The 57,671-nt window shown below is 27.9% G+C and carries 47 protein-coding genes, 7 tRNA genes, 1 rRNA gene, 1 pseudogene and 1 other annotated feature (1 of these 57 running past the window's edge); of the genes and pseudogenes, 44 read left to right on the forward strand and 12 right to left on the reverse strand.

The features are described from left to right. From rrf to addA, 20 genes and pseudogenes are all read left to right on the forward strand, one after another. Nucleotides 1-75, forward strand: a 5S ribosomal RNA gene (gene rrf / locus LPC13_RS17250); the annotation flags it as partial. Between the two features lie 5 nt (nucleotides 76-80). Then, nucleotides 81-157, forward strand: a tRNA-Ile gene (locus tag LPC13_RS05795). A 5-nt stretch (nucleotides 158-162) separates the two neighbouring features. After that, nucleotides 163-238 (forward strand) — tRNA-Ala (locus LPC13_RS05800). A 173-nt stretch (nucleotides 239-411) separates the two neighbouring features. After that, a complete protein-coding gene (locus tag LPC13_RS05805) occupies nucleotides 412-912 on the forward strand; it encodes an HD domain-containing protein (protein ID WP_040418583.1) in 501 nt (166 codons plus the stop codon). A 16-nt stretch (nucleotides 913-928) separates the two neighbouring features. Beyond that, the gene (locus LPC13_RS05810; protein WP_005210590.1) at nucleotides 929-1,438 is read left to right on the forward strand and encodes a transcription repressor NadR; all 510 of its coding nucleotides are present in this window, start codon (nucleotides 929-931) and stop codon (nucleotides 1,436-1,438) included. 17 nt (nucleotides 1,439-1,455) lie between these two features. Next, nucleotides 1,456-2,868, forward strand: a complete 1,413-nt coding sequence (locus LPC13_RS05815; protein ID WP_195245176.1) for an NAD(P)/FAD-dependent oxidoreductase — start codon at nucleotides 1,456-1,458, stop codon at nucleotides 2,866-2,868. Between the two features lie 14 nt (nucleotides 2,869-2,882). After that, nucleotides 2,883-3,122 (forward strand): annotated as a pseudogene (locus LPC13_RS05820) (DUF1667 domain-containing protein); the annotation flags it as partial. Nucleotides 3,123-3,203: 81 nt separating this feature from the next. Continuing rightward, nucleotides 3,204-3,410, forward strand: a binding site (T-box leader). Nucleotides 3,411-3,477: 67 nt separating this feature from the next. Then, nucleotides 3,478-4,755 (forward strand): serine--tRNA ligase, encoded by a 1,278-nt coding sequence (gene serS / locus LPC13_RS05825; protein ID WP_005210597.1) that lies wholly within the window; start codon nucleotides 3,478-3,480, stop codon nucleotides 4,753-4,755. Between the two features lie 332 nt (nucleotides 4,756-5,087). After that, nucleotides 5,088-5,939 carry a Rossmann-like and DUF2520 domain-containing protein gene (locus tag LPC13_RS05830; RefSeq protein ID WP_005210599.1) on the forward strand — a complete coding sequence of 284 codons (852 nt, stop codon included), beginning with the start codon at nucleotides 5,088-5,090 and terminating at the stop codon, nucleotides 5,937-5,939. A gap of 2 nt (nucleotides 5,940-5,941) precedes the next feature. Next, nucleotides 5,942-6,769, forward strand: coding sequence for a 3-methyl-2-oxobutanoate hydroxymethyltransferase (gene panB / locus LPC13_RS05835; RefSeq protein ID WP_005210600.1), 828 nt, complete (start codon nucleotides 5,942-5,944; stop codon nucleotides 6,767-6,769). A gap of 11 nt (nucleotides 6,770-6,780) precedes the next feature. Then, complete coding sequence (gene panC / locus LPC13_RS05840) at nucleotides 6,781-7,626, forward strand: pantoate--beta-alanine ligase (RefSeq protein WP_234088686.1); 846 nt, start codon at nucleotides 6,781-6,783, stop codon at nucleotides 7,624-7,626. 18 nt (nucleotides 7,627-7,644) lie between these two features. Next, the gene (gene panD, locus LPC13_RS05845; RefSeq protein WP_005210607.1) at nucleotides 7,645-8,034 is read left to right on the forward strand and encodes an aspartate 1-decarboxylase; all 390 of its coding nucleotides are present in this window, start codon (nucleotides 7,645-7,647) and stop codon (nucleotides 8,032-8,034) included. Between the two features lie 221 nt (nucleotides 8,035-8,255). Further along, nucleotides 8,256-8,346, forward strand: a tRNA-Ser gene (locus tag LPC13_RS05850). A 100-nt stretch (nucleotides 8,347-8,446) separates the two neighbouring features. Next, entirely contained in the window at nucleotides 8,447-9,004 is a 558-nt protein-coding gene (locus LPC13_RS05855; RefSeq protein ID WP_005214703.1) for a beta-class carbonic anhydrase, read from the forward strand. Between the two features lie 79 nt (nucleotides 9,005-9,083). Next, nucleotides 9,084-9,174, forward strand: a tRNA-Ser gene (locus LPC13_RS05860). 7 nt (nucleotides 9,175-9,181) lie between these two features. Next, nucleotides 9,182-9,274 (forward strand) — tRNA-Ser (locus tag LPC13_RS05865). Nucleotides 9,275-9,424: 150 nt separating this feature from the next. Further along, complete coding sequence (locus tag LPC13_RS05870; protein WP_040418914.1) at nucleotides 9,425-10,366, forward strand: ROK family protein; 942 nt, start codon at nucleotides 9,425-9,427, stop codon at nucleotides 10,364-10,366. A 203-nt stretch (nucleotides 10,367-10,569) separates the two neighbouring features. Next, nucleotides 10,570-11,088, forward strand: coding sequence for a GNAT family N-acetyltransferase (locus LPC13_RS05875; protein WP_005211877.1), 519 nt, complete (start codon nucleotides 10,570-10,572; stop codon nucleotides 11,086-11,088). A 10-nt stretch (nucleotides 11,089-11,098) separates the two neighbouring features. Beyond that, the gene (gene addB, locus LPC13_RS05880) at nucleotides 11,099-14,545 is read left to right on the forward strand and encodes a helicase-exonuclease AddAB subunit AddB (protein ID WP_234088687.1); all 3,447 of its coding nucleotides are present in this window, start codon (nucleotides 11,099-11,101) and stop codon (nucleotides 14,543-14,545) included. A gap of 1 nt (nucleotide 14,546) precedes the next feature. Further along, on the forward strand, nucleotides 14,547-18,299 hold the full coding sequence (gene addA / locus LPC13_RS05885) for a helicase-exonuclease AddAB subunit AddA (RefSeq protein WP_234088688.1): 3,753 nt from the start codon (nucleotides 14,547-14,549) through the stop codon (nucleotides 18,297-18,299). Nucleotides 18,300-18,385: 86 nt separating this feature from the next. On the opposite strand, the gene LPC13_RS05890 is transcribed toward addA, so the two are convergent. Continuing rightward, the gene (locus LPC13_RS05890; protein WP_195245183.1) at nucleotides 18,386-19,723 is read right to left on the reverse strand and encodes a CCA tRNA nucleotidyltransferase; all 1,338 of its coding nucleotides are present in this window, start codon (nucleotides 19,721-19,723) and stop codon (nucleotides 18,386-18,388) included. A gap of 109 nt (nucleotides 19,724-19,832) precedes the next feature. Continuing rightward, nucleotides 19,833-21,038, reverse strand: coding sequence for a L,D-transpeptidase (locus LPC13_RS05895; protein ID WP_051040663.1), 1,206 nt, complete (start codon nucleotides 21,036-21,038; stop codon nucleotides 19,833-19,835). A gap of 194 nt (nucleotides 21,039-21,232) precedes the next feature. On the opposite strand from LPC13_RS05895, the gene LPC13_RS05900 reads away from it, so the two are divergent. The 3 genes from LPC13_RS05900 to LPC13_RS05910 all read left to right on the forward strand — a co-directional run bounded on the left by LPC13_RS05900 (nucleotide 21,233) and on the right by LPC13_RS05910 (nucleotide 23,391). Continuing rightward, on the forward strand, nucleotides 21,233-22,003 hold the full coding sequence (locus LPC13_RS05900) for a DUF1189 family protein (protein WP_040418911.1): 771 nt from the start codon (nucleotides 21,233-21,235) through the stop codon (nucleotides 22,001-22,003). Between the two features lie 56 nt (nucleotides 22,004-22,059). Next, a tRNA-Arg gene (locus LPC13_RS05905) sits at nucleotides 22,060-22,134 on the forward strand. Nucleotides 22,135-22,254: 120 nt separating this feature from the next. After that, the gene (locus LPC13_RS05910) at nucleotides 22,255-23,391 is read left to right on the forward strand and encodes a Card1-like endonuclease domain-containing protein (RefSeq protein ID WP_005211869.1); all 1,137 of its coding nucleotides are present in this window, start codon (nucleotides 22,255-22,257) and stop codon (nucleotides 23,389-23,391) included. 85 nt (nucleotides 23,392-23,476) lie between these two features. On the opposite strand, the gene LPC13_RS05915 is transcribed toward LPC13_RS05910, so the two are convergent. The 4 genes from LPC13_RS05915 to trhA form a co-directional block, all read right to left on the reverse strand. Beyond that, nucleotides 23,477-24,373 (reverse strand): phosphatidylserine decarboxylase, encoded by an 897-nt coding sequence (locus tag LPC13_RS05915; protein WP_234088689.1) that lies wholly within the window; start codon nucleotides 24,371-24,373, stop codon nucleotides 23,477-23,479. 196 nt (nucleotides 24,374-24,569) lie between these two features. Beyond that, a complete protein-coding gene (locus LPC13_RS05920) occupies nucleotides 24,570-26,159 on the reverse strand; it encodes an ABC-F family ATP-binding cassette domain-containing protein (RefSeq protein ID WP_234088690.1) in 1,590 nt (529 codons plus the stop codon). A gap of 202 nt (nucleotides 26,160-26,361) precedes the next feature. Then, nucleotides 26,362-26,559 carry a DUF4351 domain-containing protein gene (locus LPC13_RS05925; RefSeq protein WP_005211860.1) on the reverse strand — a complete coding sequence of 66 codons (198 nt, stop codon included), beginning with the start codon at nucleotides 26,557-26,559 and terminating at the stop codon, nucleotides 26,362-26,364. Nucleotides 26,560-26,589: 30 nt separating this feature from the next. After that, the gene (gene trhA, locus LPC13_RS05930; protein ID WP_005211859.1) at nucleotides 26,590-27,237 is read right to left on the reverse strand and encodes a PAQR family membrane homeostasis protein TrhA; all 648 of its coding nucleotides are present in this window, start codon (nucleotides 27,235-27,237) and stop codon (nucleotides 26,590-26,592) included. Nucleotides 27,238-27,453: 216 nt separating this feature from the next. Between trhA and LPC13_RS05935 the strand changes: the two genes are divergently transcribed. The 5 genes from LPC13_RS05935 to LPC13_RS05955 all read left to right on the forward strand — a co-directional run bounded on the left by LPC13_RS05935 (nucleotide 27,454) and on the right by LPC13_RS05955 (nucleotide 32,566). Next, complete coding sequence (locus LPC13_RS05935) at nucleotides 27,454-28,032, forward strand: DUF1836 domain-containing protein (protein ID WP_195245188.1); 579 nt, start codon at nucleotides 27,454-27,456, stop codon at nucleotides 28,030-28,032. 2 nt (nucleotides 28,033-28,034) lie between these two features. Next, nucleotides 28,035-29,726, forward strand: coding sequence for an ABC-ATPase domain-containing protein (locus LPC13_RS05940; protein WP_234088691.1), 1,692 nt, complete (start codon nucleotides 28,035-28,037; stop codon nucleotides 29,724-29,726). A gap of 82 nt (nucleotides 29,727-29,808) precedes the next feature. Further along, nucleotides 29,809-29,883, forward strand: a tRNA-Glu gene (locus LPC13_RS05945). Between the two features lie 212 nt (nucleotides 29,884-30,095). Beyond that, nucleotides 30,096-30,386, forward strand: coding sequence for a helix-turn-helix domain-containing protein (locus LPC13_RS05950; RefSeq protein ID WP_051040662.1), 291 nt, complete (start codon nucleotides 30,096-30,098; stop codon nucleotides 30,384-30,386). A gap of 26 nt (nucleotides 30,387-30,412) precedes the next feature. Then, nucleotides 30,413-32,566 carry a YhgE/Pip domain-containing protein gene (locus LPC13_RS05955; protein WP_234088692.1) on the forward strand — a complete coding sequence of 718 codons (2,154 nt, stop codon included), beginning with the start codon at nucleotides 30,413-30,415 and terminating at the stop codon, nucleotides 32,564-32,566. 93 nt (nucleotides 32,567-32,659) lie between these two features. Here LPC13_RS05955 and LPC13_RS05960 read toward each other — a convergent pair whose 3' ends face one another. Next, nucleotides 32,660-34,036: a YjiH family protein gene (locus LPC13_RS05960; RefSeq protein WP_005211837.1), complete on the reverse strand. Its 1,377-nt coding sequence runs from the start codon at nucleotides 34,034-34,036 to the stop codon at nucleotides 32,660-32,662. A 290-nt stretch (nucleotides 34,037-34,326) separates the two neighbouring features. Between LPC13_RS05960 and proB the strand changes: the two genes are divergently transcribed. The 4 genes from proB to LPC13_RS05980 all read left to right on the forward strand — a co-directional run bounded on the left by proB (nucleotide 34,327) and on the right by LPC13_RS05980 (nucleotide 37,910). Then, complete coding sequence (gene proB / locus LPC13_RS05965) at nucleotides 34,327-35,133, forward strand: glutamate 5-kinase (RefSeq protein ID WP_195245191.1); 807 nt, start codon at nucleotides 34,327-34,329, stop codon at nucleotides 35,131-35,133. A gap of 21 nt (nucleotides 35,134-35,154) precedes the next feature. Continuing rightward, nucleotides 35,155-36,399, forward strand: coding sequence for a glutamate-5-semialdehyde dehydrogenase (locus LPC13_RS05970; protein WP_234088693.1), 1,245 nt, complete (start codon nucleotides 35,155-35,157; stop codon nucleotides 36,397-36,399). Nucleotides 36,400-36,802: 403 nt separating this feature from the next. Then, on the forward strand, nucleotides 36,803-37,249 hold the full coding sequence (locus tag LPC13_RS05975) for a GNAT family N-acetyltransferase (RefSeq protein WP_005209646.1): 447 nt from the start codon (nucleotides 36,803-36,805) through the stop codon (nucleotides 37,247-37,249). A gap of 70 nt (nucleotides 37,250-37,319) precedes the next feature. Further along, nucleotides 37,320-37,910, forward strand: a complete 591-nt coding sequence (locus LPC13_RS05980; RefSeq protein WP_005209649.1) for a SanA/YdcF family protein — start codon at nucleotides 37,320-37,322, stop codon at nucleotides 37,908-37,910. A gap of 87 nt (nucleotides 37,911-37,997) precedes the next feature. On the opposite strand, the gene LPC13_RS05985 is transcribed toward LPC13_RS05980, so the two are convergent. Next, nucleotides 37,998-38,264: a hypothetical protein gene (locus tag LPC13_RS05985; protein ID WP_195245193.1), complete on the reverse strand. Its 267-nt coding sequence runs from the start codon at nucleotides 38,262-38,264 to the stop codon at nucleotides 37,998-38,000. 76 nt (nucleotides 38,265-38,340) lie between these two features. Then, on the reverse strand, nucleotides 38,341-38,742 hold the full coding sequence (locus LPC13_RS05990) for a hypothetical protein (RefSeq protein WP_005209652.1): 402 nt from the start codon (nucleotides 38,740-38,742) through the stop codon (nucleotides 38,341-38,343). A 336-nt stretch (nucleotides 38,743-39,078) separates the two neighbouring features. Between LPC13_RS05990 and LPC13_RS05995 the strand changes: the two genes are divergently transcribed. Together LPC13_RS05995 and LPC13_RS06000 are read left to right on the forward strand one after the other, a co-directional pair. After that, complete coding sequence (locus LPC13_RS05995) at nucleotides 39,079-39,864, forward strand: SDR family NAD(P)-dependent oxidoreductase (RefSeq protein ID WP_005209654.1); 786 nt, start codon at nucleotides 39,079-39,081, stop codon at nucleotides 39,862-39,864. An 11-nt stretch (nucleotides 39,865-39,875) separates the two neighbouring features. Beyond that, the gene (locus LPC13_RS06000; protein ID WP_234088694.1) at nucleotides 39,876-40,703 is read left to right on the forward strand and encodes an HAD family hydrolase; all 828 of its coding nucleotides are present in this window, start codon (nucleotides 39,876-39,878) and stop codon (nucleotides 40,701-40,703) included. Between the two features lie 110 nt (nucleotides 40,704-40,813). Here the strand turns inward: LPC13_RS06000 and LPC13_RS06005 are convergent, their stop codons facing one another. Then, nucleotides 40,814-42,004 carry an ABC transporter permease gene (locus LPC13_RS06005; RefSeq protein ID WP_005209658.1) on the reverse strand — a complete coding sequence of 397 codons (1,191 nt, stop codon included), beginning with the start codon at nucleotides 42,002-42,004 and terminating at the stop codon, nucleotides 40,814-40,816. Beyond that, nucleotides 41,991-42,722, reverse strand: coding sequence for an ABC transporter ATP-binding protein (locus LPC13_RS06010; RefSeq protein ID WP_005209659.1), 732 nt, complete (start codon nucleotides 42,720-42,722; stop codon nucleotides 41,991-41,993). Before LPC13_RS06010 ends, LPC13_RS06005 begins: the two co-directional genes overlap by 14 nt. Nucleotides 42,723-43,414: 692 nt before the next feature. Between LPC13_RS06010 and LPC13_RS06015 the strand changes: the two genes are divergently transcribed. From LPC13_RS06015 to LPC13_RS06060, 10 genes are all read left to right on the forward strand, one after another. Further along, entirely contained in the window at nucleotides 43,415-44,464 is a 1,050-nt protein-coding gene (locus LPC13_RS06015) for a carbamoyl phosphate synthase small subunit (RefSeq protein ID WP_005209660.1), read from the forward strand. 13 nt (nucleotides 44,465-44,477) lie between these two features. Next, nucleotides 44,478-47,684, forward strand: a complete 3,207-nt coding sequence (gene carB, locus LPC13_RS06020) for a carbamoyl-phosphate synthase large subunit (RefSeq protein ID WP_005209661.1) — start codon at nucleotides 44,478-44,480, stop codon at nucleotides 47,682-47,684. Between the two features lie 222 nt (nucleotides 47,685-47,906). Next, nucleotides 47,907-48,209 (forward strand): hypothetical protein, encoded by a 303-nt coding sequence (locus tag LPC13_RS06025; RefSeq protein WP_195245199.1) that lies wholly within the window; start codon nucleotides 47,907-47,909, stop codon nucleotides 48,207-48,209. Between the two features lie 210 nt (nucleotides 48,210-48,419). Then, nucleotides 48,420-49,190: a glutamate racemase gene (gene murI, locus LPC13_RS06030; RefSeq protein ID WP_005209664.1), complete on the forward strand. Its 771-nt coding sequence runs from the start codon at nucleotides 48,420-48,422 to the stop codon at nucleotides 49,188-49,190. 152 nt (nucleotides 49,191-49,342) lie between these two features. Beyond that, complete coding sequence (locus tag LPC13_RS06035) at nucleotides 49,343-49,612, forward strand: STAS-like domain-containing protein (RefSeq protein WP_195245201.1); 270 nt, start codon at nucleotides 49,343-49,345, stop codon at nucleotides 49,610-49,612. A 152-nt stretch (nucleotides 49,613-49,764) separates the two neighbouring features. After that, the gene (locus tag LPC13_RS06040; RefSeq protein ID WP_005209672.1) at nucleotides 49,765-50,289 is read left to right on the forward strand and encodes a peptidylprolyl isomerase; all 525 of its coding nucleotides are present in this window, start codon (nucleotides 49,765-49,767) and stop codon (nucleotides 50,287-50,289) included. Nucleotides 50,290-50,541: 252 nt separating this feature from the next. Next, nucleotides 50,542-50,904 carry a DUF3783 domain-containing protein gene (locus tag LPC13_RS06045; protein ID WP_040418334.1) on the forward strand — a complete coding sequence of 121 codons (363 nt, stop codon included), beginning with the start codon at nucleotides 50,542-50,544 and terminating at the stop codon, nucleotides 50,902-50,904. Between the two features lie 4 nt (nucleotides 50,905-50,908). Then, a complete protein-coding gene (locus tag LPC13_RS06050) occupies nucleotides 50,909-51,583 on the forward strand; it encodes a helix-turn-helix domain-containing protein (RefSeq protein WP_005209675.1) in 675 nt (224 codons plus the stop codon). Between the two features lie 254 nt (nucleotides 51,584-51,837). Beyond that, nucleotides 51,838-55,398, forward strand: coding sequence for a S8 family serine peptidase (locus LPC13_RS06055; protein ID WP_234088696.1), 3,561 nt, complete (start codon nucleotides 51,838-51,840; stop codon nucleotides 55,396-55,398). A gap of 63 nt (nucleotides 55,399-55,461) precedes the next feature. Then, the gene (locus LPC13_RS06060) at nucleotides 55,462-56,799 is read left to right on the forward strand and encodes a peptidoglycan-binding domain-containing protein (protein ID WP_005209680.1); all 1,338 of its coding nucleotides are present in this window, start codon (nucleotides 55,462-55,464) and stop codon (nucleotides 56,797-56,799) included. A 75-nt stretch (nucleotides 56,800-56,874) separates the two neighbouring features. On the opposite strand, the gene LPC13_RS06065 is transcribed toward LPC13_RS06060, so the two are convergent. Next, on the reverse strand, nucleotides 56,875-57,671 hold the 3' portion of the coding sequence (locus LPC13_RS06065; protein ID WP_005209682.1) for a YkvI family membrane protein. Its footprint extends 262 nt past the window's final position; the window shows 797 of its 1,059 coding nt (coding positions 263-1,059); the start codon falls outside the window, past its right edge — the gene reads right to left on this strand; its stop codon occupies nucleotides 56,875-56,877.

The following is a 57,671-nucleotide window of genomic DNA, read 5'->3' on the forward strand; positions in this document are numbered from 1 at the left end:
AACAGGAAAGTTAAGCTCTACAGCGTCAATGGTACTGCATGGGTGACCGTGTGGGAGAGTAGAACGTTGCCAGGTAATAAGGATCTTTAGCTCAGTTGGTTAGAGCAACCGGCTCATAACCGGTCGGCCCGGGGTTCGAGTCCCTGAAGGTCCACCATTTTTGGGGGTATAGCTCAGTTGGGAGAGCACTTGCCTTGCACGCAAGGGGTCAAGGGTTCGAATCCCTTTACCTCCACCAAAAGCTACGATATAAATCGTAGCTTTTTTTGTTATATAAAACTTTAAATTTGTTGAAAATATACAGTAAATGTAGATAAATAGAAATGTATTTATATTTTAAAATGATATAAAATAGTGGTATTATTAATATGAATGCCTATTACAAAATATGTTAAAGATAAGGTGGTAATAATGTCAGTTTATAGAGTAAAACAATTTATATGGGCAGCAAAGTCACTATTACAGGATGTAGATACTACATATGTAAATAAATTTTTAAATAGCGATGAAAAAAAATTATTTAATAAATTAAAGAAGCCAGATAAACATCATTGCATAAGAGTTTGTAAAGATGCTATAGATATATCTAAAGAAAAGAATATGAATGTAAATAGAGTAGCTAAAGCAGCTCTTCTTCATGATATAGGCAAAAGTGAGTATAGTCTTAATTTATTTGAGAAATCAGCTGTTGTTATTCTTAATAAATTGACTAAAGGTAAGCTTAAAAAATATGACAGTTTTAAAGTTGTAGATGCATATTATAATCACGCTGAAAAAGGTGCAAACATATTAAAAAAATTAAATGTGTATGATAAGGAGTTTTTAGATACTATTAGATATCATCACAATAATAAAATCACTAATGAAAGTAAATTGCTACAAGTTATTAGAGAATGTGATAATAAGAATTAAGTAAATGGGGTGAAGTATGAAAGCTGATGAAAGAAGAAATAGTATTGTTGAATTGTTACATGGAGAAAAAGGTGCAATTAAAGGAACTATACTAGCAGAAAAATTTAATGTTACTAGACAAATAATTGTTAAAGATATTGCTATTTTAAGAGCTAAAGGAAATAATATTATAGCAACACCAGATGGCTATATGATAAATGAGGAAAAGGAAAATAGAATAAAATCAATAATAGCAGTAAATCATAGTGATAATGAAATGATAGATGAGCTTGAAATTGTAGTTAAATATGGTGGAATAATAGAAGATGTTATAGTTGAACATCCAATTTATGGAGAAATAAGAGGCACGATTATGATAAAAAACCTAAATGATTTAAATAAATTTAAGAGTGCACTTAATGAGGCAAAAGCAAAACCTTTATCAATATTAACTGATGGAGTACATCTTCACACTATTTCAGCTGATTCTTTAGAAAATATGGATTTGATAAAACAAGAATTAAAAGAAAAAGGTTTCATTTTATAAAATAGGGGTATTAAATTATGGATTATGATGTTTTAGTTTTAGGTGGCGGTATAATAGGTTGTGCTGTAGCTTATGAGTTATCTAAATATAATTTAAATATAGCTGTAATTGAAAAGGAATATGATATTGCAGATGATGTTTCTTTTGTAAATACATCAATAGTATATGATGGTTCAGAGACATCTAATAATGTTATGGCTGGACTTGAGTATATAGGAAATATATTATTAGAAGACTTATGCGAAAAATTTGATGTTCCATTTAAAAGGATAGGGGCTTTAAGAGTAGTAAATGATAATAATGGAGTAGTAAAGTTAGGAGAAATGTATGATAGGGCAATAAGAAGAGGTATAGATGGAGTATACTTAATAGAACCTGATGAAGTATATGAAATAGAGCCTAACATTAATATGGAAGTTAAGAAAGGTTTATATTCTCAGAATGTTGCGATAGTAGCGCCATATGATTTAGCTATTGCTTATGCTGAAGTTGCTTTTGATAATGGCGTAAACTTTAGATTAGAAGAAGAAGTTTTAACTATTCAAAATATAACTAAAGGATTCAGAGTTGTAACTAATAAGAATAAGTTTATGTGTAAAGTTGTAATAAACACAATAGCAAATGAGATTTATATAAATGAACAAGGTATAGTTGAAGAAAAAGAAAGTAATAATGATGTTAATGCATTTAAAAATATGAGTTATATTTTAATTGATGATAATTATGAAAATAAATTACAAAGAATAGTAACTAAAACTTTTGATAAGGATACGTTTGTAGTATCTACACCTATATTAAATGGTGGATCATTAATTGGAATAAAGAGTACAGAAAAAACTAGTTTAGATGATAATTTAGAGTATGCAGGAAATTTATTGAAAGAGTTAAATAAGGGTAATATAAATAATTTATTTAGAGAAAGCTATGATAAAGATTCTATAGTAGTAGATGACACTCAAGTTGATAAGGGATATATTAGTGTTATAGGTACTCACTATGGAAAGGTAACATTAGCACCAGCTATTGCGAAGATGTTATGTGATACACTTGGGCATAATTTAAATTGTACTTTAAATAAAAACTTCATAGATAAAAGAAGAGAATTCTATAGATTTAGAGAAATGAATAGAGAAGAAATAAATGAAGTTATACGATTAGATGATAGGTATGGAAAAATTGTTTGCATGTGCAATAATGTATCTGAAGGCGAGATAGTAGATTCCATTAGAAGACCATTAGGAGCAAGAACTGTTAAAGGTGTAAAGAGAAGAACTGGAGCTGGATTTGGTAATTGTCATGGTGCATATTGTAATGAAAAAATAATAAAAATATTATCTAGAGAGCTTGGTAAGAAAATAACTGATATAGTTGATGACTCTAAAAATTCTAATGTAATTTCAGGAAGAATAAAAGAATTTAAAAGTATTTAAAATTATATAGGAGGAGAGAATATATGAGTAAGAAAGATATTTTCACTTCAATAGTAAGAGTTAAAGGGAATGATAGATATAATGTTGTTCCAATAAAGAGTAGCAATGAAGTTGACAAAGAGTTATGGGTAGAAATGTCTAAAGTAGTAAGTAGAATATATGTAAGTACTCCTATTAAAAGAGGGAGTGTTGTATGTAAAAATATTTTAAATAGTGGTGTTGATATAATTTGTACAAGAGACTTAATTGACTAAAGTTTATAGTTTAATATGAGAGTAAATGTATTGACAAAATGTAGGAAATTGTAATATATTTAATAATATATTAATATAATGCTTAAACCGTTGAAAAGGCTAGTAATAAGATTATTGTTTTAAGAGAGTCAGTGGATTTGGTGTGAACTGATAACAATGTTTTATGAATCCACCTTGGAGGGACTGTGATGAGCAGTACGTGCTAAATACGTTAGTTTTATAAAGAGTGGATAATAAAGAGTATTTATTATCAATTAGGGTGGCAACACGGAGTTCTTCGTCCCTTTTTAGGGACGTGGACTCCTTTTTATTTAGAAAAATTTAGAAAAATACAATAAATATGTAGGAGGATATTATGTTAGATTTAAAATTTTTAAGAGAAAATCCTGAAATAGTTAAACAAAACATTAAAAACAAATTCCAAGATCAAAAATTGGAATTAGTTGATGAAGTAATTGCTTTAGATGTAGAAAGCAGAGCAACACAACAAGAGGCAGATTCTTTAAGATCAAATAGAAAAACTATTTCTAAGCAAATTGGTGTATTAATGGGTCAAGGCAAAAGAGATGAAGCTGAAGAATTAAAAGCAAAAGTTAATGAACAAGCAGCTCGTCTTGCAGAATTAGAAGTTAAAGAAAATGAACTTCAAGAAAAAATTAAAAATATAATGTTAGTTATACCTAATATTATCGATCCAACTGTTCCAATTGGAAAAGATGATAGCGAAAATGTTGAAGTAGAACGTTTTGGTGAGCCTGTAGTTCCATCATTTGAAATACCATATCATACAGAAATAATGGAAAAATTAAATGGTATTGATTTAGATGGTGCAAGAAAGGTTGCAGGTAATGGATTCTATTACTTAATGGGGAATATTGCAAGATTACAATCAGGAATACTTTCTTATGCTAGAGATTTCATGATTAATAAAGGATTTACTTACTGTATCCCACCTTTCATGATTCGTAGCGAAGTAGTTACTGGAGTTATGAGTTTTGCTGAAATGGAATCTATGATGTATAAAATTGAAGGTGAAGATTTATACTTAATCGGTACTAGTGAACACTCTATGATTGGTAAGTTCATTGATACTATATTAAAAGAAGAAACTCTTCCTCAAACATTAACAAGTTATTCACCATGTTTCAGAAAAGAAAAAGGTGCTCATGGTATAGAAGAAAGAGGCGTTTACAGAATACATCAATTTGAAAAGCAAGAAATGATAGTTGTTTGTAAACCAGAAGAAAGCAAAGAATGGTTTGAAAAATTATGGAAATATACTGTAGAATTATTCCGTTCTTTAGATGTTCCAGTAAGAACTTTAGAATGCTGTTCAGGTGATTTAGCAGATTTAAAGGTTAAATCTATTGATGTTGAAGCTTGGTCTCCAAGACAACAAAAATACTTTGAAGTAGGAAGCTGTTCTAACTTAGGAGATGCTCAAGCTAGAAGATTAAAAATACGTGTAAATGGAGAAAACGGCAGATATTTTGCACATACTTTAAACAATACAGTTGTTGCTCCACCAAGAATGTTAATTGCATTCTTAGAAAATAACTTAAACGAAGATGGTTCTATTAATATACCAGAGGCATTAAGACCATATATGGGTGGAATGGACGTTATAAGATAATATATAATTTATAAATTTAATAATTAATTTATTCTATAGATATACCTAAATTTTATAAAAATTTAGGTATATCTTATTTTTTTATGTTTTAAATTAATTATTAATCTAAAATTTCAGTAAAATATAGTATTAAATCCTTTAGTTAAGAAAATAAATTATCAAAGTAGGGTGAGAAATACAAGTAGTATTGACAAAAAATAGAAATATGGTAAATTTATTATGGGTGGTATTTTAATTAAACCGCACCAAGATATATTTGAATTTTAAAGATTAAAGAAATAGCTCATATCATAAGTTGAATGGGACTAAATAGTGTCACACTCTTTTAGGAGGTGATAATTATAAATTTTGGATTTATTGGAGCAGGAAAAGTCGGATTTTCCTTAGGAAAATATCTAAAAGAAAACAATATAGACGTAAGTGGGTATTATAGTAAGACAGGGCATTCAGCAAAAGAAGCTGCAGTTTTCACGAATACAAGACAATATGAAAAATTAGAAGATATAATAAATGATAGTGATGCTATATTCATTACTACACAAGATGGACAAATTAAAAGTGTGTGGAATGAAATAAAAAAGTTACCTATTAAAGAAAAAATAATTTGCCATTGTAGTGGCTCTATTTCTTCAGAAATCTTTTCAAATATAAATAATCATGGTGCTTATGGTTATTCTATTCATCCAATGTTCGCTATCTCGGACAAATATAATTCTTATAAAAATTTATCTCAAGCATTTATCACAATTGAAGGTCATGAAAAACATATAGAATATTTTAAACAGTTATTTAGCTATTTAGGAAATGATGTAGGCGTTATTAATAAAGAAAATAAAGCTTTGTATCATGCTGCATCTGTAACAGTAAGTAATTTAGTTTTAGGATTAATTAATAACGGTGTTAATTATCTCAAAGAATGTGGATTTTCAGATGAAATGGCTATAAAAGCATTATATCCATTAATAGAGTTTAATTTAAAGAATATCAAAGAAAAAGGAACAATAAATAGCTTAACTGGTCCTGTAGAAAGAGGAGATTTAGGAACAATAATTAATCATTTTAGTGTTTTGCGTGAAGAGGATAAAGAATTGTATAGATTATTATCAAAAAATATTTTGAAGATAGCAAAAGTTAAAAATAGTGATAAAAACTATAGAAATTTAGAGGAATATTTAGGAGAGTAGTTATGAAAAATACAGCAGTTACATTTAGACAAGCAAAGGAAAAAAAAGAAAAGTTAACAATGCTTACAGCATATGATTATTCAACAGCAAAATTAATTGATAATGCAGGTATTAACGGAATATTAGTAGGTGATTCTTTAGGTATGGTTTGCTTAGGATATGAAGATACTTTATCAGTTACTATGGAGGATATGATTCATCATACTAGGGCAGTTTCAAGAGGTGTAAAAAATACATTGGTGGTAGCAGATATGCCTTTTATGTCATATCAAGCTTCTATATATGATGCTGTAGTTAATGCAGGAAGATTAATTAAAGAAGGTAGAGCACATGTTGTTAAACTTGAAGGTGGTATTGAAGTGTGTGATAAGATAGAGGCTATAGTTAAAGCATCTATACCAGTTATGGCACATATAGGATTAACACCTCAATCGGTAAATGCATTTGGTGGATTTAAGGTTCAAGGTAAAGATGAGGAAGCTGCAAAAAATCTTATTGAAGCAGCTTTAGCAGTTGAAAAAGCAGGGGCTTTTGCAGTTGTATTAGAATGTGTTCCAGCTAAGCTTGCAGCAATAATAACTGAAAAATTATCTATACCTACAATAGGAATAGGTGCGGGAGCAGAATGTGATGGTCAAATTCTTGTTTATCAAGATATGTTAGGTATGTATAGTGATTTTACACCTAAGTTCGTTAAGAAATATGAAAATTTAGGTGAGAAAATGGATATAGCATTTAAGAAGTATATAGAGGAAGTTCGTGATGGGGTTTTTCCAGCAGAAGAGCATTCTTTTAAAATAAATGATGAAGTTATAGAAAAACTATATTAAGGGGTATAAAAATGAAAGTTTTAAATACTATTAATGAAGTGAGAAACTTAGTTAAAGAATGGAAAACTCAAGCGCTTAAAATAGGTTTTGTTCCTACTATGGGATATTTACATGAGGGGCATGAGAGTTTAATAAAAAGAGCTTCACAAGAAAATGATAGAGTTGTTGTAAGTATATTTGTTAATCCAATGCAATTTGGACCTAAAGAAGATTTATCAACTTATCCAAGAGATTTAGAAAGAGATAGTGTAGTTTGTGAAAGAGCTGGAGCAAATATTATATTCCATCCTACAAATGAAGAAATATATTTTGATGATTTTTCTAGTTTTGTTGATATGAATGGATTAACAAGTGGATTATGTGGGAAAAGTAGACCAACTCATTTTAGAGGCGTTTGTACTGTAGTAACTAAATTATTTAATATAGTTACTCCTGATAGAGCATATTTTGGAGAAAAAGATGCTCAACAGTTAGCTATTATAAAAAGATTGGTAAGAGATTTAAATATTGATGTTGAAGTAATAGGTTGTCCTATAGTCAGAGAAGAGGATGGACTTGCCAAAAGTTCAAGAAATACTTATCTATCAGAAGAGGAAAGAGATGCAGCGACAATTTTAAATAAAGCTTTAACTTTAGCTAAAAGTAAAATTCAAGATGGTGAAAGAAAAGCGGAAAATATTATAAAAATAATAGAGAATAAAATTGATGAAGAAAAGCTTGCCAAAATTGATTATATAGAGGTTGTAGATAGTTTTTCTATGGAAAATGTAAAAGAAATTAGTAAATCTGTATTAGTAGCAGTAGCAGTATTTATAGGAAAAACAAGATTAATAGATAACTTTACTTATGAGTTATAGTAAGAGGAGAAGCAATTAATGAAGATAAATATGTTAAAAGGTAAAATACACAGAGCAACTGTAGTACAAGCTGAATTAAATTATGTAGGAAGTATTACTGTTGATGAAGATTTATTAGATGCGGCAGGAATATATGAATACGAAAAAGTTCATATTGTAGATATAGATAATGGGGCAAGATTTGAAACATATACAATTGCAGGTGAAAGAGGCTCAGGAATGATTTGTTTAAATGGAGCAGCTGCAAGGTGTGTACAAGTTGGGGATAAAATTATATTAATGGCTTATTGTGATTTAGATGAAGAGGAAATTAAAGAACATAAGCCAAAGGTTGTTTTTGTTAATGAAGAAAATAAAGTTGATAGAATAACTAACTACGAAAAGCACGGAAAACTTTCAGATATGTAAAAATTAAAAAAGAGAGTTAAGAATTTTAAATTTCTTAACTCTTTAGTTTTAAAAATATTTAAGTTAATTTTAGAAAATGGTATTTTAAATTATTAATAGAAGAAGTGATTATTTAAGCAATCTATCTAGTAGTTTATTAAATGCAAATAAATTATTTAAAAAAATTTTAATAAAAGTGTTGACATAATATTTGTCCATTGATATAATAACAATTGTTCCGAGGAGAGATGGTCGAGTTGGTTTAAGGCACCGGTCTTGAAAACCGGCGTGCGTGTGAGCGTACCGTGGGTTCGAATCCCACTCTCTCCGCCAAAACCTCTAGCAAATTGCTAGAGGTTTTTTTGTATATAATTTTTTATATTTATTGGTAAAATAGTATTGTTATATTAATTTTAAATTTGGGGTATAGAATATGAATAAATTAAATGAAATAATGGAATATAATAAAAGGTTTGTTGAAAATAAAGAATATGAAAAATACGAAGTAACAAAATATCCAGATAAAAAGATAGTAATATTATCTTGTATGGATACAAGACTAACAGAATTATTGCCAAAAGCACTTAATTTAAAAAATGGAGACGCAAAAATTATAAAAAATGCAGGGGCAACCATAATGCATCCATTTGGAAGTATTATTAGAAGTATTATAGTGGCAATTTATGAATTTGATACTGATGAAGTATTAGTGATTGGACACAAAGGATGTGGTATGAGTAATATAAATGGAGAGGAAACCATTAAGAAAATAATTAATAGAGGAATTAAAGAGGATGTAATAGAAACATTAAATAACTCAGGAATAGATATAAAAAAATGGTTACATGGATTTGATTCTGTAGAGGAATCGGTGAAAGAAAGCGTTGAGTTAATAAAGAAGCATCCATTAATTAATAAAGATATAAAAGTACATGGATTAATAATGGATCCATCTACTGGAAAATTAGAAATTATAGTGAATGGGTACTAGTAAATAAAAAAATATAAAAAAAATTTAAAAAATATGTTGACATAAATAATAACCGTTGATATAATAATTCTTGTAACGAGGAGAGATGGTCGAGTTGGTTTAAGGCACCGGTCTTGAAAACCGGCGTGCGTGTGAGCGTACCGTGGGTTCGAATCCCACTCTCTCCGCCAATTACACGGAGAATTACTCAAGTGGCTAAAGAGGCTCCCCTGCTAAGGGAGTAGGCTGGATAAAACCGGTGCGAGAGTTCGAATCTCTTGTTCTCCGCCAAAAGCATCTAACTTATGTTAGATGCTTTTTTGTTTATAATATTTATTAAAGTTAAATTCCAAATTTTCCATAATAAATAATTGTAAACGTACAATTAAAATGATATACTTTTATTTGTTATTAGAGTACAAGCTTGAGGGAGGGTTTATAATGGAAAAAAAATATGTAGTTGGTGTAGATTTAGGTGGAACTAAAATTTATACTGCATTAGTAGATTTAGAGGGAAATATAATAAAAGAAAAAACAGTACCAACATTAGTTAATGAAGGTGAAGAAGCTGTATTAGGAAGAATTCTAGACACTATTAATTACGTTATAGATGGAACAGATAAAAATTTAATTAAATCAATTGGAATCGGTTCCCCTGGACCTTTAGATGTTAAAAATGGAATAATTATAGAAAATTCAAATTTACCATTTAAAAATTTTGCAATAGTTAAAACTATAAGAGAAAAATTTGAATTACCAACACACTTAGATAATGATGCAAATGTAGCGACTTTAGGTGAGTTTATGTTTGGTGCAGGAAAAGGAACTGAAAATATGGTATTTATTACAGCTAGTACTGGAATAGGTGCTGGAGCTGTATTAAATGGTAGATTATTTAGAGGTGCTACAGGAAATGCATTAGAGGTTGGACATATGACTGTATCAACAGAAGGTCCTAGATGTGGTTGTGGTAATATAGGATGTGCAGAAGCGTTTGGTTCAGGAACAGCTATTGGGAAAAGAGCAAAGGAAGCTGTAGCAACAAACGTAAAAACTTCATTAAAGAATTATGAAGATGTAACAGCTAAGGAAGTATTTATTGAAGCTGCAAATGGTGATAAAGTAGCTAAAGATATATTAAACTATTCATTAAATTACCTTGGAATAGCTGTAGCTAACACTATAACAAACTTTGATCCAGAAAAAGTTGTTATTGGTGGTGGAGTAGTTAATGGTGGAGAAATAGTACTTGAAACTATAAAAAATGTAGTTGAAGAAAGATGCTTAAATGCATTTGTAGAAAGCTGTTCAATTGAAAAAGCCGTATTAGGTGGAAAAGCAGGAGTATTAGGTGCTGCCGCTTTAGCCATAACTGAAAGATAAAATATAATATAGGAATTTAATAAATATAAAACAGTATATATGAGTGAAACTCATATATACTGTTTTTCTATATAAAATTTATTTTTATATAATGCAATAATATTATTATAATAAAGCACTAAAAAATAAAGAGCGATTATATATACGTAATAGTTAGAAAAATCTTCAAAATGATAGTATCATTAATATGAGGAGGGTTTAGAATGATTTATGGGGATAAAATATATTTAAGAGAATTAATAAAAGAAGATATTGATGTAGTATATAACTTATGTTCAGATGGTGATGTATTAAAGTATAATGGTGGAAAAAGTGGAATAGTATCAAAAGAATATATTAAAGACCATCTTAAATATTTTAATATTTCCTCAAAAAAGAATTATGTAATTATAAATAAAGAAGGAAATGTAGTAGGAATAATAGCATATTCTCAAGATAAGTATGCAGAAGGAGTATATTCCATAGGTATAACTATAGGTAAAAAGTATTGGAATAGGGGATATGGAAAAGATTCAATAAATACACTTCTAAAATACTTATTTTTTAAAAAAAGAGCCCACAAGATTGAATTAGAAGTTGTAAAGGAAAATATCCAGGCCATAAAGTGTTATAAAAAATTTGGATTTATTGAAGAAGGAATAAGAAGAAAAAAGTACTATTATAAAGATACTTATTTAGATACAGTTTTAATGGGATTACTTAAAGAAGAATTTAAAGCTTAAGGAGTTTTTTATGGGAATTAGATTTATATTCGGAAGAGCAGGGGATGGAAAAAGCCATTATTGCTTAGAGCAAATAAATAAAAAATTAAATAATCAAGATAAGAATAAACTTATACTTTTAGTTCCGGATCAATATACTTTTCAAACTGAAAAGAAGTTATTAGAAGCTATAGGGGAAAAAGCATTGCTTAGAGCAGAGGTTTTAAGTTTTAAAAGAATGGCAACTAGAGTTTTCGATAGTTGTGGTGGAAGAGCTATTAATGTTATAGAAGATTCAGGAAAAAATATGCTTATTTATAAATTATTAAAGGATAAGGGAGAAGAATTACAATACTTTAGTAAGATAAGCAAAAAGCAAGGTTTTGTAGGAACAGTTTCTAAATCAATAACAGAATTTAAAAAATATAATATTTCCGAGGAAATATTAAGGGAAAAAGAATTACAAATAGATAAAGATGAATTAAAGGAAAAAATAAGTGATTTATTAAATATATATGAAAGCTTTAATGGGGCTTTACATAAAGAATATATAGATTCAGAAGATATATTAACGATATTAGCAAATAAATTAAGAGAATGTACATTATATAATGGTGCAGAAGTTTGGGTTGATGAATTTACTACTTTTACCCCTCAACAAATAGAGGTATTAAAGGTATTAGCAAAGCAATGTAAAAATATAAATATTACATTATGTAGCGATGGAGAAGATTCATCTAAAGGTGGAGAAGCTGATATATTCAGTGTAATAACTAGCACTGAAAATAAAATTATAAAGATGATGCAGGAGAACAATATAAGTTATAAGGAACCTGTATATTTAAATAATAAGAATATATATAGATTTAAGGAAAGCAATGAGCTAGAGCACCTAGAAAAATACTTTTTTAATTATCCATTTAAAATATATAAGGGAAAAAATAAAGATGTAAGGTTATATAAGGCTAATAATAATTACAACGAAATAGAGTGGGTTGCTCAAGATATATTAAGACTTGTTAGAGATAAGGGATATAGATATAAAGATATTGCTGTAGTGTGCAGAGAAATTGATAGTTACGATAAAATAACTTCAGTAATATTTAATGAATATAATATTCCATATTTCTTAGATAAAAAAAGAGATATATTAAGTAATCCTTTAGTAGTTTTAATAATATCAGCATTAGAAATATTAATAAGTAATTGGTCCTATGAAAGTGTATTTAAATATGTAAAAAGTGGACTTATAACATTAGAATCACAGTTTATAGATAAACTAGAGAATTATATTTTAGCTAATGGAATTAAAGGATATAAATGGACTAAAAACTTATTAGAAGAAGATGAGAGAGAGTTTACTCAAGAGGAAATTGAAATAGCTGAATATATGGAGGAAATAAGAAGGCCAATAATTAAGCTATATAATAAAATAAAAGGAAATACAACTGTAATAAAATACTGTACGGCCTTATATGAGTTTTTATTAGAAATAAATGCTTTTGAAACTATGGATTCTTGGCTTGAGGAATTTAATAGATTAGGAATGCAGGATAAAATAAAGGAATATACACAAGTACCTAGTATAGTAATGGATATGCTAGATCAAGCCGTGAAGGTTTTAGGTGATGAGGAAGTTGATTTAAAGACCTTTTCTAAGCTTTTAGTATCAGGCTTTGAAGAAAAAGAAATAGGTGTTATTCCTATGTCTTTAGATCAGGTGAACATCGGCGATATAGCAAGGATAAAAGGCAGAGATGTAAAAGCGTTATATGTAGTGGGAGCTAATGATGGTGTGTTACCTTCAGCTAATAAGGATGAAGGGATACTATCAGATGAAGATAGAATAGAGCTTAAAAATTTAGGAATCGAATTAGCCTCTGATACAAGAAGTAGAATATTTGAAGAACAGTTTATGGTTTATACAGCACTAACTATACCTTCAAATTATTTAATGATAACTTATCCTATGGCAGACTTTGAAGGAAAATCCTTAAGACCATCAATAATTATACCTAGACTTAAAAAGATATTACCTAATATGCAAGAAGAAAGTGAAATATATTATAATCACATAAAAGAGTGTGATTTATATTATGATAAATATCATAATATTACAGCACCGATTCCAACCTTTAATGAACTTATAGAAGCATTAAGAAGAAAATATGAAAAGGAAGAAATAGAAGAGCATTGGAAAGAAGCTTTTAAGTGGTTTGAAGAAAGTGAAGAATTTAAAGATAGAACTAATGTTGTATTTAATGGATTAAATTATACAAATTTAGTTGAGAGAATTCCAAGAGAAAAAATAAAAGAGCTTTATAGTAATGAAAATGGAAGACTTATGTTTAGTGTTTCTAGAATTGAAAAGTATGCACAATGTCCTTTCGGATATTATGTTCAATATGGATTAAAGGCTAAAGATAGAAAAGTGTATGAGTTTTCAGCACCAGATTTAGGATCTTTTATGCACGAGATATTAGATCAATTTACAAATAAAATAAAAAAGGAAAATATTCATTGGAGTGAATTAACTAAATATAGATGCAGTGAAATCGTAAATGAGTTAGTTAATAATAAACTTAGAAATGAAACAAATTCTATATTAAATAGTAATAAAAAATATCAATACTTCTCAGAAAGATTTAAGAAAACTATAACAAAATCAGTTACTGTAATATCAGAGCAAATGAGAAGAGGAGAATTTGATGTATTTAAAAATGAATTTGATTTTGGTGATTTTAAGGATTCTGATCCAATAAAATTAGAATTACCATCCAATGAAACAGTTTATTTAAAAGGTAGAGTAGATAGAATCGATAAAGTAGAATTAGATGGAGAAACGTATATAAGAATAGTTGATTATAAGTCGGGTTCAAAAAGCTTTGATTTAAATGAGTTATATTATGGACTTCAAATTCAATTATTAGTTTATTTAGATGCAATACTTAAAAGTTCAGATAAAATTTTAAAGACAGAGTGTATGCCAGGAGCAATTTTATACTTTAAAATTGATAATCCAATAATTCAATCGAAGAAAGCACTAAGTGAAGAAGAAATTCAGACAGAAGTTTTAAAGAAACTTAAAATGGATGGATTATTGTTAAAGGATGCTAAAGTAGTTAAGGCTATGGATAATGAAATGGAAACTTATTCACTTATAGTACCAGCAGCTTTTAAAAAGGATGGAGATTTTACAAGCACTAGTGCTGTTGTGACTAAAGAACAGTTTGATATATTAAGAAAATATGTTAATGATAAAATGATAGAAATTTGTGAAGAAATGCTTAGCGGAGATATTAAAATAGAGCCATGTAAATCTTCAAAAGTAACTTACTGTGATTATTGTGATTACTCATCAATATGCCAATTTGATACATCCTTAAAAGATAATAAATATAAAATTATTCTAAAAAAGAAAAAAGACGATTTATGGAAGTCTATGGTTGATAAAGTAAAAGAGGAGGAAGGAGAGTAAAATGGGAGAGACAAAATGGACTAATGAACAAGCACAAGCAATAAAAACTAGAAATTGTAATTTACTTGTTGCTGCCGCTGCAGGATCAGGTAAAACTGCAGTACTAGTAGAAAGAATAATAAAAATAATAACTAATGAAGAAAACCCTGTAGATATAGATAAACTCTTAGTTGTAACTTTTACTAGTGCAGCAGCTGCAGAAATGAGAGAAAGAATAGCAGCAGCTATATCTAAAGAACTAGAAAAAAGCCCAAACTCTAAAAATCTTCAAAGGCAGCTTACTTTATTAAGTAGAGCGAATATTACTACTATGCATTCTTTTTGTTTAGAGGTAATTAAAAATTATTTTTATACTATAGACTTAGATCCAAGTTTTAGAATTGGTGATGAAACTGAAGCTACTTTAATGAAAAATGAAATAATTGAAGAGTTATTTGATGAATATTACGAAGAGGAAAATGAAGATTTCAAGGATTTACTAGAAGCGTATAGCGGTTCTAAAGATGATGAAAAATTAAAAGAAATGATACTTTCGCTTCATAGGTTTTCTATGAGTGGACCATGGCCAGAAAAATGGTTAATTGAAAAGGCAGAAGCTTTTAATATTAATACACTTGAAGAATTAGATAAAACAGAGTGGGTTAAGGTATTAAAAGATAGTTTAAGAGTAGAAATTAGAGGCTTTTTAAATATGTATAAAAAAGCCCTTGAAATAATTGAATATACAGATGGTTTAAGTCCTTATTTAGAAGCTTTTAATAGTGATTATGGTTATTTATATAATGCATATGAGAGTTTAAATGAAGATTTAACTAGTGTTTATAATGCACTAAATGCTATAACTTTTATTACGCTAAAGCGTCTTAAAAAAAGTGAGGTTTTAGATGAAAATGCCCAAGAAACAGTTAAAGCTATAAGAGAGGGTGTAAAGAAAAAGGTAAAATCTTTAATTGAAAGTAGTTTTGAATTTACACCAGGAGAAGCTTTAGATGGAATAAAAGAAGTTTATCCTTTTATGAAAACTTTAGCTAATATAACAGTAGAATTTGCAAAAAGGTTTGATGAAAAGAAGAGAGAAAAAAATATCTTAGATTTTAATGATTTAGAGCATTTGTGTTTAAAGATATTAATAGATAGAGATGAAGAAAACAATATAATTCCTTCAAATGTTGCAGAGCATTTTAGAAATTATTTTGATGAAGTATTAGTAGATGAATATCAGGATTCTAATGATGTACAAGAAACTATAATAAACTTAGTTTCAAGAAGACTTGGTGACAATCCTAATGTATTTATGGTTGGAGATATGAAGCAAAGTATTTATAGATTTAGGCAGGCAAAACCAAAATTATTTAAGGATAAGTATGATAGCTATTCTGAAGAGGATGAAAGTAAAGATAGAAAGATTTTATTATATAAAAACTTTAGAAGTAGACAGGAAGTTATTGATGGAGCTAACTATATATTTAAGATGATTATGTCAGAGGTTGTAGGTGAGCTTGAATATACAGATAAAGAAGCATTGAATCTTGGAGCAAGTTTTGAAATACCAAAAGATGAAAAACAAGTGGTTGGTGGTGAAATAGAACTTCATATAATAGATAAATCAGGTTTAGTAAAAGAAGAAAATAATGATTTTAATGAAGATGATAGTGAGCAAGCTAAAGAAGACGAAGAGGATATTGATGGAATAACTCTTGAAGCTAAAGTTGTTGCAAAAAGAATTAAGGAGTTGTTTGAAGAAAGGGATGGCAAAAAATTTCAAGTATTTGATAAAGATACTAAAGAGTATAGGGATGTTAAGTTTAAGGATATAGTAATTCTTTTAAGAGCAACTAAAAATTGGGCTGAAATATTCTTAGACGAACTAGGTTCAGAAGGAATACCTGTATATGCAGACACAGGTAGTGGATATTTTGAATCCATTGAAATTAGAACTATAATGTCATTACTTAAAGTTATAGATAACCCACTTCAAGATGTACCAATGATAGCAACTTTAAGATCTCCAATAGTAGGATTTTCTGCAGAAGAATTAAGTGATTTAAGATTATTAAATAAGGACTTATATTTTTATGAAGTAATTAAATGTGTTTATGATAATGAATTTGAGGTTAGTGATGAGTTAAGGTTTAAATGTGTTAATTTTATAGATAACTTATCAAAATGGAGGGATAGAGCAATCTATACTCCAATAGATGAATTTATATGGTATTTATATATGGATACAGGATTTTATGGATATGTTGGAGCAATGCCTAATGGTAAGCTAAGGCAAGCAAATTTAAAAATATTGTTCCAGAGGGCAAAGCAATATGAAAGCACTAGCTTTAAAGGATTATTTAATTTTATAAACTTTATAAATAAATTAAGAAAATCATCTGGTGATATGGGAAGTGCAAAGGTATTAGGAGAAAATGAAGATGTAGTTAGAATTATGAGTATTCATAAGAGTAAAGGGCTTGAATTTCCTATAGTTTTTACTAGTGGTACTGGAAAGCAGTTTAATTTAATGGATTTAACAAATTCAATACTATATCACGAAGAATTAGGATTTGGACCTAATTATGTTAACCTAGAAACTAGAAATTCATATTCAACATTACCTAAGGAAGCTATAAAGAAAAAAATAAGGTTAGAAACTTTATCTGAAGAAATGAGAATTCTTTATGTTGCATTTACTAGAGCTAAAGAAAAACTAATAATAACTGGTGCAAGTAGCAATTTAGAAAAGGATATAAAAAAATGGGTGTCAGCAGCTTCTTTAGATGAAAACATAGTATTACCTTCTGAAGTGTTAAAGGGTAAATCATATTTAGATTGGATTGCAATGGCTATGTGTAAACATAGAGATGGAGAAAAGCTTAGAGAGATTGTGGATAATTATCAGGGAACGAATAAAGATGAGTTATCCACATGGGGTATTAAATTCTGGACAAAAGATTTATTAACAGTGGATAAAATTTTAGAGGCTGTGGATAAAAATGAAGAAGAGGATCTGTTTAAAAACTCTAAAGATATTGTTGTAGGTAAAGAAATAAAAAGAAGGTTAGATTATAAGTATAAATTTATAGAAGGTGCTATGTTACCAAGTAATATTTCAGTTTCTGACTTAAAGAAAAAAGATTTTACTTATGGTGATGATATACCGGGGATAGTAGAAGTTTTTAAAGAAAAAGAAATTATAAAACCTAGATTTTTAAAAGAGGAAAAAGGATTAAGTGCCGCCGAAAGAGGAACAATAATGCATTATGTTATGCAAAGAATAAATTATGATAGAGTTAATTCTATTAATGAAATTAAAAATCAAATTGAAGAGATGGTTTTAGATAATTCATTAACTGAAAAAGAGGCTAATTCTATATGGCATAAGCAAATTTTAAATTTCTTTAGAAGTGATTTAGGAAAAAGATTATTAAAAGCATATAAAGAAGGTAGAATGGTTAGTAGAGAATTACCTTTCTTTACTGAATTAAGTAGTACAGAATATGATAAAAGTTTAGATGAAAAAATTTATAAGAATGAAAAGATTAGGCTGCAAGGTATCATTGATTGTTTCTTTGAAGAAGAGGATGGAATTGTACTTTTAGATTATAAAACTGATTATGTTGAGGAAGGTCAAGAAGAGAAGATAATCGAAAGATATAAATCTCAACTAAAATACTATAAAGATGCTTTAGAAAAAATAACAGGTAAAGTTGTAAAGGAAACATATCTTTACTTATTTAAACTAGATAAAGAAGTTTCAATATAATTTAAAATATATTTTAAAAGCCGGCTTTGCCGGCTTTATTTATTATTAATTTTATTAAATTAGGATTATTAAAGTATAATTTAATGTTAGATAAAGTTTTTTGCAATTTCTAATAATTGTTCCTTTGTATTTAATGAGCTATTATCTAATACGCTATTTAATAAAAAGGTTAATATTTCTCCAATAATTTTACCAGGCTTTAAGTTTAATTCTTTAATTAAATCAGCACCGGTTATGTTTAAATCTTTAATAAAAAGAGGTTCATTGTTTTCAAGAATAGATTTTACTCTAGCATTCATATAATCCACTTTTTTTAAAAAAGGAACCGGGTCCCAAAGAGAATTAATATCTGCTCTTTGAAGATCGAACAGTGTAAAGATATTATCAACTCCAACACGAAGTAATAACCTTTTAATTTCACCATCAGTAGGCATATAATCAACATTTAAAACTAAATGGTCATAAATTATAGCTGAGACTTTATTTATAGTATTATTATCAAATTTTAATCTAGCTAATATAGGTTTACTAATTATTGCTCCTTCTTTAGCATGACCAGGGAAGTAACAATGGCCATTAGGTAATTCTTTAAGTGTATTAAGTTTACCAACATCATGAAATAATGCTGATAATCTAAGAATTAAATCATTATGAGTATTACTAATAACATTTAATGTATGATTAAATACATCCCTATTATGATTATTACAACGAGGGGTATAGTTAACTAAAGCATTAATTTCAGGTAAAATAATCTCTAATATACCAATATCTTTAAGCATATTTAAACCGCTACATGGTGAATCTGACATAAGAATTTTACAAAGTTCATCTCTAACTCTTTCAATACTTATATTTTTAATTAATTTATAGTTATCTTTTATTGCAATATATGTTGATTCTTCAATTTCAAAGCCTAGTTGACAACTAAAGCGAATAGCACGAAGCATTCTTAAAGCATCTTCTTGAAATCTTTTAGAAGGTTCTCCAACAGCACGAATTATTTTATTTTTTATATCATCTAACCCATTAAAGTAATCAATAAGACCTTCTCTATCATTAAATGCTAAGGCATTCATAGTAAAATCTCGTCTAGATAAGTCTTCTTTTATATCAGATACAAAGTTTACAGATTCAGGACGACGATTATCTAAATATTGTCCTTCAGTTCTATAAGTTGTAACCTCTAAATTTTCATTATCTATCACAACAGTAACAGTTCCATGTTGTATTCCAGTTGGGATAGTTTTGTTAAATAAATTTTCAGTTATGTTAGGAGTGGCAGATGTAGTTACATCATAATCTTTAGGTTCTTTTCCTAATATACAGTCCCTGACACATCCACCAACCATAAAAGCTTCATAATTATTTTTATAAAAAGTATCTATTATAAATTTAACATTCTTAGGTGTATTAATAAGCATATAAAATCATCCTCTAAATAATAATTTTAGTTATTAATATATTTTATCATAATAAAAAAAGAAAAAGTTAAAAGTTAAAGGACAAATCCACTAACTTTTAACTTTTTCTTTAACTTATTATTACCTTAGTTCCATCTTCGATATTATCATAAATCCATTTTGCATCTTCTGTTTCTAATCTTACACAACCATGAGATGCAGGAGTTCCAAGGGTATAGTCTAATATTTCACTTTGGCTTTCATCATAAGGAAGTGAGTGAAATAAATAGTCTCCTAAAAATTGAACCCAGTACTTTCCACCCTGACCATAGGAATCAGAGAAAAACCAATCACCACGATTAAGCACTGTAAATACTCCTGTAGGTGTATCTTCACCATCAATTCCAGTTGAACAAGAAAAATCTTTTACCAAATTCCAGTTGTTGGCGTAACCTTCATAGACATAAGTAATTTGTTCAGCTAAATTAACATATATTAAATTGGAAGTTAAACTTTCAATATTTAAAGTATTAATATTTTGAGATGAAATAGATTGTAGCATTGAAGAAGTTGCTTGATCATCTTCAGAAGCTAAATCAGAGGAATTAACAGCCAATAGATATTCATCTCTAGCATCAGAAATTGAGCTAATTTTATTTGCTATATCTTCATCATCTGCACTTATAATAGTGCTATTAGCATTGCTTAATAACTCTATTGCTTTAGTATAATAATCTTCTTTAATTAAATTATCTGCTTCAGTAAATAATTGTTCTTTATAATTTTCAGCACATTCTGATATATTGGTTTGAGCTGTATTATAATACTCAGATGAAGAAGGAATTTTATTAAATAGTTCTATAGCTTTAACAAAATTATTATTATTTTTACTTTCTATTCCAAGTTCTAATAAAGTATTATAATCATTTTCTGAGGAAGCTGTATAATTATCATCTAAAGAAACTATTAATTTATCTAAAGATTCATTTAATAATCCGTAAGTTTTAATTTCATTAAGTATGGTTAATGCATCTTCTTTACTAATTGTATTTGTTAAGAGATTATTACAAAGTTTACTTACTGCTGATGAAAAATATGTTGTTAAATCTTTATTTAAAGTTTTTTGTTTAATTTTTAAATAAAAGTTATCTGAATTAATAATATTTTTAGCTTCGGTAAAGTTTAATTTATTAAATTCAGAGTAGAAACTATCTCGTATTGCTATGTACTTAGAATTTGTATAATAAGTAATGGTAAATCCAATTATAATAATTAGAGAAATTATAGTAATTATTTTAAAAACATTAGATTTAGATTTTCTAAATAAATTATTCAAACTAATACCTCCTAAATAGTTATATCTTAATAATTGACTAATTATAGGAATTTTAAACATATTTATTTTTATTTAACAAAAAATACATGAGATAATTTGGTATAGTGTGATATACTTATATAGTGAAAATTGATGATAATTAATTGAAAATTAAATATAAAGTCAAAGTCAAATTTAAATTTAATGGAGGATATATGAATAAAAGAACTAGTATAATTAATATATTTACTTTTAGTATGAGGCCTAAAAAATATATTTATTTGATAAAAGAAAAATTATCAAAGGCATTTATTTATGTTTTATTACTTTCAGTAATACTGGGAATTATTCAAGGGTGTATGAGTACCTATGTAATTTCTAATGTAGAAAAAACTGTAGAAATTTTTCTAAAGCAAGATGAATTAAAATTTGAAATGAAAGATGGAATATTAAATTTTCCAGCATCACCAATAAAGGAAGAGGAAGGACAAACATTACTATATATAGATACTACTAAGTCTTTAGATGATTTAGATTCTATTAGAAATATAACTGTTCATAAGGAAGAGGTAACAGTTATATTAAAAGATGGGGTAATGACTAAATTTAATTCCGAGCAAAGCACATTTAAATATTCAGATTATGGATTAGATAAGATTAATATAAATAATGATATAGTTATAACTGCTTTAAATAAAATATATATTATAAAATACTTTATAATACCATTTGTAATTATAGTTAAATTTATACAATTATTAATGTGGGCATTAATGATATCTTTAGTTGGAGTAGTTAATAATTTAATTAGTCCTAAAAGGATAAAATATAAAAAAATATTTGCTCTTTCAATATATGCTATTACATTACCAGCACTAATAAATTTAATATATCCAATAGGTGCTTTATCGGTTCTTATCGGAGGATTTACTTTAATGTTTGGTATAAATTACATTAATTATTATGATAATAAAGATATCCAATAAATTTTTATTGTTGATAAATTATAATTTATATGATAAGATAAGAGTGTTAATACTCTGGAGCGTTAGTTAAACGGATATAACACGCCGCTACGGACGGCGCATTAAGGGTTCGATTCCTTTACGCTCTGCCATCAAAAGAACTGCTAATTAGTTAGCAGTTCTTTTTTTTATTTATAAAATTAAGTTTACTTGGAAAACTAAAAATATAAGGTATAATGAAAAGTTTTTTCATAATAAAGAGGTAAAATTATATGATTGATGTATTAATAAATTCATTAGATGAACATAATGAAGCTAATATTCTTGCAACTAAAGAGTTAAATCCAAGTAAAGTATATTATATTAGAAGCAAAGATGATTTCGACAAAATGAAAGTTGTAACAGAGTATTATAAAAATAATTTATCCACTATAGAAATAAAAGAGTTCATAGTAGATGAAGGTGATAATAGACAACTAGAAGAAATAATTAATGAAGTTAAAAATAAAAATATTATTGTAAATTTAACTGGTGGAAAAAGAATTAATTCATTGATTTTATTAGATTTATGTATAAAAAATAAGATTACTGCAATATACATCAATATTAAGAAAAAAGTTATGTATGAATTTAAAGATGGGGTAAATTTAACAGATAAAAGCTTTGAGGATTTAGATATAGAAGATATAGTTAAAGCTGCTGGGGGAAAGATTGTAGAAGATTCATCAGAACTTTGCAATAAAAAAGATTTGATATATTTTTCAGAGCAAATATCAAAAAATTTATCTTTATGGCATGAACATAAGCAAAAATTATATGAAGCAAGTATATTTGAGCATGATAGTAATGAACCACAAAAAATATATATTCATAAAGAAAATTTATCTGAAAAAGAAATTAATTTATTAAATATAATACTTAATAAATTATATGAAATGAATGAGATTACATATAAAGAAGAAGCTAATAAAGTTATTGTTAATTTTAATAATAATTATTTAAAGGCATTTATATTTAAAAGTGGAACATGGCTCGAAATTGAGACAAATAAGTTGGTTAATAAAGTAGATGAGATAGATGAATCCAAAAATGGCGTTATGTTTTTATGGAATGAAAAAAATAATTCTGTTAGAAATGAAGTAGATGTAGTAGCAGTAAAAGATTCAGTTCCAATATTTATTTCTTGTAAGGATAGTGATAAATATAATGAAATGGCTCTTAATGAGTTAAATGTTTATGCAAATAAAATAGGTGGCCCTAATGCATATAAAATATTAGTTGCAACAAAGGAGCCATTAAAACTTCCAGTACGAACAAGAGCAAAAGAAATGGGAATACATTTAATTATATTTGATGGAGACGAGAATAAATTTATTAAAGAGTTTAAAAATATAATTAAAAAGGATTAAATAAAGTATATAAAAATTACAAATGGCAAATTAATAAGAGTCATCTTTATTTGCCATTTGTTATAAAAATATTTTAGAGTAAGAGTTAACCTAAGTTTATTTTTTCACCAATCTTTTCTCCCATATTAACTTTTGTTTCAAAGCCAAAGGAAGATTGCAGTAATATATCATCATCAATTAATACTGTATTGGGTTTAAAGAATAAAATTGTTGTAGAACCACCAAATTTAAAGTAACCTTTTTCGTCACCTTTTTTTACTTTGGTATTTGGTTTGTAACTTTGAATTATAGAACCAACACATGTTGCACCAACTTCTACATGAATTATATCTCCAAAGTTTTTAGAATGAAAAACACTCCATTCACGTTTGTTTTGACAATAAAGCTTAGGAATTCTTTCTAAGGCAACAGGATTTACAGAGTAATAATTACCATTAACAATATTAGATTTTTCTGCAATACCGTCATCAACAAAGTGAAGTCTATGATAATCTATTGGGCATAATCTTAATACTAAACAAGTTCCACCTTCATATTCTTTAGCAATTTCATCATCTTGTAATAATTCAGATAAACTATAACTAATATTCTTAACTTGAATAATATTATCTATTGAAATATCAGTATAGGCAAATAAACGCCCATCTCCAGGAGAGATTAATATATTTTTATCTTTATTTATAGGTCTAGCTTCTTTTGTAAGTTTTCTTGTAAAGAAATCATTAAAGCTTTTAAAGTCTGATGGATCAGTAACACACATATCCATATCAATATTAAAATTTTTTATAAAAGAAGGAATTTTTTTTGTACTTATTTTAGTGTCACAATAGATTCCATATAATTTAGAAAATAATTTTCTTTTTACTAATAACTCTAAAAACCCTTTGCCAATAGGTGATTCATATGCCCATCTAATGGATTTTTCACCGGCAACATTTTCAGTATCATATTTATTTGTATGTCTATTATAAACTTGTATCATTTATTTACCTCTTATTTACTAACTAAAACAATATAATAATTGAATATTATACATATTATAACAAAAAAGTTTAGTTTATTTAATGAGATATTATATATTTTTACTTAAAAATACATTAATATCTTTTAATTTATATCAAAAATTATTTAATAAAACTTAAAGTAAAAGGTTGCACAAAATGCACAACCTTTTAATATTATTCACCGAATTTTTCAACAAATTCGTCAAATGACATAGTTCTATCAAATATAGTACCATCATTATTTATTTTTATTATTCTATTTGCAACTGTTTGAACTAATTGGTGGTCATGAGAAGCAAATAAAATATTACTATCAAAGTCTCTTAAACCGTTATTTACAGAAGTAATTGATTCAAGGTCTAAATGGTTAGTAGGGCCATCTAAAATTATTACATTAGCGTTAGATAACATCATTTTAGAAAGCATACATCTAACTTTTTCTCCTCCTGATAATACATTAGCTTGTTTTAAAGCTTCTTCTCCAGAGAATAACATTCTTCCTAAGAATCCTCTTATGTAGCTTTCAGATTTTTCTTCAGAGAACTGTCTAAGCCAATCAACTAAGCTTAATGAACAATCATTAAAGAATTCAGAATTATCTTTAGGGAAATAAGAAGTAGTTATAGTTATACCCCATTTAAATTCCCCAGCATCTGGTTCCATTTCTCCTGTTATTATTTTAAATAAAGTAGTGATTGCAATTTCATTTCCGATAAATGCAATTTTATCTTCTTTATTTACTCTGAAGCTTACATTGTCTAAAACTTTAACACCATCAATAGTCTTAGATAATCCTTCAACTACTAATATATCATTACCAACTTCTCTTTCAGGCTTGAATCCAACGAATGGGTATCTTCTGCTTGAAGGTTGGATATCATCTAAAGTAATTTTATCTAATAATTTCTTTCTAGATGTAGCTTGCTTAGATTTAGAAGCATTAGCACTGAATCTAGCAATGAAGTCTTGTAATTCTTTAATTTTTTCTTCTTTCTTCTTGTTTTGATCTTTAGCCATTTGTAATGCTAATTGGCTTGATTCATACCAGAAGTCATAGTTACCAACGTATAATTTAATCTTACCAAAGTCAACGTCAGCCATATGAGTACAAACCTCGTTTAAGAAGTGTCTATCGTGTGATACTACGATAACTGTACCTTCAAAATCTCCAAGGAAGTTTTGAAGCCATTTAATTGATTTAATGTCTAAGTGGTTAGTAGGCTCGTCTAGAATTAATATTCCAGGGTTACCAAATAAAGCTTGAGCAAGTAATACTTTTACTTTTTCTGCACCAGTTAATTCAGACATTAATTTATAATGTGAGTCAGTTCCGATTCCAAGTCCTTGTAATAATGATGATGCTTCTGATTCAGCTTCCCAACCATTTAGCTCGGCAAATTCACCTTCTAATTCAGCAGCTTTGATTCCGTCTTCATCTGAAAAATCAGGTTTAGCATATAAAGCATCCTTTTCTTTCATTATTTCATATAATCTTTTATTACCCATTATAACTGTTTCTAAAACTTCAAATTCATCATATGCATAATGGTCTTGTTTTAAAACAGACATTCTTGTATTTGGGGCAATTATAACTTCACCAGTATTTGGTTCAACATCTCCAGATAATATTTTTAAAAATGTAGATTTACCAGCTCCATTAGCACCGATAACACCATAACAGTTACCAGGAGTAAATTTGATATTAACATCTTCAAATAACTTACGAGACCCATATCTTAAACTTACGTTTATTACATTAATCACTCAACATACCTCATTTCATTTATTATTCTTTCGCTATTATAACACAAAGTTTTTATATTTTCATGAAAATATGCAATATTAGGATAGTGAATTAGTGAGAAAATTGCAAAAAAAATCTTTGTAAAAAATTACTTAAAAACAATAGAAAAAGCTACCGTATAAAAATTATATTAATAACTTCAATACAATAGCTTTTTCTATATTACACTAAATATTTATCGAGGTCTTCTATATTTTCTATATCAAATATATCTAGTGCAATATTTATAATATATTTATTTTCTAAGTCTTCAAGTTTTTCAAGGTACTTATCAGATATTTTACCAAATTTTTTATTCAATAATTTAATCAATAATAAATGCTGACCCTTTTCAATACCATCTTCATATAAGTTAAGCATAGAATATCAACCTCTCATACTAAGATTTAATTATATTACATAAGTAAAGACACAAATAAAATGACTTAAGCTACCTAATAAAATAAATATATGAAATATTTCATGATTACCCCAATTACCTATTTTTAGAGTATTAGGTTTTAATGCATAAATAACTCCACCAATTGTATAAAGCACACCACCTAGAATTAATAAAAATAAACTAATACTAGGTAAAATAGCTGATAGAGGTTTTAGCATAAATAAAGCAGCCCAACCCATACCAATATACATAGCACTGTTTACCCAACTAGGGCAGTTAAACCAACAAAGTTTAAATATAATTCCAAATATTGCGATAGAAATCATTATAGTAAACATAGTAAATCCAAATTTTCCACCTAAGGATACTAAACAAAATGGAGCATAGGAACCTGCTATTAATACAAAAATCATTGAATGATCTAGTTTTTGAAATATAGAAATAACTTTTTCTGTTGAAATTATTCCGTGATAAGTTCCTGAGGTTGTATATAAAAGAATTAAACTAATTCCAAAAATAGCTACAGATATTATTGTAACAGTAGAAGCTCCGTTAGACATAGCTTTAATAAGCATTGCAATTAAAGCAACTAATGATAATAAAGCACCAGTAAGATGGGTAATAGAATTTATAGGTTCTCTAAATTTTTTATACATAAAATACACCTCTTATTTCAACAAGTAGTTTTTAAAACTATATGATATTATATTAATATTATTATTTATATGTGCAAGTTAGTCAAAGTTTATTTTGGGAGATTTAAAGAAATTAAAATGAAATACATATGTTTTTCTTGAAAATATTAGAAAATACTATTAATATTGAAATATAACAATGATAATAAGTGGTTTTTAAAACTAGATGGAGGCCTTATGGACATAAATGAAATTTTAAATGGATTAATATTAGAAAATAATATTAAATTAGATGAGATACCTGAAATAGATTTATATATGGATCAAGTAATACAATTATTCGAATCAAAACTATCAGCTCAAAAGAGAAATGAAGATGAAAAGATATTAACAAAAACAATGATAAATAATTACGCTAAAGGAAAGTTATTATTACCAATAAAGAATAAGAAATACTCAAAAGAACATTTGATATTAATGTCATTAATTTATAATTTAAAGGGAGCATTATCAATTAATGATATAAAAAGTAGTTTAGATAATATAATAAATCAGTGTGAAGAGAATGAAAATTATCCATTAAGGGAGTTGTATTCTTGTTTCTTAGAACTATGTGAGGTAGATGCAGGGGTCTTCAAAGAGGAAGTCGCTACTAAGGTTGAAGCAATTAATAATAATATTAATGAAAATGATAAAATAAATGGAGAACTTGAAAAGAAGTTTTTATTATTATGTTCTTTAGTTAATATGAGTAATATGTATAGAAGGATGAGTGAAAAATTAATTGATGAATTTTTTAGTGAAGGAGAGAAATAGTCATGAAAAATTCAAATGATTTAAAAAGAGAATTAGATAGAATTGATGGTAGAGGTTATAAGTCTTATAAGGATTTAGAGGGGCAATATGATTTTGATAAATTTATATTAAGTATAGATCATGTTCAAGGTGATCCTTTTGCAGCACCATCAAGAATTAGAGTTATAGTAAAAAATAATATTAATAAATTTCCTATAGAATTATTTAAAGAAGGATATAAAAGAGTTGCTTTATGTGATTTTTTAACTAGACTTTTCACTAAAAATATATATAAGTATGGAGAAAGAATTTTTGGTTCTGGAAAAAGTGGTATTATTGAAATAAGTAGGTGTCCACAACAAATACTAGAAAGGTCTTCAATAATAATAGATAAAGAGAAAATAGAGGCCAGATTTTATATAGGATTTCCTGCAAGAGGAAGAAGTGTACTATCAAAGGAGTTAGAAAAAATATTATTTAATATTTTGCCTAATATAATTGAGAATACTCTAATTTATACAAACATTAACACTAGAAGATTAATTGAAAGAATAAAGCTTGTAGAAGATCAACAATATATTAGAAATAATCTTGATAAACATAATTTAATAGCTTTTGTAGCGAATAACTCAATACTTCCAAGAGAAAGTGGAGTGTCAGAAAAGCCATTAAATAGTGGGAAAAAATTTATTTCACCAAAGTCGTTAGAAGTAGAATTTAATACACCTAATAGAGGAAGTATTAAAGGAATGGGAATACCTAAGGGAATAACACTTATAGTTGGTGGAGGATATCATGGTAAGTCAACATTACTTAGAGCTTTAGAGCTTGGTGTATATAATCATATTGAAGGTGATGGAAGAGAGTTTGTTATAACTGATGATTCTGCTTTAAAAGTTAGAGCAGAAGATGGAAGAGCAATAACAAAGACTGATATATCACTGTTTATAAATAATTTACCTAATGGAAAAGATACTGTTAGTTTTTACACTGAAAATGCAAGTGGAAGTACATCACAAGCAGCGAATATAATTGAAGGAATTGAAAGTAATACAAAGTTATTTTTAATTGATGAAGATACATCAGCAACGAACTTTATGATTAGGGATAATATTATGCAACAGCTTGTAGCAAAGGATAAAGAACCAATTACACCTTTTATAGATGTTGCAAAAAGTCTTTATAGTAAGCTTGGGATATCAACAATACTAGTGGCAGGAAGTTCAGGAGACTTTTTCGATATTGCTGATTTAGTTATTCAAATGGATAATTATGAACCGTATGAAGTTACTGAAAAAGCAAAATCTTTAAGCAAGGGAAATTTTGAACATGCTAAAGAAATAAATATAGATATTAATTTTAATAGAGTATTACTTAGAGGAACTATAGAAGCAGGACCAAAAGGTGTTAAAATTAAAACTTTAGGTAAGGATGGTATATCTATTAATAAAGAAAATATAGATTTAAGGTCTGTAGAGCAATTAATAGATAGTGAGCAATTAAATACTATTGGGGCTGCAATGAAGTATGCTGAAAATAATTTAATGGGTAAGAATTTAACTTTATCACAAATTGCAGATAAGATTTGTGATGAAATGAATAAAAACCTTATTGATATTGATAGAATAAAAGGTGGATATGGAAGTCTTGCCAAGGTAAGAAAGCAAGAACTATTATGTGCGTATAATAGATATAGAAAGATAAAGATAAAATAATTTGAATAAATGGAAAAAATATCTAGTATATTTTCGCAAAGTATGGTAATATTAATATTGTAAAGTTAATAATTTACAATATGGCTTGTTGGTCAAGAGGTCAAGACGTCACCCTCTCACGGTGAAATCAGGGGTTCGATTCCCCTACAGGTCACCATATTAAGAAATTTAAGAGCAAACTGTAGGTTTGCTCTTTTTTTATTTATAAGAAAGTAGTAATTATATTTTAATAAATATAATTATTACTTTAAAAGGTAAGTTAAACTGCTGTTAAAGTAATTTAATTGCATGTTAAATACAGTTAGTATTGCATAAAACAAAAAGATGAGTATAATAAAATATAAATAATATGTTGAAAGGAGAAAAATGGTGAACAAGGAAATTCTAAATTTGCAAGAAGTATGTGAATTGTTAAATGTTAGTGAAAAAACAATGATTAAGTTATTAAAAGAAGAAAATATACCAGCAAGAAAAATTGGAAGAGAATGGAGGTTCAGTAAACAAGCAGTTATTAATTGGTTAGGTACAGGAAATTCATTAGAGTATAGCGGTACTGAGGAATATTTAATAGATATATATGAAAAAGATACTAGCAAGCTTTTAGATTTACTAGATAGAGTACACGAAAGAGTAAGTATAATTAGAAAAAATAAAAAATAGAGCACTTTAATGTCAGGGGATATGTTATGAAAAATATATTTAAGATTTATAAGGGAGATTTAAAAAGAATTTTTGTGAGCTATGCAGCTATTATTGTAGTAGCAGCGTTATGCATATTACCGTCTTTATATGCGTGGTTTAATATAAAGGCATCATGGGATCCTTATTCAGAAGCGGCTACAAGTGGAATAAAAATAGGAGTAGTTAATAATGATTTAGGAACAGTATTAAATGATAAAGAAATAAATATAGGTGATACTGTAGTTGATGAGCTTAAAGATAATAGGAGCTTAGGATGGCAGTTTGTAAGTGAGGAAGAAGCAGCAAAAGCTGTTGAAGAAGGAACTTATTATGCGATGATAACTATTCCTGAAAGTTTTTCTGCTGATTTAACATCAATAATTGATGAAGATATAAAAAAAGGTGAAATAGTCTATACAGTTAATGAAAAAGTTAATGCTATTGCACCAAAGTTAACTGATAAGGGAGCTAGTGGAGTTAAAGAAAAAGTAAGTAAAGCTGTTGTTGAAACTGTAAGTGAAGCTATATTTGGAGTTGCTAATGAAGTAGGAATAGAATTAGAGAATCAAATTCCTAAAATATCAACAATACATAATTCATTATTAGAGTTACAAAGTAAATTTGATAATATAAATAATACAACTGATTTAGCTTATGATGGGGCTATAAAATTAGAAGATTTAATAAAAGAAATACAAGAGGAGATTCCTTTAATTCAGTCTACTATAAAAAATGCTCAAAGTTTAAGTATTAGTGTTGAAGAGTTTTTAACAGATTCAAAAGATGCAGTTAATACATTAGCACCAACATTAAAGGAAGATATAAAAATAATAAATGAAATTTCAAATGAAGTATTAAAGCATACACAAGCTCTTATTGATGCAATAAATTCAGGTTCAGATAAGGTTCCAGAAATAGTGGACAACCTAATAACAAAAGTAAATGGAATTCAAGAAATGACACAATCACTAATAAGTATGTTAGAAAAGCTGAATAAGTTTAACCCAGCAAGACCATTTGATGAGGTTATTAGTCAATTACAAAGTGTTAGTGATAGTTTAAATATTGTAGTAGAAACTTTAAATACAGTAAAAGATAATGTAGCAAATGGAATAACTCCAGATTTAAGTCTATTAAATAAAATAATTACACTATCTACTAATGTTTCAGATATTACTAATGGATTATATACTAATTTTGATTCAAGTATCATTCCAAAATTAAATGAGATTTTTGATAAGGGATATGAAGTTGCTGAAGGTGCATTAGTTGTTTTAAAAGAGGCAGAAAATAAGCTTCCGCAAGTAGAAGATATTTTGAATATTGCAGTTACTGGTGTAGATAGTGGAATTGATGGATTAGAGTATGTAAAAGAAAAGCTTCCTAAAGTAGAAGAAATGATTAATGAAATAACAGAAAAAATAGGAAAAATAAATAATAATGAATCATTACAAGAAGTAGTAGATTTATTGAAGGCTGATGTTGCAAAGAGAAGTGATTTTTTAGCTAATCCAGTTGAGATTACAGAAAATAAATTATTTCCTATGCAAAATTATGGAACAGCTATGACTCCTTTTTATACAGTACTATCATTATGGGTAGGAATTTTACTTTTAGTTTCAATTTTAAGTGTACATGCTGATGGTGAATATAAACCTGTAGAAGTTTATTTTGGTAAATTATTATTATTCTTAAGTATAGCATGTATACAAGGATTAATAGTAGCATTAGGAGATTTATATATATTAAAAATTTATTGTGTAAATCCAGGAATGTTTGTGTTAGGTAGCATATTTACTAGTATGGTATTTACTTTTATAGTATATTCTTTAGTTTCTGTATTTGGAAATGTAGGAAAGGTAATAGGAATAATATTATTAGTTCTTCAAGTAGCTGGTTCTGGAGGAACATTCCCGATACAACTAACACCGCAATTTTTCCAGATTATTAATCCATTCTTACCATTTACGTATGCAAACTCTTTTGCTAGAGAAGCTATAGGTGGTGTAGTAACAAATGTATTAATAAATGATATTATTGTTTTATCATCATATGTAATTTTATCTATGCTAATTGCTATTGTGTTAAAGAAACCTATAAATAAACTTTTAAGTGGATTTATAGAGAACTTCCATAAAAGCAAAATAGGTGAGCATTAATTAAAGTAGCATTATTTATCATAAATATAGCAATAAATAAAAAGGATGTATTATATTGAATTAGTATTCAATATAATACATCCTTTTAAGTTCTTAATAAATGAAGTTTGCGATTAAAACTATAACAGGTAAAGTTATTAAAGTTCGTTCTATAAATATAATTATTAATTCTTTTATATTTACTGGGATTTTTGATCCAAGTAGAACTCCACCAACTTCAGACATATATATAAGTTGAGTTACTGATACAGCAGCAACTATAAATTTTGTCATTTCACTAGTTATTGTTGTTGAAGCAACAACTGAAGGAAGTAGCATATCTGCAAATCCAACAACTAATGTTTGAGAAGCTTGAAGGGCTTCAGGTACTTGTAATAATTGAAGTATTGGAACAAATGGTAATCCAAGTATTTTAAATATTGGAGTATAAGTTGCAATTATAAGAGCTATAGTAGCCATACACATAACAACAGGAAGAACTCCAATCCACATATCTAAAACATTTTTGAATCCATCAACAAAGAATTCTTTTATGTGAGAATTTTCTTCAGCTTTTTCAATTGCCTTTTTATATCCCCATGAGAATGAAGTATATCCTTCTGGAATAGATTCATCTATTTTTTTAGTTTCACCATTATAATAAGTATCTTTTTTCTTTGATAATGGATAAATTCTTGGAACTATTATTGCTGCAACTATACCAGCAAATGTTACAGTTAAATAAAATGGCACAAACATATTTCCAAGTCCAACAGTATTTATTACCACTAAGCTGAAAGTTATTGAAACTGCTGAGAAGGTAGTACTTATAGTAGCAGCCTCTCTTTCTGTATAGAAACCATCTTCATATTGCTTATTAGTTAACATTATTCCAAGGGTTCCATCTCCTAACCAAGATGTAATACAGTCAATTGATGAACGGCCAGGTAGTTTAAATACAGGTCTCATTACTTTTGTTAATAATGCACCGAAGAATTCTAATAGGCCAAAGTTAAGTAACAATGGTAAGAACAAACCTGCAAATAGGAATATTGAAAATAATACAGTTAAAAGATCATGTAATACAAATGCACCAGTATCTCCACTAATTATCATTTCAGGTCCTATTTGAAATGCAGCTAGTACCCCAAATATTCCACCAAGCACTCTTGCAGTTAACCATAATGGTGTAGTACTAAAAAGTGAGTTTAAAAATTTATTATTAACGATAAATTTTGGTTTTAATAAAGTTGTTATTAAACTAATAACTGCTGATAAAGCTAGTGTTCCAGTTATTATATAAACAAGATAATCTCCTAAAAAGTCAACTAACATGCTTGAAAAAATAGCAATAGGAATTGTTATATCTCCGTTATGCTTTACTGGTATCATAAAAAGTATTACACCCAGTATTGATGGAAGTATAAATTTTAAGTTATCTTTTAAAGTTACTTTTTTATTGTCAACGGGTTTTAATCCTGAAATCTCCATAACGTTCTCCTTTTATACAGAATTTTTTTATAATTATTCATCTCTATTCATTTTATATGCAAAAATATTAAAAATCAATAGTATAAATGTATAAAAAACAAAAAAGTTTTATAAAATTTAATGTTTATGTATAAAAATTAAGAAATGCAAAAGATTTATGCACAAATTCATATATGTGGAAATGAAACTTTAAAAATACTACAATATTTAATAGGAAATTTTTATAGCAAATAATTAAAAACATAATTATAATATATAGATAATAAGCTAGATTTTGGGAGATGACATAAATGAACTTTAGAGAAGGTATAAAACAGTGTAATAGAATAGTTGTTAAAGTAGGAACTTCAACTCTTACTTATAATAATGGAAATATTAATTTAACTAGAATTGAAAAATTAACTAGAGTTTTATCAGATTTAATGAACTCTGGAAAAGAAGTTGTTCTTGTTACATCAGGTGCAGTTGGAGTAGGAGTAAATAAGCTTAAATTAAAGGAAAAACCAAAGACTATAAAAGAAAAGCAAGCTGTTGCGGCTGTAGGACAATGTGAGCTTATGCATATATACAGTAAATTTTTTGGAGAATATAGTCATATAGTTGGGCAAGTATTATTAACTAGAGATGTTGTTGAAGATGATCATATAAGACAAAATGTTGTTAATACATTTGAAACTTTAATAGATAATAGAATAATACCAATAGTAAATGAAAATGATACTGTTGCTATAGATGAGATAGAAAATATAGTTAGATTTGGTGATAATGATAATTTATCTGCTATAGTAGCGCAATTGGTATCAGCAGACCTTTTAATTATATTATCTGATATAGATGGATTTTATGATTCAGATCCAAGAAAAAATCCAGATTCAAAACTTATAAAGATAGTAGAAGAAATAACTCCTGAATTAGAAGCATGTGCTGGTGGTGCAGGAAGTAATCTTGGAACTGGTGGAATGGCGACTAAATTAACTGCAGCGAAAAGAGCTATAAATGCAGGATGTAATATGATTTTAGCTAATGGTGAGAATCCAGAACTTTTATTAGATATTATCAGTGGAAAAGATATTGGAACATTATTTATAAAGAAGTAGTTATAAGAGGAGATCATAATAATGAGCGAATTAATTGTTAAAGGTAAAAAGGCAAAAGAGGTATCTTTTATATTAGGAAATATTAGCACAGCAGAAAAAAATAATGGATTAAATGCGATGGCAGATTTTTTAGTTAATAATAAAGATGAAATAATTTCTGCAAATAAGTTAGATTTGCAAGCAGCAATAGAAAAGGGTACATCTAAATCTATGCTTGATAGATTAGCTTTAAATGAAGATAGAATAGAAGCAATGGCAAATGGATTAAAACAAGTAGCTGCACTTCCAGATCCAGTAGGTGAAGTTTTAGGAATGTGGACTAGACCTAATGGATTACAAATTGGTCAAAAAAGAGTTCCAATGGGAGTTATAGGTATAATATATGAAGCAAGACCAAATGTAACTAGCGATGCAGCAGGACTTTGTTTTAAGGCAGGAAATGCAGTTATTTTAAGAGGTGGTAGTGAAGCTATAAATTCTAATAAAGCTATAGTTAAAGTTTTAGTAAAAGGACTTAAATCTGTAGGGCTTCCAGAAGATGCAATTCAATTAGTAGAAAATACAAGTAGAGAAGTTGCAACTGAAATGATGAGATTAAATGAATATATAGATATTCTAATACCAAGAGGTGGAGCAGGTCTTATTCAAGCAGTAGTAAAGAATGCAACAGTTCCTGTAATAGAAACTGGCACAGGAAACTGCCATATATATGTGGATGAATATGCTGATTTTGAAATGGCTAAAAATATAGTTATTAATGCAAAAACATCAAGACCATCAGTATGTAATGCAGCAGAAAAATTATTAGTAAATGAAAAGATTGCTAAAGAATTTATGCCACTAATTTTAAAATCTCTAAGAGATAAAGAAGTAGAAATTAGAGGTGATGAATCAGCAATTGCTTATGATTCTTCAATAATAAAGGCAACTGATGAGGAATGGTACAACGAATATTTAGATTATAAAATTGGAGTAAAAGTAGTTAAAGATATAGACGAAGCTATTAATATAATTAATAAATTTGGATCAGGACATTCAGAAGCTATAGTTACTAAAGACTATGAAAATTCTCAAAAGTTTTTACAAAAAGTAAATGCAGCAGCTGTTTATGTTAATGCATCAACTAGGTTTACTGATGGAGAAGAATTTGGGTTTGGAGCTGAAATAGGTATAAGCACACAAAAGCTTCATGCAAGAGGACCTATGGGACTTAAAGAATTAACTACTATTAAATACATTATTTACGGAAATGGACAGATAAGATAAGTGAGCCTCCAAATTTTAATTTGGTTAGGCGAACTTACTCATTCGACGTAAGGAGAAGGAGTTTCCTTTTAAAGACCTCCAAATTTTAATTTGGTTAGGCGAACTTGACTGAAATTCCAAATTTTAATTTGGCAAGTTGAAGTTACACACAGTGTACTCATTCGACGTAAGGAGAAGGAGTTTCTTATAAAATAAAAAAAAGCCTAGAGTTATTTTTATTGGGGGACAAATAACTCTAGGATAGGTGAAACGAAAAAATTAACTATCTACAAGTAATATAATAATCCTTAATTGTGTCATATTAGTGACAATTAAGGATTTTATAAATTTCACTTAACATAAGAAAAAATAAAAGATATTATATTTTACACTATTAAATAGTATAAGAAAGGTATGAATATTTATGAAATTTGAGATAGTAAAATTCAATGAATTATCAGTTGATGATATGTATGAAATTGCAAAATCTAGATTTGAAGTTTTTGTTTGTGAGCAAGGAATTACTGAAGAACAAGATTTTGATGATAAGGATAAAGAATGTTATCATATAATGTTAAAGGAAAATGGAAGAATTGTTGCATATAGTAGAATTGTACCTAAAGGTTTAGCATACGAATATACTTCTATTGGAAGAGTCTTAGTCCTTGAAAGTCATAGAAGAAAAGGGATAGCTCAAAAAATGATGAAATTTGCCTTAGATTTTATTAAAAATAATTTAGATGAAAATATAGTAGTTTTATCGGCACAAGAATATGTTAAAGATATGTATAGTAGTGTAGGATTTAAGGTTATTTCAGAGATTTATAATGAAGTTAATATTCCACATGTTAAAATGAAAATAGAATTATAAAATAAAGTATACAATAAAGGAAAAAGTACATATCCTATAGTATTAAAGTAGTATATGTAAGGGGCTAAAAATGATATATATTATAGGCTGTTGTCTAATTATAGCATTAATAACTTTAGGAATACTAGTTATAGTAAATAGATATGGAAATAGGCATATACGTAAGCTTAATGAACTACCTAAAGATTGTGATGTAGTTATTATTTTAGGTGCAGGAGTTAGACCAGATGGAAATCCATGTGATTTATTGGCTGATAGATTACAAACAGGAGTAAAAACTTATTTACTTGGATATTGTAAAAAAATTTTATTAACTGGAGATAATAGTGGTGAAGCTTACAATGAACTTGCAGTTATGAAAAATTGGATAATAAAAAATTATAATATTCCAGAAGAGAAATTGCTCATAGATAATATGGGGTTTTGTACTTATGATAGTATGAATAGGGCAAAAAATATTTTTAATGTTAAAAAAGCAATCATTTCAACCAATAGATATCACTTACCGAGAGCTATTTATATTGCTAAGAGGTTTGGTATTGAAGCATATGGTGTGCCATCAGATTTAAGGCAATATGATAGGATGAAAAAATATAAAAGAAGAGAAAAATTAGCGCAAGTTAAAGATTTTTTTTTATGCCTTATAAAGATAAATAAATAATATATTTTTAGAGGGAATATATATTGTTTTATGAAAAACATATATACTCCCTCTATACATATTTATAAATAGACTTTTATATTACAATTAATTTCTATACCCATTTCCAGCACCTGTTTGTGCTTTTATTTGATGAAGATTAATTTTTCCTTTTATATTTGTTATTGCATTATATATTTTTTCAAATTTATTTGAATTATTAGCTACAGCATTAACAATATTGTTATCGGAATGAATAGTAGTATGTTTATATCCATTTCCAGCTCCAGTTATAGATTTAATCTCATGTAAATTTAAAGTACTTCCGTATTTATTAAAAACTTCATTAATTTTTTTTGCTTTTATGTTTTCCATAATATCCTCCTATAAATTAGAACTAAGTTTTTATTTTTAATTTTAATAGTATATTTTGAGTACTATGATTTTTTATTTAATCATCATATCTATCATTATCATCGTACTGATCATCATCGTAGTAATCATAATTATGGTCAATATCTATATCTAATCCAGAGTGTGATTCTTTTGCATCGATAATATGATCTATTATATCTTCATAAATATGTCCAAATTGAGTTTCCAATTCGTTTTCTAAAATATCATCCCATTTTTCACCGTTTTTATTATATAAATTTATTGCCCAATCCGAACCATATTTGTTATTTAAATAGTTTTCTATTTCTGATTTAATATTGTTATTAATATTGTTATTTGCAGGTTGTACACCTATAGTTTTTGTAGTTAATTTACCGTTACTTGTTTTAGCCCAAGCTGTTATGCCAACTCCACCGCATACTGCAGCTAATACTAAACCTATTATTAATTTTTTCATAATTTAAATTCCTCCACTTTTTTATATTACTAAATACAATTGTTATTTCGATTTTAGGTGCTTTTTTATTTATAGACTTTATTAATGTTGTCGTTATTAAATACAATATTTAAATTTGATTTAGGGACCTTTTTTAAAAAAATATAAAATTTTTATAAGTTTTTATATTTCTAAATAATAATTAGTTTTATATTTTTTTAGATTTATCTCTTTTGTCGTTATTAAATACAATATGTAATTTTAATTTAGGTACTTTTTATTATAGAAAATAAAAAAATTTAAATATTTGTTATAATAAGTATTAATGAAGAGTTTATTATAAATTTTGGAGGAAACATGATAGAGCTTAATAAAGAAGGGTATGTATTAATTACAGGTGCTAGCTCTGGCATAGGATATGAAATAGCAAAGCTATATGCGAGTGATGGATATAATCTAATATTGATTGCTAGAAATATTGAAAAGCTAAAAGCTGTAGAAAATGAATTAAGTCAATACAATATAGAAATAAAAACTTTAAGTTTAGATATATCAAAGGATTCAGATATAAAAAAATTAATTAATTATATTGAAATAAATAAAATAATAGTTAGGATTTTAATAAATAATGCTGGAATTGGGTCATTTGGAGATTTTAAAGATATTAATTGGGAAAATGAAGAGGCCTTAATAGACATAAATATAAAATCTTTAACTAGATTAACAAAATATTTTTTACCGAAAATAATAGGGGTAAAGGATGGAGGAATTTTAAATGTGGCTTCAACTGCTGCTTTTTGCTCTGGACCTAGGATGGCAGCTTATTATGCTTCAAAAGCATATGTACTTAATTTAACAGAAGCTATATATGAAGAGTGTAAAGAATATGGAATTAAAGTTTCATGTCTTTGTCCTGGTCCTGTAAAAACGTCTTTTCAAAGCAAGGCAGGAATTAATAAAAGTGAAAGTGCTAAAAAGTATTTAATGGATGCAGAAGAGGTTGCAAAAATTTCATATAAAGAATTTAAAAAAGGTAAACTTATTATAATTCCTGGGATTAAGAATAAATTATTGGTAATGGGAAATAAGTTCTTACCAAGAAGTATTTCAAGAAAAATAATAATGAAAACTAATAAAAAATAATGGAGGATTTTATGGGACATTTTGATGGATATTTATTAGTTTCTGATATGGATGGAACACTTTTAAATAGCAAAGGAAAATTATCAGAAGAAAATAAGCGTGCTATTGAATACTTTGTAGATAATGGTGGACAATTTACCTTAGCAACTGGACGTATGTTACCTTCTGTAAAAAGGCATATTCATAAACTAAAGGTCACACTACCTGTTATTATGTATAATGGAACTAAGATATATTATTTTAGTAATGATGAAGTAATTTATGAGAAGTTTTTAGAAGAAGAAAGAAAAGAAATTATAGAAGTTGTTGCTAAGATAAATTCTAATGTTGGAATTGAAATATATAGTGATGAAGTAGTTTATATTTATAAATCATGTAAACAAACTGAGAGATTTACTAATTTAGGCTATAATGTAATTTATGAAGTTGATGAAAGTATTTTTGAAAAAAAGTGGACTAAGGTATTAGTAGTAGGAGATAAGAAAGAGTTAGATTTTGTAGAAAATTATTTAAAAGAAGTTTATGGTGATAAAGATATTGTAAGAAGTTCTTCTATATATTTAGAAGTAATACCAAGAAATATATCTAAAGGACAAGCACTTCAAGAGTTAATAAAATTCAAGGAAATAGAAAATTTTAAGATAGTAACCGCTGGAGATAATATGAATGATGTGGAGCTTATAGAAGTGGCACATTATGGATTTTGCATAGGTAATGGAAGTGAAGAGTTAAAGAAAAAAACAAAATATATAACTCCAAGTAATGATGAACATGCTATTGAATTTATAATAAGATGGATAGAAAATCAATTAAAATATAATAATATAGGTAATAGGTAATAATTTAATTAAGATCTCATAATATATTTTAAAAGTAAAACCTCTAAATCATAAAATGAAATAGAGGTTTTCTTTTTTTATATAAATAATTGTATTATTACATATAAGGACTAATTTCTAAAAATAACTTCTTCTTTTGAGAACATATACTTAGCAAAAAGAATAGATGAAACTACATATAATATATGCCATATAACAACTATTAAAATATGTTGAACATTAAAAATTCCAACCATGAACTCTTTCATTAAACAAACTGCATTTGCTACGGGAATATTGAAGAATACAAGTTTTATACTTTTAGCATCCATCATCATTGGAAGGTACGATAAAAGCATTGTTGGGATCATAACTCCTGAAAGATAAGTTCCAGCTTCTTTTGATGAACGAGCATAAAGACTTATGGCCATTTGTAATGCAGATAATGTTACTAATAAGAATAAGGATATTCCTATAATACCTAAGATTGCTGTTGGAGTAAGAGAAATTTCAAGACTACCCCCATAATTCATAAAACTATTCATTGAAAATACCATTGCAATCATATTAACAATAAGGGTTAAGAATGAGATAGAACAAAGAGCTACAATTTTACCCCAAAGAATAGAACTTCGTATAGCTGGTGTAGATAAGAGTGGTTCAAAAGTACATCTTTCTTTTTCTCCAGCTCCTAAATCTGCTGCCATTGCTAAAGTTGAAGATACCATAAATATTACCAATAAGCTTGGAAGCATACTTAACATAATAGTTCCAAATCCATTATTTTCACTAGAATCAGTATTAATTCCGGATTTAACTTCAATTTGAAATGGATTTAAAACTGAAGCATCAAGACCATTAGCTATCAGTTTAGATTCTACTAGTGAGTATTTATAATTTTCAAAAATACTGGATAGTAATTGACTTGCCATAAGTGATTTATTTGATTCTTCATCATATAATATTTGAATTGTAGATAAGCTATTATTTGAGGAGTTTTCAGGGAAGTTTTCAGGAATTACTATAATAGCTTGAATATCTCCATTTTTTAAAGCATCTTTATTGTTATTAACATTAGGAGTTTTAATATTAGGTTCATTTAATAATAATAAAGCTATATCAGAGTCTAAATCTCCTTCAATAACAATATTAATTTCTTTTTGAACATCATTTTCCATGTCAGTTACCGCAGATGAAATAAATTTAAACATTACAGGATATAATATTATTGGAAGCAATATTGTGAATAGTATAGCTTTTCTATCTCTAAAAATATCTAATAGTTCTTTTTTTAGAACAGTCAAAAAATTATTCATTAACATTACCTCCTATTAGTTGTAAGAAAACTTCTTCTAAATCGTCATTGTTGTATTTAAGTTTTAATTCTGAAATAGTACAATTTTCTAAAAGCTTACCTTTATTAATAATAACAACCCTATCGCAAAGTTTTTCTACTTCTTTCATAGAATGGCTTGAAAATAATATTGTCTTATTTTCTTCTTTGCATTTTAAAATAAAATCTTGAACTATTCTGCTAGCACTTACATCAAGACCTGTAGTTGGTTCATCAAATAACATTACAGATGGAGTATGAACTATAGATCTAGCTATTGAAATTTTTTGCTTCATTCCCCTAGAATATTTTCCAACAGGATTATTTATATATTCCTCCATACCAAAACTTTTAGATAATTCATGGATTTTTTTATTAGATTCTTCTTTAGTCATTCCATATAAGTCTGCAAAGTATTTTATATTTTCTTTTCCGCTTAATCTTTCATAAAGACCAACATCACCACCAAAAAGAATTCCAATTTCTTTTCTAACCTTTTCAGGATCTTTAGCAGCATTTATATTATTTACTATAATTTCGCCACTAGATATTTTTAACATGGTAGAAATCATTCTTAAAGTTGTAGTTTTACCGGCTCCATTTTCACCTAAAAGGCCAACAATTTCACCGGGAGAAACAGTAAAAGAAATAGAATCTACAGCAGTAGTCTTTTTGAATTTTTTACTTACATTATTTAATACAAGCATATAAATGTCCCCCTTTATTTTTATAAAAATATGAATAAAAATTCAAATGCATTGAATAATTATACAAATAGATGTATAATTTGGATAAGAATATTATAAAGTAAATTTATGTAAAATAAAACAAAATTCGTACTATTCCCATAATAAAGAAAAGAAAAACTATGTTAATTTTGCTCTTGACAGATATTGGGGGAGAATATAGAATAATATCAAATAGATATTAAACTAAAAAATTTTAAGTTAAAAAGTACACTTTAAATTGGTCCAGAGAGGCCAGAAAGGAGTATGTAGGTATGTTATACGTAAATTTAAATAACAATAGTTACATAGTAAAATTATCAAAAGAGTTTTCTAAAAATGATTTTAAATATTATAAGGATAGTATGGAGAGATTTACCAAATAATCATCTCCTTACTATCCTTTTGTTTTAAATAAGATTCTAAATCTATGATTTAGTTAATCGAATTTGAATGAAACTCAAAACTTTAATTTGGTTAGTTGAAGTTACACAATGTGTATTCATTTAATGTTAAGAGAAGTAGTTTCTTTATTTAAAATTACAAGAAGCTTTTATGGGGTGTATTTTTAGCAAGACGTATATTAAGGGAGTATATATAAATAAAATTAGAACAATAGAAGTTTTAAAACCTAAAATATATATTTCAATACATAAAATTTAGGAGGGCTAGGAATGAAAGCAAGGCTTATATTAGAAAATGGAATGACTTTTGAAGGTAAGGCATTTGGATATTTAAAAGATAGCGTAGGAGAAGTTGTATTTACAACAGGGATGACAGGTTATCAAGAGGTATTAACAGATCCATCTTACTACGGTCAAATTGTAACTATGACATATCCGCTAATAGGGAATTATGGTATAAATTTAGAAGACAATGAATCTGAAACTCCAAAGGTAAAGGGATTTATAGTAAGAGAAAAGTGTAATTTCCCTAACAACTTTAGATGTGAAATTGGATTAGAAGATTATTTAAAACAAAATAAAATAATTGGATTAGAAGGTATAGATACAAGAGCCTTAACTAAGATTTTAAGAAATAATGGAACAATGAGAGGAATAATTTCATTAGAACATAGTAGCTTAGACGAAGTAGAAGAAAAAATTAAAGCTTTCTCAAATAAAGAAGCTGTTAGTATAGTTTCAACTAAAGAAGCTTATACAATTGAAGGAACTGGTAAGCATGTTGCAATAATGGATTTCGGTATAAAGACTAATATAATTAGAAATTTTAAAAAAAGAAATTGTAAAATAACAGTTTTTCCGATGACTGCTACAGCTGAAGAAGTATTATCAGTAAATCCTGATTTAGTATTTTTATCAAATGGCCCTGGGGATCCAGAAGACTTAGAAAGTGTAATAGAAAATATTAAGAAGATAGTCGGAATTAAACCAATAGTAGGAATTTGCTTAGGACATCAATTATTAGCATTAACCTTAGGAGGAAAAACTACTAAATTGAAGTTTGGACATAGAGGATGTAATCACCCAGTGAAAGATTTAGAAAAAAATAGAGTTCATATTACATCTCAAAATCATGGATACGTAGTTGATGAATTGCCTGAAGGAGTTGTAGCAACTCATATGAATATAAATGATGGAACAATAGAGGGGATGAAGCATACTACATTACCAATTTATTCAGTTCAATTCCATCCAGAGGCAGCAGCAGGTCCAAAGGATAGCGAATATATATTTGACAGATTTATGGAATATGCACTATAGGAGGGTTTAGAAAATGCCATTAAATAAAGATATTAAAAAAGTTTTAGTTATAGGATCAGGACCAATAGTTATAGGACAGGCGGCAGAATTTGATTATTCAGGAACTCAAGCATGTCAAGCATTAAAGGAAGAAGGAATAGAAGTTGTATTAGTTAATTCTAATCCAGCTACTATTATGACTGATAGAGAAGTAGCAGATAAAATTTATATAGAGCCATTAACATTAGAATTCGTTGAAAAAGTAATAGCAAAAGAAAGACCAGATAGCTTACTTGCAGGTATGGGAGGTCAAACAGGACTTAACTTAGCAGTTGATTTACATGATGCTGGAATATTAGAAAAATATGATGTTAAGGTTATAGGAACATCAATAGCTTCTATCAAAGAAGGCGAAGATAGAGAATTATTTAGAGATATGATGCACAGAATCAATGAACCAGTTATTACATCTGAAATAGTAACTGATATGGAAGCAGGTATGGCTTTCGCAAATAAAATTGGATATCCAGTTATAGTAAGACCTGCTTATACATTAGGAGGAACTGGTGGAGGAATAGCTGAAAATGAAGAAGAACTAAGAACTATTCTTGCATCAGGATTACAATTAAGTACAATAGGGCAAGTTTTATTAGAAAAGTCAGTTAAAGGTTGGAAAGAAGTAGAGTACGAAGTGATGAGAGACTCTTACGGAAACTGTATTACTGTATGTAATATGGAAAATATTGATCCAGTAGGTATCCATACAGGAGACAGTATAGTTGTAGCTCCATCTCAAACTTTATCGGATAAAGAATATCAGATGCTTAGAACTGCATCAATTAATATTATTAATGCAGTTGGAATTGAAGGTGGATGTAACGTACAATTTGCTTTAAATCCAAATTCATTTGAATATGCAGTTATTGAAATTAATCCTAGAGTTTCAAGATCTTCAGCTCTTGCATCAAAGGCTACTGGATACCCAATAGCAAAGCTTGCAGCTAAGATAGCTTTAGGATATGGATTAGATGAAATTAAAAATGCAGTAACTCAAAAAACATATGCATGTTTTGAACCAACATTAGACTATGTAGTAGTTAAGATTCCTAAATGGCCTTTCGATAAATTCTTTACAGCTGATAGAGCTTTAGGAACAAAGATGATGGCAACTGGAGAAATAATGGCTATAGGTGCTAACTTAGAGTCAGCATTATTAAAGGGGATTAGAAGCTTAGAAATAGGAAAATATTCTTTAGACCATCCAAAGTTTAAAGAAATGAGTATACAAGAATTAAAAGAAGCTGTAATGAAACCTGATGATGAAAGATTATTTGCTCTTACAGAAATGATAAGAAGAGATTACAGAATTGAAAGTATTGCTAAGATTACTGGAATAGATATATTCTTCTTAGAAAAATTTAAGTGGATAGTACATGAAGAAACTAGATTAAAGTTAAGCAAAATAGATGATCTAGATAAGGAATGGTTATTAAATCTTAAGAGAAAGGGATTCTCGGATAAGGCTATAGCTGATATGTTAAAGGTTAGTCCAGATGATATTTATAGATTAAGAAGTATTTGGAATATAAAACCGGCATATAAGATGGTTGATACTTGTGGTGGAGAATTTGAAGCATTATCACCATACTACTACTCAACTTATGAGCAATATGATGAAGTTGAAGTATCAGATAAGAAAAAAGTTATAGTAATAGGTTCAGGACCAATAAGAATAGGTCAAGGTATAGAATTTGACTATGCATCAGTTCATTGTGTAATGGCATTAAAAAAGATGGGAATTGAAACTATAATAGTTAATAATAACCCTGAAACAGTAAGTACAGATTTTAATATATCAGATAAACTTTACTTTGAACCATTAACAGAAGAAGATGTATTAAATATTATTGAAAAAGAAAATCCATATGGAGTAATTCTTCAATTCGGTGGTCAAACAGCAATTAAGCTTGCAAACTTCTTAAAGGAAAAAGGAATTAAAACTTTAGGAACTACAGCAGATCAAATTGATATGGCCGAAGATAGAGAAAAATTTGAGGAATTACTTGAAAAATTTGATATAGCTAGACCTAAGGGTAAAGGTGTTTGGACTTTAGAAGAAGGTATAGAAGAAGCTAGAAGATTAAAGTTCCCAGTACTTGTTAGACCTTCATATGTTTTAGGTGGGCAAGGTATGGAAATAACTCATGATGAGGAAGAGTTAACTTACTACTTAAAGAATGCATTTATGAAGGATAAAAAGAATCCAATTCTTATAGATAAATACTTAATGGGTAGAGAAATCGAAGTAGATGCTATATCTGATGGAGAAAATATTTTAATACCAGGAATAATGGAACATTTAGAAAGAGCTGGAGTTCACTCAGGAGACTCTGTAACAATGTATCCAAGTCAAAATATTAGTGATGAAATAAAAGCAAAAGTTTTAGATTATACTAAAAAGTTAGCTTTAGCTATAGGAATAAAGGGAATGATAAACATTCAATTCATAGAATTTGAAGGAAATCTATATGTAATAGAAGTTAATCCAAGAGCTTCAAGAACAGTTCCTTATATCAGTAAGGTAAGTGGGGTTCCAATAGTAGATTTAGCTACGAAAGTTATGCTTGGAGAAAAGTTAGCAGATTTAGGATATGGAGTAGATGTTTATCCAGAACCAGAACTAGTATCAGTTAAGGTTCCAGTATTCTCAACTCAAAAGTTACCAAAGGTTGAAGTATCTTTAGGGCCTGAAATGAAATCTACAGGAGAAGTTTTAGGTGTCGGTAGAAATATTAAAGAAGCTTTATATAAAGGATTTGTTGGTGGTGGAATGTATCCATCAATGGAAAAAGGAAAGATTTTAGCAACTATAAATAAGCATGATAAGGCTGAATTTTTACCAATAGCTAAAGATTTGGCTAAGGCTGGATATAGATTTATAGCAACAGAAGGAACTTGTAAGCTTTTAAGAGCAGAGGGAATTGATTGTGAAGAAATTAGAAGACTTAATGAAGAAAATCCAAATATTTTAGATGTTGTTAAAAACAAAGAGGTAGATTTAGTAGTTAATACTCCAACTAAAGGGAATGATTCTAAGAGAGATGGATTCTTAATTAGAAGAGCTGCCATTGAAAGAAATATTGGAGTAATAACAGCTCTAGACACATTAAGAGCAATTGCAGATGTTAAGGTGTCAGAAATTGATAAAATGAATTTAGAGGTATTTAATATAGCTGAGTAATAAAAATAAGCAAAGGGTTATGTAAATTGTACATAATCCTTTGCTTTTAAATTTTATAATTAGATACTAAAAATATATTCTTATAAAATAGTGAATTATATGTTATAAGAATATAATTCAAAATTAATGAAAAAAGTCCAGTACAAGATAAAAAAGCTATTGACTAAGAACTAATGTTCTGTTATATTTAAAATATAAAGAACGCTTGTTCGGAGGTGCGGTATGAAAGGAAATGGAGATATATTTGTAAAAATGAATTATAAAAATATTGGAGAGTTAAATAGCTTTATTTATAACAGCATGAATGGAAAAAATAAAAATGAAGATAAATATGTTATGTGTGCTGGAAAATATGATAAAAACGGGTGGACAATAGTATTTAAAGCTAAAAATATTAATGAGGCAGAAGAATTATTAAGTAGAAATAGTGCTAGAAGAGAATTAAATAGAAGAGAACAGTTAATGAATTCATCTATTATAGACAATGAAAGAGTTTTAATACCAGCTTGGATGTCAAATAATTAACTATACATATAAATAATAATAATTGTACTTATAATATTAAGCTAGATAATATTTGGATAAGTGAATTTATAAATAAGTTAGAAATATAGGCAAAAGTTGTTTCTCGTTAAAAAAATAGTATATAATTTATATATAGTAATATGCCTAAATAAATTAATATATATTAGGATATATAATAAGTTTATAAATTATAAATTGGAGTGAGATTACTTGGATAATAATAATAAGCCAATAGGTTTTTTAGATTCTGGAGTTGGTGGATTAAGTGTAATGAAGGAAGCAATAAAAATAATGCCAAATGAAAATTACATATATTTTGGAGATTCAAAGAATGCTCCCTATGGAGTAAAATCAACAAAGGAAATTAGAGATTTAACATTTAAAGCAGTAGAATTCTTAATAAGTAAAGGTATAAAGGGACTTGTAGTAGCTTGCAATACAGCAACAAGTGCGGCAGTAAGAGAACTTAGAACTGTTTACCCAGATATGCCATTAGTAGGGATAGAGCCAGCTATAAAGCCAGCAGTAGAATTAGGAAGAGACGGAAAAATACTTATAATGGCAACACCTATGACAATAAAACAAGATAAATTTAAATTACTACTAGATAAATATAAAGATAAAGCTGAAATAGTACCAATACCATGTGCGGGACTTATGGAATTTATAGAAAGTGGAGTATTGGATGGAATAGAATTAGAATATTATTTAAAGGAAAAATTAAGTGATTATTCTTCAGAAAATGTTAGTTCAGTAGTATTAGGATGTACACATTATCCATTTGTAAAAGATTCAATATCTAAAATATTAGGAAAAAACGTTGAAGTTATTGATGGTGGTGAAGGAACGGCTAGGGAAATAAAAAGAAGATTAGCTGAAAAGAACCTACTTAATACTAATACAACTAAAGGAAAGATAGAAATATATAATTCTTTAGGAGAAGATAAGATAATAGATTTAAGTTGGAAATTATTGTCATAAAGATAAAAATAAAAAAAGACGCCAAGTAGGCGTTTTTTTATTTTTAAATAAATATTGTTAAATAGTTGACAATTAATAAAGAGTAGTATATATTATTATTAAAGGATGAATTTTCTGAAAATTACAAAAATAAGGGGGGTTTAGATATGGATATGATTATAAAGGTAAAAGAATTCTTAGGGGAAAAGTACTCAGTAGAAGATGCTATATTACTAAGAGAGATAGTTAAGAATAACTTAGAGTTAGGTGTAGTTTTAGATTTCCAAGGCATGACTAGAATTCCAACTACTTTTCTAAACTGCTTATTCAGTGATTTAATAAATAAGTTTGGAAGAGATTACATTTTTAAGCATATTGATGTTAAAAATTTATCAAATTATAGTGATTACTCAAGAGTAGTATTAGGAACTGCTTTTCAATAAATAAATAATATATAATAAAAGCTTCTAAATTTTTAAGTTAGAAGCTTTTTATTTACCAAATTATTTTAATAAAATTTATATAAATCGTTGAATTACTATAGGTAAATATGATAATAATAAATTATACCAAAAATGAAAGTGAGGTAACTTAAATGAAAAATCCTATAGTAACTATAGAAATGGAAAACGGAGATATAATGAAAGCTGAGTTATATCCTGAAATAGCTCCAAATACAGTAAAGAATTTTGTTGATTTAGTAAATAGAGGATTCTATGATGGATTAATATTCCACAGAGTAATACCTGGATTTATGATACAAGGCGGATGCCCAGAAGGAATGGGAATTGGAGGACCTGGATATAGCATAAAAGGTGAATTCTCAAGAAATGGATTTAAGAATGAATTAAAACACACAAAAGGTGTTTTATCAATGGCTAGAGCTATGCATCCAGATTCAGCAGGAAGTCAATTCTTTATCATGGTTGAAAATGCACCACATTTAGATGGACAATATGCTGCATTTGGTAAGCTTATAGAAGGTCAAGATGTTGCAGATAAGATAGTTAGCACAAAAACTGATTATAGCGATAAGCCATATGAAGATCAAGTTATGAAAAAAGTAACAGTTGATACTTTTGGAGAAAAGATAGAAGAGCCAGAAATTATAGAAGACTAATTTTTAGTTAAAGATAAAAGGTTAAGAATTAAGAGTTAATGTATATTATGAATCTTAGAAAGGTTAATTCATAATAAAAGTTAATTTTTAATATCTTAACTTTTTGATTATTATGGAATTTATTGCTTATTTTAACTTATAATAATATAAGTACTATATTCACAATATATAAAGGATGTTGATATAGAAAAACTAAAATAAGTATAAATTTTAAAAGTAAAAGTTTATTATATTTAAGAGAGGTATTGAGTGATGCTTGAAAATAATAAGTGCATTTTGGCTTATGGATTGTCTGATTTAGAGTTAGAAAAGTTAAGAGAACTAAAGTTTAAAGTAATAGAAGTAACTCCAGAAATGTGTGAAATGACACTAAATGATATATTATCAGGAATAAGATTAAATGTTATAAATGGAAATCCAATTAAAGAAAAAGCTATAATATATAATAATTTTTTAGAATTTGAAATGAGCGATGTTATAAGAGAAACTAGAAGTATTGTTAAAAAAGGTGTTTTAGCAATGGTAACTCCAACGTCTATTAATTGGAAATTTAATTATTTAATAAAGCATCTTATAGAAGAAAGAGAATGGTATTTAAAGAATAGAAAGGAATAGAGAAATGAGTAGAGTTGGATTAAAGATTAAAGAGGCAAGAGAAAAATCAGGTATGACACAAAAAGCTTTAGCAAAAAAGCTAGGCGTTGCAGAAAAGTTTATTAATGAAGTTGAAACTGGAAGAAGAATAGTACAAGAATCATTTATAGACAAGGCAGCAAAAGTTTTAAATGCTGATTTAAATGATGTTAGTATGGTAGTAACAGATGAAGCCTTAATGGAAGAAAGAAAAAACTATGTAGCAATTAATAAGAAACCAGAAAAGATTCAAACAGAAGAAGTTTGGGATAATGCTTTTTCTTCGGTACTTAAAAATGTACCAATTTATGATTATAATTTAAAAAATGTTAAAGGGAAAATAGAATTACCTATTCATTCAAATAAAGTGGAAGGTTTTCCACAAGATAAAGTAATGTATTTAGAAATTCAAGATAACGAAATGTCTGGTTTTAGAATAATGGAAGGTGATTTAGCATTTTCTCATTTAGTTAAGGAAATAAGCAATAATGGTATATTTTTAGTGGACTATAAAGGAAAGAGAAAGATAAGACAAATAAAAAGCCTTGGAAATTCTAAGCTACTGTTAGTAAGTAACGGGGGAAGCCTAATGACTGAAACTGTTGAAAGTAGAGAAATTTCAGTTATTGCAAAATTAGAGAGAATTGAAATAAGATTATAGAAAAAGTGCCAATAGGCACTTTTTTATTATGTAAATATTTAAAATCTATTTAATTGAATAAATATAAATAGTACGTTGGGGACAATGTGGATAAAATCATCAAAACTGTGGATAACTTTTGTAGTTAGTGCTAATTAAATTATATTAATTTAGTTTTAGATTATTAATGAAATAGTTAGTAGGTATACTTTTTTACTGTGATTAGTTCAAATATAAAGAGTTATACATATATTGATAATAGGAATTATCATGAGGTGATAAATATAGAAAATAATAAAGTTGGTTTGGGGTTATTAAAAAATATACCGAAATCAATATTAGCAAAGTTTAGTATATCAAACAATTTTTTAGCTAGTAACAGTGATACTGAAATTGAAGTAAGTATAATTTCAGGTAGTTCTCCAAGTGAGATTTCTCAACTTGTAGATAGTTTAGGAGGAAAATATACAGATTTAGGATATGGGTATGGAATAGTTTTGATTCCTGTAGAAAATATTGTTAATTTAGCAACTAGTCCTCAAATTCAATATATTGAATTGCCAAAAAGTTTATATACTAATGATTATGAAAGTAACAGGGCCTCTTGTATAACTCAAATAAATTCAGGTGAGCTGAAGGGCAAAGGTGTTTTAGTTGGATTTATTGATACAGGAATAGATTATACTCATCCTGCATTTAGAAATGCTGATGGAACAACTAGAATAGAATATATATATGATTTAGATGAAGGCGGAAAAGTATATAATAAATCTCAAATTAATGAAGCACTTAAATCATCTAATCCGTATTCAATAGTTGATTCTACTGATGTTACTGGACATGGAACACACGTTGCAGGAATAGCTTGCGCTGGAGGAAACATAGATTCTAAATATTATGGAGTAGCTCCTGAAAGTTCAATAGCAATGGTTAAAGTTGCTAGAAGTAGATTTGCATTGAGTACTCAAATAATGAAAGGAATAAAGTTTCTTATTGATAAAGGAAAAGAGCTAAATATGCCTTTAGCAATAAATATGAGTTTAAGTACTAATGATGGAGCACATAATGGAAGTAGTTTACTTGAACAATATATATCTACAGTATCTGCTACAGAGAGGGTATCTATAGTTATTGCAGCAGGTAATGAAGGTGAAGCTGCACATCATGTTGGAGGAACATTAGAAGGAATAAATGAAGTATATTTTAATATTTCATCAGATGAATCTATAGTTGTAATAAATTTATACAAATCAATATTACCAGAAGTAAGTATAGAATTACTTTGTCCATGTGGATTTAGTACTGGAGAAATAATATTACAGCAGGGATTTAATGAAGGAACTATAGGAAATACAAGGTATTCTATATATTTAACGGGTCCTAAACCTTTTGATGTAAGTGGTGAAATTGGAATTGTGTTAACTGGTGTTAATGAGTTTGTATCATCAGGTCAATGGAAGATAACTCTAAAAAAATTGAATGAATATGATGGGAATTTTGACATGTGGTTACCTATTTCCGAAGGTTTAAATATTAATACTAAGTTTTTAAACCCAGTTGTTTATAATACGATAGGAATTCCAGCTACAGTTAGAAATATAATATCTGTTGGTAGTTATAATTATTTGGTTAATATTATTTCACCATTTAGTGGTAGAGGAGAAATATATAATGGACAATATATAAAACCAGATATAGTTGCGCCAGGAGAAGGAATTTACTCAACTATACCTAATAGAGGATTTGATAAAAAAACAGGTACGTCTATGGCAGCACCACAAGTTACTGGAGCTTCTGCACTTATGATGCAATGGGGTATAGTTAAGGGAAATGATCCATACTTATATGGAGAACGGTTAAAATATTTTTTGATTATAGGAGCAAAAAAAGGAAGACGTGATATACAATATCCGGATCCAGCATGGGGATATGGAGAACTTTGTTTAAGAAATAGTATTAATTTAGTTTCTCAAACATTAGGGTTAGGATTTAGGAATTTTTACATTAAAGATAGACAGGAAAGCAAAAATGTTAGTGAAGTGTCTGGAATTGGTGTTGATTATACTACAGATAGTAAAGATAAAATATTTATTTTGGTAGAGGTACCAGGTGAAGAAGCCCTAGAAAATATATTAAAAATACCTGGAGTTGCAGGTGTAATGATATCAACAAATTTTGCAATAATAATTGCACCGGCTAATATTATTAATGAAATAACTAAATTTGTTGTAAGAGTAGTTAATATTGAAGTTTCAACTATATTAACATTGAATGAACTTTCTCCAGTAGAAGCTAGTGGTGCTCCTACATTTAACAATAATCCGTATTTAAGACTTAATGGAAAAGATGTGTTAGTAGCTGTAATAGATACTGGAATAGATTATCTTAATAAAGAGTTTCAAAAAGAAGATGATACTACAAGAATCTTAAGAATATGGGATCAAACTATACAAGGTGATAAAGAAGTAAATGGATTAAAATACGGAATTGAATATACTGAAGAACAAATAAATCAAGCAATAAATTTACAAACTTCAGGTGGAGACCCATATAGTATAGTTCAATCTAAGGATGATATAGGTCATGGAACTAAATTAAGTGGAATTATAGGGGGAAGAGGAATAAATCCAGAGTTAAAAGGAGCTGCTCCTGATTGTCAATTTATTATTGTTAAATTGGCTAGAGCAACTAAGGTAGAACTTGATTTAGCACTTATTGATAAAACAGATGTACCTTCATATAGTCCGTGGAGTGTATTATTAGGGCTAAGATATGCGATTTCTACTGCTAGAATGTTAAAGAAACCGGTGGTAGTATTTATACCACTTGGAAGTAGTATGGGGTCTCATACAGGAAATGGAATTATTGAATCATCTATAGAAAATTTTTCAAGTCAAGCAGGAACTGTAATTATTGTACCTGTAGGTAATGAGGGAAATACAGATACTCATACTGAAGGAAAAATAGAAAAAGTTGGTGATATAGAGGAGATAGAGATAAGAGTTGGTGAAAAACAAAAAAATCTACCGATAGAAATATGGATAGGTAAGCCAGATAGAGTTAAACTGTCCATTATATCACCTGCAGGAGAGGTAATAGATAACCTTGAATCTAAAAATACAAACAATGAAAGAATTAAATTTTTATATGAAGGAACTGAAATGATAGTGAATTTTACTTCTCCAGAATTGACAACAGGAGATTCACTTATTTTTATAAGAGCATATAAATTAAGAGCAGGAATTTGGAAGTTTAGATTAACAGGGCAATATATAGTGGAAGGTAAGTATAGTGCTTGGATACCACAAAGGGAGCTTTTAGATGATGAAACTAAATTTTTAAATCCTGTTGAATATACAACTCTTACATTACCAAGCACATCAAGGGGAGCAATTTCAGTGGCATATTATAATCAAGATAATAACGCAGTTGTATCAGAATCAGGTAGAGGCTATACAAGAAATGGAGAAATAAAGCCAGATATAGCAGCAGGCGGAGTTAAGGCTTTAGTTACTAATCCAGGAGGAAATACTTCATTAATGAGTGGTTCTTCAGTTGCAGGAGCTGTTGTTGCAGGATGTTGTGCGCTTATTCTACAATGGGCAGTTAGTGATGGAAACTATCCAGATATATATTCATCACAGATAAAATCTTATATTATAAGTGGTGCTAAAGGAAGACCAGGTGATGTTTATCCTAATAGAGATTGGGGATATGGTATGTTTGATTTACAAGGCATATTTGATAGAATAAGAGAAACATATTCACCTAGATCAGATGAATATGAAGAATATAAGGTTAATAATTTGTTTATTAGAAAGCCTAAAGATTTATAATAATCACTAAATATAATTAAAAAGCATATTAATATAATGAATTAATTTATATAGGAGTAATATATGGCAGAAAAGGGTGGCTTAAAGTTGCAATGTTTTGTTGGAGATACGTATATTCCCATAGATGGAATAAAGGCTACATTAGTATCTTCTCAAGGATCAACAGGTGGAAATAAAGAGATAGAGCTTACAACTAATTCTTCTGGAGAATCACAAGTAATAGAACTATCAGCACCGCCATTAGCATATTCAGAACAACCAACAGGAAATATACCATATAGTCTTTATGATTTAAAAATTGAGAGAGAAGGCTTTCAATCATTAGTAGTTAATGGTATACAGATATTTCCTGATGAAATAGCAATTCAACAATGCAATTTAATTAAAGAGATGAGAAATATTGGTAGCAGAGCGGATGTAATAAATATTCAACCTAATACATTGAATGGAAATTATCCAGCAAAAATTCCAGAAGAGGTTGATAAACCATTACCAGCACCTACTAGTGGAGTTGTTTTGCCAAAGCCTGTTGTTCCTGAATTTATTGTAGTTCATGCAGGAGGACCTAATAATACATCAGCACCAAATTACACAGTACCTTATAAAGATTATATTAAAAATGTAGCTTCATGCGAGATATACTCAACATGGTCCGAAAATACTATTAGGAGTAATGTATATGCAATTATATCATTTACACTAAATAGAATTTATACGGAGTGGTATAGGGGAAAAGGAAAGAACTTTGATATAACTAATTCAACAGCTTATGACCATGCATTTAATTATGGAAGAAATTTATATGAAAGTATAAGTGTAATTGTAGATGATATATTTTCTACTTATGTACGAAGGGTCGGTAGAAAACAACCGTTATTAACACAATATTGTGACGGGAAAAACGTTCAATGCCCAGGATGGATGACCCAATGGGGAAGTAAGTATATGGGTGATGAGGGAAAAACACCATATGAAATACTAACGGCTTTTTATGGTAGTGATATTGAGCTTGTTACAGCTGAAGTTGTCGAAGGAAGTCCAAGTTCTTATCCAGGTTATGATTTGACTTTAGGGTCTAGTGGAGATGAAGTTAAAGTAATCCAAGAACAATTAAATAGAATAGCACAAAATTATCCACTAATACCTAAATCAGCTTTAGATGGAGTATATGGAGAAAAAACTCAAGAAGCTGTTAAGGTGTTCCAAGGAGTATTTAATTTACCTCAAACAGGTGTTGTAGATTATGCTACTTGGTATAAAATATCAGATATTTATGTTGGTGTAACAAGGATAGCAGAATTAAGAGGTTGTGCTAAGACACAAAGAATATTTACACCACCAGTTTCATTTGATCTTTTAAAATCTAAAGATATACCCCGAATTAATTACTTTGACGACTAATAATATGATAAATCTAACTTAAAAAATGATGATATAGCATTTTAATTTATTTTTGTTATATCATCATTTTTAATTTTAATTAAATTCACTTTTATGTTTGAAGTAAAAATAAATACATTGAGATATAAATATTAAGCTAAGCACTCCAAATAGTGGATAGAGTGTTGAAATTAAATTTGAGAAACCAATTTGAGATATTGGTAGTGCAATAGCAAGAACTATAAAAATACCATTTTTAAATTTTATATTAAATGATTGTTCAAGGGTTTTGCTTATAGAATATACATCTGAAACTTCAGTAGAGAACATTTCAAGCCAAATAATAACTAAAAGCATAGCTTGAATTACAGTTCCAAATCTTTGAGAAACTAAAAGTAATGGTATTTCAAGTTCAAATATATAGGGTTGATTTACTAGTAGTAATAAATTTATAGCACTTGATAGTAATGTAAGACCTAAGGCTCCAATTGCAACACCATAAATAACATTTTTTGAGTTTTTAGTTTCGTTGCTTAAAGGAACTAATACACCAGAGCAGCAAAGTACATTATATCCAGCATAAAGTATTGTAGACACAGCTATTCCAGTTTTAGGTGGCGTAAATTTAGCTATGTATTCTAAAGAAACTATATCTTTACAAAATAAAAGATATAGTAAAGTAATTAATGTAATTGTAAAAAGTAATGATGGAACAATAAATGAGTTTACTTCTATTAGTCCATTAGTTCCTCTTAATAAAAATATGCAAGCAATTCCTAACATAATTAAAGAACCAAGTATTTTAGGTATTCCAAAAAATTGATTTAGTAATGCTCCACTACCTGCAAGTATTATTGAAGCACTAGATATTAAATAAAATGTAGTAATAACAC

The sequence above is a fragment of the Clostridium celatum genome (assembly GCF_021412605.1).
GTDB lineage: Bacteria > Bacillota > Clostridia > Clostridiales > Clostridiaceae > Clostridium > Clostridium celatum.

Bases quoted from the DNA above. Each gene is read 5' to 3' on its own strand.
- trhA (WP_005211859.1), bottom strand. From the start codon at position 27,237: ATGTATAAAAAATTTAGAGAACCTATAAATTCTATTACCCATCTTACT.
- LPC13_RS05995 (WP_005209654.1), top strand. From the start codon at position 39,079: ATGATAGAGCTTAATAAAGAAGGGTATGTATTAATTACAGGTGCTAGC.
- serS (WP_005210597.1), top strand. From the start codon at position 3,478: ATGTTAGATTTAAAATTTTTAAGAGAAAATCCTGAAATAGTTAAACAA.
- LPC13_RS05925 (WP_005211860.1), bottom strand. From the start codon at position 26,559: ATGCTTAACTTATATGAAGATGGTATTGAAAAGGGTCAGCATTTATTA.
- panC (WP_234088686.1), top strand. From the start codon at position 6,781: ATGAAAGTTTTAAATACTATTAATGAAGTGAGAAACTTAGTTAAAGAA.
- LPC13_RS05855 (WP_005214703.1), top strand. From the start codon at position 8,447: ATGAATAAATTAAATGAAATAATGGAATATAATAAAAGGTTTGTTGAA.
- LPC13_RS05985 (WP_195245193.1), bottom strand. From the start codon at position 38,264: ATGGAAAACATAAAAGCAAAAAAAATTAATGAAGTTTTTAATAAATAC.
- LPC13_RS05870 (WP_040418914.1), top strand. From the start codon at position 9,425: ATGGAAAAAAAATATGTAGTTGGTGTAGATTTAGGTGGAACTAAAATT.
- LPC13_RS06060 (WP_005209680.1), top strand. From the start codon at position 55,462: ATGGCAGAAAAGGGTGGCTTAAAGTTGCAATGTTTTGTTGGAGATACG.
- LPC13_RS06040 (WP_005209672.1), top strand. From the start codon at position 49,765: ATGAAAAATCCTATAGTAACTATAGAAATGGAAAACGGAGATATAATG.
- LPC13_RS05970 (WP_234088693.1), top strand. From the start codon at position 35,155: ATGAGCGAATTAATTGTTAAAGGTAAAAAGGCAAAAGAGGTATCTTTT.
- LPC13_RS06005 (WP_005209658.1), bottom strand. From the start codon at position 42,004: ATGTTAATGAATAATTTTTTGACTGTTCTAAAAAAAGAACTATTAGAT.
- LPC13_RS05900 (WP_040418911.1), top strand. From the start codon at position 21,233: ATGAATAAAAGAACTAGTATAATTAATATATTTACTTTTAGTATGAGG.
- LPC13_RS06050 (WP_005209675.1), top strand. From the start codon at position 50,909: ATGAGTAGAGTTGGATTAAAGATTAAAGAGGCAAGAGAAAAATCAGGT.
- LPC13_RS05875 (WP_005211877.1), top strand. From the start codon at position 10,570: ATGATTTATGGGGATAAAATATATTTAAGAGAATTAATAAAAGAAGAT.
- LPC13_RS05960 (WP_005211837.1), bottom strand. From the start codon at position 34,036: ATGGAGATTTCAGGATTAAAACCCGTTGACAATAAAAAAGTAACTTTA.
- LPC13_RS05910 (WP_005211869.1), top strand. From the start codon at position 22,255: ATGATTGATGTATTAATAAATTCATTAGATGAACATAATGAAGCTAAT.
- LPC13_RS06010 (WP_005209659.1), bottom strand. From the start codon at position 42,722: ATGCTTGTATTAAATAATGTAAGTAAAAAATTCAAAAAGACTACTGCT.
- LPC13_RS05975 (WP_005209646.1), top strand. From the start codon at position 36,803: ATGAAATTTGAGATAGTAAAATTCAATGAATTATCAGTTGATGATATG.
- LPC13_RS06015 (WP_005209660.1), top strand. From the start codon at position 43,415: ATGAAAGCAAGGCTTATATTAGAAAATGGAATGACTTTTGAAGGTAAG.
- panD (WP_005210607.1), top strand. From the start codon at position 7,645: ATGAAGATAAATATGTTAAAAGGTAAAATACACAGAGCAACTGTAGTA.
- LPC13_RS06000 (WP_234088694.1), top strand. From the start codon at position 39,876: ATGGGACATTTTGATGGATATTTATTAGTTTCTGATATGGATGGAACA.
- addA (WP_234088688.1), top strand. From the start codon at position 14,547: ATGGGAGAGACAAAATGGACTAATGAACAAGCACAAGCAATAAAAACT.
- LPC13_RS06025 (WP_195245199.1), top strand. From the start codon at position 47,907: ATGAAAGGAAATGGAGATATATTTGTAAAAATGAATTATAAAAATATT.
- LPC13_RS05955 (WP_234088692.1), top strand. From the start codon at position 30,413: ATGAAAAATATATTTAAGATTTATAAGGGAGATTTAAAAAGAATTTTT.
- addB (WP_234088687.1), top strand. From the start codon at position 11,099: ATGGGAATTAGATTTATATTCGGAAGAGCAGGGGATGGAAAAAGCCAT.
- LPC13_RS05805 (WP_040418583.1), top strand. From the start codon at position 412: ATGTCAGTTTATAGAGTAAAACAATTTATATGGGCAGCAAAGTCACTA.
- carB (WP_005209661.1), top strand. From the start codon at position 44,478: ATGCCATTAAATAAAGATATTAAAAAAGTTTTAGTTATAGGATCAGGA.
- LPC13_RS05940 (WP_234088691.1), top strand. From the start codon at position 28,035: ATGAAAAATTCAAATGATTTAAAAAGAGAATTAGATAGAATTGATGGT.
- LPC13_RS06035 (WP_195245201.1), top strand. From the start codon at position 49,343: ATGATTATAAAGGTAAAAGAATTCTTAGGGGAAAAGTACTCAGTAGAA.
- LPC13_RS06045 (WP_040418334.1), top strand. From the start codon at position 50,542: ATGCTTGAAAATAATAAGTGCATTTTGGCTTATGGATTGTCTGATTTA.
- LPC13_RS05990 (WP_005209652.1), bottom strand. From the start codon at position 38,742: ATGAAAAAATTAATAATAGGTTTAGTATTAGCTGCAGTATGCGGTGGA.
- LPC13_RS05935 (WP_195245188.1), top strand. From the start codon at position 27,454: ATGGACATAAATGAAATTTTAAATGGATTAATATTAGAAAATAATATT.
- LPC13_RS05810 (WP_005210590.1), top strand. From the start codon at position 929: ATGAAAGCTGATGAAAGAAGAAATAGTATTGTTGAATTGTTACATGGA.
- LPC13_RS05915 (WP_234088689.1), bottom strand. From the start codon at position 24,373: ATGATACAAGTTTATAATAGACATACAAATAAATATGATACTGAAAAT.
- LPC13_RS05980 (WP_005209649.1), top strand. From the start codon at position 37,320: ATGATATATATTATAGGCTGTTGTCTAATTATAGCATTAATAACTTTA.
- panB (WP_005210600.1), top strand. From the start codon at position 5,942: ATGAAAAATACAGCAGTTACATTTAGACAAGCAAAGGAAAAAAAAGAA.
- LPC13_RS05890 (WP_195245183.1), bottom strand. From the start codon at position 19,723: ATGCTTATTAATACACCTAAGAATGTTAAATTTATAATAGATACTTTT.
- proB (WP_195245191.1), top strand. From the start codon at position 34,327: ATGAACTTTAGAGAAGGTATAAAACAGTGTAATAGAATAGTTGTTAAA.
- LPC13_RS05815 (WP_195245176.1), top strand. From the start codon at position 1,456: ATGGATTATGATGTTTTAGTTTTAGGTGGCGGTATAATAGGTTGTGCT.